Origin of the sequence: Guyparkeria sp. (assembly GCF_041687595.1) — a bacterium.
In the GTDB taxonomy this organism is placed as follows: domain Bacteria; phylum Pseudomonadota; class Gammaproteobacteria; order Halothiobacillales; family Halothiobacillaceae; genus Guyparkeria.
Map to the genome: position 1 here is coordinate 42,702 of NZ_JAWLBP010000002.1, position 43,691 is coordinate 86,392.

The following is a 43,691-nucleotide window of genomic DNA, read 5'->3' on the forward strand; positions in this document are numbered from 1 at the left end:
CGAGATCCTCACGAGCGACGTCCGGTCTCTCGTGGATCGCGACGAAGATGGCGTAGCCGACGAGGCGGATGGCACCGGCGAAGCGAATGGCACGGGCGATGCGAACGGGCTGCCGAACGAGCCGCTCAAGGCGCTGCCCTGATCGGCACGATGACGCACAAGCAAATTGACAGGGAACACGAAAGACCATGACCCAGAAAGTCGTAAGCGGCGAGGAACTCAAGCAGACCGCCTTGGGCCGTGAACTGAGCAACGAACAGTGCAAGCTGCTGGCCACGGTCTGCGAGCGTCGCACGGTTGCCAACGGCGAGACGCTGTTCAGCGAGGGCGAGGTCAGTGACACGCTGTTCGTTATCGTCTCCGGGCGATTCGCGGTCAGCCGCGACACCGGGCGAGGCTTCTCCGACACGCTGCACCTGCTGGAGTCCGGCCACCTGGCCGGCGAGTCTGGCTTCCTCGACGGCTCGCCGCACAGCGCCACGCTGCGCGCAGTGGGCGACGCCGAGGTCGTCACCCTCGACCGGGCTCACCTCGAGGCCATGCTGGTCGACCATCCGATCCTGGTCTACAAGGTCATGCGCGCCATCGTGCACAGCATCCGCGAGATCATCCGCCGGATGAACCGCCAGCACAGCGAGTTGCTGAGCTACATCAACCCCAACATCGGGCGGTTCTGAGGAACCCACGAATCGCGGGATGCAGAAAGGGCCGTGATCGAGAGATCACGGCCCTTTTTCTTGTCCAGACCACGACGCACCCCCTAAAGGGGCGACCTCCCCTACCTGTCTTTTCGCATGGACAGGCGCAGGCGGCCCTGGCGGTCGATCTCGAGGAGCTTGACATCGACCTCGTCGCCCTCGTTGACCACGTCGGTGACCTTCTCCACGCGCCCCTCGGCCATCTCGGAGATGTGCAGCAGGCCGTCCTTGCCCGGCGCGATGTTGACGAAGGCCCCGAAGTCGACCACGCGCACTACCTTGCCGTGGTAGACCTTGCCCACCTCTAGCTCGGCGGTCAGTTCCTCGATGCGGCGACGCGCCTCCTCGGCGGCCTCGCCGTTGGGTGCGGCGATCGTGACCACCCCGTCCTCGCCGATGTCGATCTGGGTGTCGGTCTCCTTGGTCAGCGCCTGGATGGTCGACCCACCCTTGCCGATCAGGTCCCCCTTGCGTTCCGGGTTGATCCGCATGGTGACGAACCGGGGCGCATGCGAGGAGAGGTCGGTCCGCGCCTCGGCCAGTGCCTCGTTCATGCACTCGAGGATGTGCGTGCGCCCCGCCCGGGCCTCCCGCAGGGCCTCCTCCATGATCTCGCGGTTGATCCCCTCGATCTTGATGTCCATCTGCAGGGCATTCACGCCATCGGCGCTGCCCGCGACCTTGAAATCCATGTCGCCGAGGTGGTCCTCGTCACCGAGGATGTCGGTCAGGACGACGAACTGGTCGCCTTCCTTGATCAGGCCCATCGCGATCCCGGCCACCGGGGCCTTCATGGGAACGCCCGCGTCCATCATCGCCAGCGAGGCACCGCAGACCGACGCCATCGACGACGAGCCGTTGGACTCGGTGATCTCGGAGACCACGCGGATGGTGTAGGGGAACTCCTCGGCCGCCGGCACAGCAGCCATCACGCCACGACGCGCCAGGTTGCCGTGGCCGATCTCGCGGCGCTTCGGCGCGCCGAAACGGCCGGTCTCGCCCACGCAGAACGGCGGGAAGTTGTAGTGGAACAGGAAGGGTTCCTTGCGCTCGCCGCCGACCGCGTCGATCAGCTGTGCGTCCCGCGCGGTGCCCAGGGTGGTGACCACCATGGCCTGTGTCTCGCCGCGGGTGAACAGCGCCGAGCCGTGGGCGCGCGGCAGGAACCCGGTGCGGATGCTGATCGGGCGGACGGTACGCGTGTCGCGCCCGTCGATGCGCGGCTTGCCGGCTAGGATGCTGCCGCGCACCACGTCGGACTCGATGCCCTTGGTCAGCCCGTCGACCTGTTTTTCGGTCACCGGGGGCTCGGCCGTCTCGTCGACGAAACGCTCACGGATCTCGCCCCGCAACTGCCCCAGGCGGGCGCCCCGCTCGGCCTTGTCCGCGATCTGGTAGGCGGCCTCGATCTCGGCGCGGAACGCGGAGGCGATCCGTTCGGCCAGATCGCTGTCATCGGCCGGCGGAGTCCACTCGATCGGCGCGTTTCCGGCTTCGGCGGTCAGCGCGTTGATCGCGCGGATGGCTGCCTGCATCTGCTCGTGCCCGAACATGACCGCGTCGAGCATCGTCTGCTCGGGCAACTGGTCGGCTTCGGACTCGACCATCAGCACAGCCTTCTCCGTGCCGGCCACCACCAGGTCGAGGCGCGAGTCGGCGACCTGTGCCGGACTCGGGTTCAGGACGAACTCGCCGTCGATATGACCGATCCGTGCCGCCCCGATCGGGCCGGCGAACGGCGCTCCGGACAGCGACAGCGCCGCGGAGGCACCGATCAGCGCCGGAATCTCGGAGTCGACTTCCGGGTCGAGCGACAGCACCTGGGCGATAACCTGGGTTTCGTGGGTGAATCCCTTCGCGAACAGCGGACGCACCGGCCGGTCGATCAGGCGTGCGACCAGCGTCTCGCCCTCGGTCGAACGCCCCTCGCGGCGGAAGAAGCTGCCCGGCACCCGACCGGCGGCGTAGAACTTCTCCTGGTATTCCACCGTCAGCGGCAGGAAATCCTTGCCGGGATCGGCCGTCGGCGCCACCACGGCGGTGACCAGCACCACGGTCTCCCCCATGGTGACCATGACCGCACCGCTGGCCTGCCGGGCGATTTCACCGGTCTCCAGGGTGACGGTGTGTTGACCGTACTCGAAGGATTGCTTGCTGACTGCCACGCTTGGCTCCTGACGTACTGTTGGATGTGTTCAATGGGCGACGGGACGATCGACTGACCGACTCGCAAACAAAAAACCCGCCGCGATGCGACGGGTTTCAAGTGTAACCGGGAAGCGCTTACTTGCGCAGGCCGAGTTTCGCGATCAGTTCCTGATAGCGGGTCAGGCTCTTCGACTTGAGGTAGTCGAGCATCTTGCGACGCTGGTTGACCAGCTTGAGCAGGCCACGGCGGGAATGATGATCCTGCTTGTGCGTGGCAAAGTGCTCGGTCAGGTGCTGGATCCGCTGAGTCAGCAGGGCAACCTGGACTTCCGGGGAACCGGTGTCGTTTGCATCTTTGCCGAACTCGGCAACGATATCGGCGGTAGTCTTTTCATTCAGGGACATGGGAACTCTCCTATCTGCCTGGGTGAAGCTTTTGAAGTCCATCGTGGGTCAGTGGCCCGGATAATCACCGGGGCCACCGTCCCGCAATGCCATGGGCGCTAGTGCGCCCCTTACAACGCCGCGAACAGTCGTCGCGGCGCGGTTCGCCCGTCATCCAGCACTTCCCCCATACCCAGGAAGAGGTCGTCGGGTGAGTACAGTCGAAACCACCCGGTTTGTGGCGCTTTGGGCACAAACACCGGATGACCATGGCGAATCGGGTCGACGCTAGAGGCATCCAGCACAACGGCCGGATAGGCGCCCAGCGCCGAATCAATCGGGAGGATAACACGATCCAGGGCCGCGAGCCCGCCTTCCTCGGCCAGGACCTCGAGATCATCGAGCGTCCAGGCGCGATCCGCGGATCGATCCCCGGTCGCCTCGATCGACCAGGGTCCGAGCCCGATGCGACGAAGCTTCGTCACTACCGCACCGCAGCCGATCGCCGCGCCGATGTCCTCGACCAGCGTTCTGATGTAGGCGCCCTTGCTCGAGTGCACGCGAAGGGTGAACTCGTCCTTGGACAGGGACTCGAGCGTGATCTCGTGGAAATCGATCGTGCGGGCCTTGCGCTCGACTGTCTTGCCCTCTCGGGCCAGCTCGTAGAGTCGCCTGCCGTCCTGCTTCAGGGCCGAGTACATCGGCGGAACCTGCTCAACGCGGCCGCGAAAGCCCTCGAGGACCTTCTCGAGACTCGACTCGTCGACCGGCGGGACCTCGCGGGTGTCGATCACCTCGCCTTCGAGATCGCCGCTGTCGGTCGTCACCCCAAGACGCCCGGTGACCCGGTACGTCTTGTCGGCGTCGAGCAGCAACCCCGAGATTCGGGTCGCCTGGCCGAAGCAGACGGGCAACAGCCCGCTGGCCGCCGGATCGAGGCTCCCGGTGTGACCGGCCTTTGCGGCCTGGAACAAGCGCTTGACGCGCTGCAGGGCGTGATTGGAGCTCAGGCCGAGCGGCTTGTCGAACAGGACGATGCCGTTGATGGGCCGACCGCGGCGTTTGCGTGCCATGCAGAAAACCGGCCGCCGATCAGCGGTTGCCGGACTCGTCGTCCGACTCGTCGGACTCGCCGTCGACGTCCTTCTCGCGTACCGCCCGGATCAGCGCGTCCATCTGCATGCCCTGCTCGATCGAGTTGTCGAAGATGAACGTCAACTGCGGCACGATGCGAAGGCGCATGCGGTGACCCAGTTCGCTGCGGAGGTGACCGGCGGCCTCTTCGAACCACTGTTCGGCCACCGGCTGCTCACGAGCATCGAGCACGCTGTAGAAAATGCGGGCATGGGCGAGATCCCGCGAGACCTCGCAGTCCGTGATCGTGAGCAAGGTCAGCGGCGCGTTGGGCCCGCTGTCCACGCCCGAATCACGGATGAGTTCCGCGATCTCGCGTTTGATCTGTCCGGCCACCCGCTGGTGGCGCTGGAAACCCTGTGCCATGAAAACCGATACCGCCTTACAGGGTCCGCTGAACCTCGACGCGCTCGAAGACCTCGATCTGGTCTCCGACCTTGACGTCGTTGTAGTTCTTCACGCCGATGCCGCACTCCATGCCCGAGCGTACTTCCTGGACATCGTCCTTGAAGCGGCGCAACGATTCGAGTTCGCCCTCGTAGATGACCACGTTGTCGCGCAGCACCCGGATCGGGTTGTTCCGCTTGACCACGCCCTCGGTGACCATGCAACCGGCGATCGCGCCCAGCTTCGGTGAGCGGAACACGTCACGCACCTCGGCGAGACCGACGAACTTCTCTTGGGTCTCGGTGCCCAGCAGGCCGGTCATGGCCGCCTTGACGTCGTCGAGCATCTCGTAGATGACCGAGTAGTAGCGGATCTCGACGTCCTGCTCGCCGGCGGTCTTGCGCGCCGCGGCGTCGGCTCGGACGTTGAAGCCGATCACGATGGCGCTGGATGTGGCCGCAAGGTTGATGTCCGACTCGTTGATCCCGCCCACGCCGCTCATCAGGACGTTGACCTTGACGTCGTCGGTCGAAAGCTTTTGCAGGCTGTCGCGGATGGCCTCGGCGGAGCCCTGCACGTCGGCCTTGACCAGCACGTTGAGCGACTCGACCTCGCCTTCCTTCATCTGCTCGAACAGGTTCTCGAGCTTGGCCGCCTGCTGGGCCGCGAGTCGCGAATCGCGCTGCTTGGCCTCGCGGAACTCGGCAATCTCGCGCGCCTTGCGCTCGTCCTCGATCACCACCAGCTCGTCACCGGCTTCCGGCGTGCCGGAAAGACCCAGCACGACCACCGGGATGGACGGGCCGGCCGACTTGACCTGCTTGCCGTTCTCGTCGAGCAGGGCACGCACCCGGCCGTACTCCTTGCCCACGACCACGGTATCGCCCTTCTTGAGGGTGCCGCTCTGAACCAGGATGGTCGCGACCGGACCGCGGCCCTTCTCGAGAGAGGACTCGACGACGGTACCGATGGCGTGACCCTCGACCGGTGCCTTGAGCTCCTGGAGCTCGGCCTGGAGGAGAATTGCCTCGAGCAGCTGGTCGATGCCTTCACCGGTGTGTGCGGAGACGTGCACGAACTGCGTGTCACCGCCCCACTCCTCGGAAATCACTTCTTCCTGCGAAAGCTCGGCGCGCACCCGCTCGGGGTCGGCACCGTCCTTATCGATCTTGTTGACGGCAACCACCATTGGCACGTTGCCGGCACGGGCATGGTGGATCGCCTCTTTGGTCTGCGGCATGACGCCGTCGTCCGCCGCCACGACCAGCACGACCACGTCGGTGGCGCTCGCCCCACGGGCACGCATGGCGGTGAACGCCTCATGGCCCGGAGTATCGAGGAAGGTGACGGTGCCGCGCGGCGTGTCGACGTGGTAGGCGCCGACGTGCTGGGTGATGCCACCGGCCTCGCCCGCGGTGACCTTGGCGCGACGGATGTGGTCGAGCAGCGAGGTCTTGCCGTGATCGACGTGACCCATGACGGTGACGACCGGCGGACGCGGCTTGGCCTCGCCCTGCTCGACCTGCTGCAGCGCCTCGTCCTCGATCGCCGTCTCGGACTCGGCGTGCGGATTATGGCCCATCTCTTCGACCACGAGGATCGCGGTGTCCTGATCGAGCACCTGGTTGATGGTGGCCATCACGCCCATGTTGAACAGTGTCTTGACCACGTCGACGCCCTTGACGGCCATGCGCTGGGCCAGGTCTTCGACGGAAATCGATTCAGGCACGTTGACGTCGCGGACCACCGGGGCGGTCGGCTTCTCGAACGTGTGGCGGGTAGCCACGGCCGTCTTGGAAGCGGCTCCCCTCTTGCCCTTCTTGCGACGACGACCGGCGCCGGCACCCAGGTGCAGTTCCTCGCGAGCCTTCTCGCGGGCATGACGACCCTTGCCGCCGTGCTTTCCGCTGCGCTTGGCCTTGCCTTCGTCAGGGGATACCGGAATACCCGGCGCTTCCTCGGGCATGGCGACGATGCGCAGGCGGGATTTCGGCTTGCCCTTCTGATCTTCCTCTTCCGTGGCCTCGGCGGATTCCTCGCCCGCCTGGGGTTCGGCTGGCGCCTCTTCCGCCTCGGAGGGCTTCTCCTCGGCAGCGGGCTCCTCCTCAGCAGGGGCCTCGGACTTCTCGGCCTCTTCGGACGCCGCTGCCTCAGCCTGCTCGGCAGGGGCTTCGGCCTGCTCCTCGACCTCGACAGCCGGCTGCGGCTCCTCGGCGGCAGGACGGGCCTCGACTTCCGGCTCCTCGGTGTGCGGGGCCTCTTCGGCTACCGGCTTTTCCGCTTCGGGTTCGTTTTCCAACTCTTCCCGAGGCACGTAGGTCTTGCGACGACGGTACTCGACCGCGACGGTCTTGCCGCCACGTCCGCCACCGCCGACCTTGATTTCCTGCTGCGACCGGCGCTTCAGTGTGATGCGAGAGGATGGCTTCTTGGCCTCCCCCTCGCTCGACGAGCGCGACTTGCGCAGATGGGCCAGCAGCTTCATCTTGTCGTCGTCACTGACACTGGCATCCACGGAGGCGACCGTCACGCCTGCTTCAGCCAGTTGCTCAAGCAGCCGTTCGGGGGTGGCGCCAACCACTTTTGCCAATTCTTTAACCGTGACCTCGGACATTAACGACTCCTGTGGTCCTGAAAACTATTCAAACATCGAAACTTCGCCCCGGCACTCACCGGTGGCGGCTGGTCGGACTGTTGCCGACCGGTCAGGCGAACCAGGGAGCACGGGCGGCCATGATCAGCCGGCCGGCGAGCTCCTCGTCCACGCCTTCGTATTCCGTCAATTCATCAATGGACAGTTCGGCAACGTCTTCCGAGTCCTTGATGTTGTTCTCGCGGAGGTTGGCGGCCAGTTCGGCCGTCATTCCGTCAAGTTCCTCGAGGGAGAGCGCCTCGCCGGACGACTCGGTCTCTTCCTCGGACTCGCTACCGCCGGAGATCGCCATGGTCAGCAGGGCGTCACGGGCGCGGTTGCGCAGTTCCTCGACGATCCCCTCGTCAAAGCCCTCGACATCGAGCAGCTCCTCGGTAGGCACGTAGGCGATCTCCTCGATGGTGGTGAAGCCGGCCTCGACCAGCACCTCACCGACCTCCTGGTCGACGTCGAGCGCCTCCATGAACTGCTCGGTCAGGCGGCGGGTCTCGGCCTCGCCCTTCTCCAGCGCCTGCTCCTCGCTCATGACGTTGATCTGCCAGTGCGTGAGCTGGCTGGCCAGACGCACGTTCTGGCCACCGCGACCGATCGCCTTGGAGAGGTTCTCCTCGCTGACCGCGACGTCCATGCTGCCGGCGTCCTCGTCCACGACGATCGAGATGACCTCGGCCGGCGACATGGCGTTGATCACGAACTGGGCCGGGTTCTCGTCCCAGACGATGATATCAATCCTTTCACCGGAGAGCTCATTGGTCACCGACTGGACCCGCGAGCCGCGCATGCCGACACAGGTGCCGACCGGGTCGATGCGCGGGTCGTTGGAGAGCACCGCGATCTTGGCGCGCAGGCCCGGGTCACGGGCGGCGTTGACGATCTCGATCAGTCCCTGGGAGATCTCCGGCACCTCGAGCTTGAACAGCTCGATCAGGAATTCGGGCGCGGTGCGCGAGACGAAGATCTGCGGACCACGCGGCTCGTGACGCACGTCGGTGATGTAGCCACGCAGGCGGTCGCCCGGGCGGACGGCCTCGCGGCCGATCATCTCGTCACGCGGGATCATCGCCTCCGCATTGCCGCCGAGGTCGAGGATGACGTTGCCGCGATCGATGCGCTTGACCAGCCCCATGATCAGGGTGCCCTTGCGATCAATGTAGGCATCCACCACCTGGGCGCGTTCGGCTTCGCGCACCTTCTGCACGATGACCTGCTTGGCGGCCTGGGCGGCGATCCGGCCGAACTCGACCGACTCGATCTCTTCCTCGATGAAGTCGCCGATCTGGACGTCCGGGTCGTCCATCTGCGCGGCCTCGAGAATGATCTCGCGCTCGGGATGCTCGGAGGTTTCGCCCTCGACGACTTCCCAGCGACGGAAGGTGCGGTAGCTGCCGGTCTCCTGGTCGATCTCCACGCGGGTATCGACGTCGCCCCCGTGGCGCTTGCGCGCCGCCTGGGCCAGTGCGGCCTCGATCGCCTCGAAGATCACCTGACGATCGACGCCCTTTTCGTTGGAAACCGAATCGACGACAAAAAGGATTTCTTTGTTCATGTTGCTAGCCAGATCGCTCTATTTCCGCGCCGCGCGCCGCTTCTTTCGCTTGTTGCGCCCGCGCTTGCTGTTGTCTGCAAACTCGTACACGAGGTTGGCCCTGTCGACCTCCTCGAAACGGAAGACCAGCTCACCCACCTCGTCGACGAGCACGGTGATGTCCTCACCGTCCACGCCCTGGATGACACCTTCGAATTTCTTCTGCCGCGCCACCGGCTTGTAGAGACGCAGGCGGACACGATGCCCGACGAAGCGGGCAAAGTCCGACGTGCGGAACATCGGACGCTCCACGCCCGGCGAGGAAACCTCGAGCCGGTAGGCGCCCGGGAACGGATCTTCCACGTCCAGCACGCCACTCAGGGCGTTGCTGATCTCGGCGCAGTGATCGAGGGTCATGCCGTCCGGATGGTCGACGTACACGCGCAGCAGGCCGTTGGGGCCGCCGCGGAATTCGCCACCGACCCACTCGAACCCGAGGCTTTCGACCTCCGGCTTGAGCATCTCTTCGATCGTCGACGGGATTCTCTGCACTCGCGCTCTATCCTCCGAAATAACCCGGTCCGTTCCACGTTCGCGAACATCGCGCTGCCCGGAGTCAAAAACTCCTCCGGGAAAATAAAAAAGCCCCATATGGGGCCCGGCATCACTTCAAACAGCCAATGTTCGCGGGAACCGGAATATAAGGACAAAGCCCACAAAAGTCAATCGCTCCGGCCGGTTATACCGACCGGAGGCGCAGCCCGGGACGATCAGTCGCCGCGCAGGTCGTCGAAGAAACGCCTTACCGAGTCGAGGAAGGAATGCTGGCGCGGGCGGTGCTTCTTCGCCACGCTGCCGTCGTCCCCGCCGCCCAGCGACCGCTCGAAGGCCTCCAGCAGTTCACGCTGCTCGCGATTGAGCTTGACCGGAGTCTCGACGTGCACGGTGACCAGCAGGTCGCCCTGCGCACCGCCACGGACGGGCTTGACCCCCTTTCCACGCAGGCGGAACACCTTGCCCGTCTGCGTCTCCTCGGGGATCTTGAGATTGACCTTGCCACCGAGGGTCGGGACCTCGATCTCCCCGCCCAGAGCCGCGGCGGTGAAGCTGATCGGCATGTCGCAGAGCAGGTCCGCGCCCTCGCGACGGAAGAGCGGATGCGGCTTGATGTCGATCAGGATATACAGATCCCCGGGCGGGCCACCCTTCTCGCCCGGGGCGCCTTCGCCCGAGTGGCGAATGCGGTCACCGGTGTCCACGCCGGCGGGAATCTTGATCGAGAGTGTCTTCTGCGTCTCGATGCGACCCGTGCCACCGCAGTCGGTACAGGGGTCTTCGACGACTTCGCCCTCGCCACCACAATCCGGACACGGCTGCTGGATGGAGAAGAAGCCCTGCTGGATGCGCACCGCCCCCTGGCCGCCACAAGTCGAACAGGTCTTCTTGCCGGTCCCGGGCTTCGCGCCGCTGCCGTCGCAGGTGGAGCAGGGCTCGGTGGTCGGGATGCGGATGTCGACGGTCGTGCCCCGTACCGCTTCCTCGAGTGACAACTTGAGGTTGTACTGCAGGTCGGCACCGCGAGTCGCCCCGCCGCGCCCGCGGCCGCCCCCGAAGATGTCGCCGAAAACGTCGCCGAAGATGTCGGCAAAGCCCGCACCGCCGCCGAAACCGCCACCGCCGAAGCCGCCGGCACCCTGACCGTCGACGCCGGCATGGCCGAACTGGTCGTAGGCCGAACGCTTCTGCGGGTCGGAAAGGACCTCGTAGGCCTCCTTGGCCTCCTTGAACAGTCCCTCGGCCTTCTCGTCACCCGGATTGCGGTCCGGGTGATGCTTCATCGCCAGTCGGCGATAGGCCTTCTTCAGTTCATCGGCCGAGGCATTCTTGCTGACCCCCAGCACCTCGTAGTAGTCACGTTTTGCCATGGTCGATCTCTAACGGCTGAATCGATTGCTGCCCGGCGCACAGGCCGCGCCGGGCCGGAATACTGCTGGACGGGCCCCGTTGCCGGACGGCCCGTCCATGGAAATCGGTTGTGCCGCGCGGCGCGCGGCACAAAAAATCACCCGCCCCGGGAGGCGGATGATCCACTGGTCAGTCAGACAACTTATTTCTTGTCGTCGTCCTTGACCTCTTCGAACTCGGCGTCGACGACGTCGTCGTCCTTCTTCGCCTGTTCGCCACCGGCAGCCTGCTCGCCGCCGGCCTGGCCGCCCTGGGCCTTCTGCATGACCGCGGCGGAAGCCTGGGACAGGGCCTCGACCTTGGCGTCGATCGCCGCCTTGTCGTCGCCCTTCATCGTCTCGCGCAGTTCGGCGATGGCGTCCTCGACCGGCTTCTTGTCCTCGTCGGTCAGCGCATCGCCGGCCTCGGACATGGTCTTCTCGATGGTGTGGATGATGCCGTCGCCCTGGTTGCGCGCCTCGACCAGTTCCTTCTGCTTCTTGTCCTCGTCGGCGTGCGCAGCGGCATCCTGCACCATACGCTCGACTTCTTCCTCGGACAGACCGGAGCTCGCCTTGATCTCGATCTTCTGCTCGCGACCAGTGCCCTTGTCCTTGGCCGAGACATTCAGGATGCCATTGGCGTCGATGTCGAGGGTCACCTCGATCTGCGGCTGACCTCGCGGTGCCGGCGGGATCTCGGTGAGATCGAAGCGGCCCAGCGACTTGTTGCCCGAAGCCATCTCGCGCTCGCCCTGCAGGACGTGGACGGTCACGGCGGTCTGGTTGTCCTCGGCGGTCGAGAACGTCTGGCTCGCCTTGGTCGGGATGGTGGTGTTCTTCTCGATCAGCTTGGTCATGACGCCGCCCATCGTCTCGATGCCGAGCGACAGCGGGGTGACGTCAAGCAGCAGCACGTCGGAGACGCCGCCGGAGAGCACACCGCCCTGGATCGCGGCACCTACGGCCACGGCCTCGTCCGGGTTGACGTCCTTGCGCGGGTCCTTGCCGAAGAACTCGGCGACCGTGTCGCGCACTTTCGGCATGCGGGTCTGACCGCCAACCAGGATCACGTCGTCGATGTCGGAGGCCGACACGCCGGCATCCTTGAGCGCCATCTTGCACGGATCGATGGTGCGCTTGACCAGCTCCTCGACCAAGGATTCGAGCTTGGCCCGGGTGATCTTGATGTTCATGTGCTTCGGACCGCTCTGATCCGCCGTGATGTACGGCAGGTTCACGTCGGTCTGCTCGGTCGAGGACAGCTCGATCTTGGCCTTCTCGGCGGCTTCCTTGAGACGCTGCATGGCCAGCGCGTCGTTGGAGAGATCGACGCCCTGCTCCTTCTTGAACTCGTCGACCAGGTGATCGATCAGGCGGTTGTCGAAGTCCTCGCCACCCAGGAAGGTGTCACCGTTGGTGGACATGACTTCGAACTGCTTCTCGCCGTCGATGTCCGCGACCTCGATAATGGAGATATCGAAGGTACCGCCACCCAGGTCGTAGACCGCGATCTTGCGATCACCGCCTTCTTTCTTGTCCATGCCGTAGGCCAGCGCCGCGGCGGTCGGCTCGTTGATGATCCGCTTGACCTCGAGGCCCGCAATCTGACCGGCGTCCTTGGTCGCCTGGCGCTGGTTGTCGTTGAAGTAGGCCGGCACGGTGATGACCGCCTCGGTGACTTCCTCGCCCAGATACGCCTCGACGTCCTTCTTGATCTTCATCAGGATGCGAGCGGAAACCTCCGGCGGCGCCATCTTCTTGCCGTTGGCCTCGACCCAGGCATCACCGTTTTCCGCCTTGACGATCTTGTAAGGCATCAGCTTGATGTCCTTCTGCACCGCATCTTCGTCGAAGCTGCGGCCGATCAGTCGCTTGACGGCGTACAGGGTGTTTTCCGGGTTGGTGACGGCCTGGCGCTTGGCCGGCTGGCCGACCAGTATTTCGCCGTCGTTGGTGTAGGCGACCACCGACGGGGTGGTGCGTGCACCCTCGGCGTTCTCGATGACCTTGCCGGACTTGCCGTCCATGATGGCGACACAGGAGTTGGTCGTCCCGAGGTCGATACCGATTACCTTGCCCATGATTCGTGTCTCCAGATTTCGTTTGAATGCGTGAAATTCGTTGCCGCTGGCCGGTTGGTGCATCCGGCACGGCGATCAGCCCTTGACCGTGGACTTGCGGCCACCCCGGCATTTTTCAAGCCGGGGCACGGAAAATTCAGTCTTGTTTCGGTTTGGACACCACCACCAGCGCCGGGCGCACGACCCGCTCCTTGAGCAGGTAGCCCTTCTGCATCACGTCGACGACGTGATCGGGCTCACCCTCGTGCGGCTGGGTCGCCATCGCCTGGTGGTGGTCGGGATTGAAGCGCTCGCCGATGGGGTGCACCGCCTTGACCCCGAACTTCTCCAACGTCTGGATCAGCATGTTGAGGGTCATCTCGTCACCCTCGCGGATCTTCTCCAGCGTGGCCCCTTCCTTCTCGGACGCCTCGATGCCCAGCTCCAGGGAGTCGACCACCGGCAGCAGTCCCTCGACGAAGCGTTCCAGGGCGAACTTGCGCGCCGACTCGACATCTCGCTCGGCCCGACGACGCACGTTCTGCATCTCGGCGGCCATGCGCAGGAGCTCTTCCTCCTTCTCGGCCAGTTGCGCCCGGAGCTGTTCGACCTCGCCGCCCTGCTCGGACTGACCCTCGCCCTCGACCGGCTGTTCGGGGGATTCCTGCGTGTTCTCGTCTTGATCGACCGGCTTGTCCGTCATCGAAACTCTCCTGATATGGAAGTGAACTGGTTGGCTTGTCTGGTTCGATTTTCCGACTGTTGGGGCTGGCCCCGGGATTTCAAGGGGCTGGCGCCCGCGCCAGTCGCCGGGGAGCGGTCGGAACGGACGACGGCGGGATGTCCGGCTGTCCGGCGCGACCGGTTACTGGCGCGCCAGCGCAGTGGACAGTAGCCGGGAGGTGACGTCGACGATGGAGATCACTCGGTCGTAGGGCATGCGCTTGGGGCCGATCACCCCGAGGACCCCGACGACCTCGTCGTCCACGCCGTAGGAGGCACCCACCACGCCGCACTCGTCGAAGGTGGGCGACCCGGACTCCCGGCCGATGAATATCTTCACGCCCTGGGCGCGCTCGCACTCATCAAGCAGCGAGACCAGCTCGCGCTTCTCGGTGAAGGCGTTGAACAGGCGGCGCATGCGCTCGACATCGCTCAACTCGTCGATGCCCATCAGGTTGACCTGGCCGGCCACGGCCACATCCGCCTGGTCCTCCACGGCACCGACCGCGGTCTCGGCGAGACTGACCGCCTCGGCCAGGTTGCCCTCGATTTCCTCGCGAGTGTGCTTGAGCTCGTTGACCAGAGTCTGGCGCAGGGCCTGGATCGACTGACCGTTGAGCCGGTCATTGAGAAAGTTGGCAAAGCGGGTCAGCTCGTCCTGGGTATAGGGCTTGTCCGGATGGATGATGCGGTTCTGTACGCCGCCATCGTTGGTGACGAGAACCATGAGCACCCGCCCGGGCGAGAGCGAGACGAAATCGATCTGCCGGAACAGCGCCCGCGCCCGGGAGGGAATGGTGACCACGCCGGCGTATCGAGTCAGGCTAGACAGGAGGTTGGAGGCGGTGTCAGCCAGGTGTTGCGGATCGTCCTGGGCCGCCTCCCGGAGAATGCTTTCGAGGCGGCGAGCGTCCACCGGCGCCCTCGCGGGGGCGACCAGCAGCGAGTCGACGAAGAGGCGGTAGGCAAGCTCGGTCGGCACCCGCCCGGAGGAGGTATGCGGGGCGCGCACCAGGCCGAGGTCCTCGAGGTCCGCCATCACGTTGCGCACGGTCGCCGGGCTGAGGTTGAGGTCGGACATCCGCGCGAGCACGCGCGAACCCACCGGCGCTCCCTCGTCGGTATAGCGGTCGATCAGCACCCGCAACAGGGCCTGGGCCCGCTCGGGAAGTTCACTCCAGGTCTCAGCCATTTTCCGAACCCGATTGTTTGAGGGAAACACGAAAAACCTTCGGCCGGATCGTCATCCGCGCATGGGTCAGCTGGCGCATGCACCGTGTCTGACAGCGAATCGGTTCCGGGATTTCCCTGAGGAAGGCGACGGCCCGGCAGCAGACAAAGCGCCGCCGAACACGATCCTTGTGTCGGCGCCCAGCCGCCTTCGGGACATTAAACTAGCACTCGCCGGCCGAGAGTGCCAAATGCCCCGAACCGGTCGCGGCGCCCGGCACGTTCCCGCCCCACGGGTTTTGCTAGACTGCACCGTCAAGCGCGATCAGCGCATCGCGCTTTCCGACACCCGACCGATCCGAGGAAGAATCACATGGCCATGAACGCTTGGGTCATCCTGCTATTGGCCGGCCTGCTGGAAATCCTCTGGGCCAGCGGCCTGCGATTCACCGATGGCTTTACCCGCCCGATCCCGTCGATCGCGGTGCTGGCGCTCGCCTGGCTGAGCTTCTATCTTCTTGCATTGGCCATGCGCGAAATTCCGATGGGCACTGCCTATGCCATCTGGACGGGCATTGGCGCGACCGGCGTGGCCCTGCTGGGCATGACCTTCCTCAAGGAGCCGGTCAGCATTTCCCGCCTGCTCTTCCTGGCAATGATCGTCACTGGCATCATCGGCCTTAAGTGGTCATCCACCAGCAACTGACCCGGCGGCAACGTGGGCCCGACCAGAAGCCTTCGACACGCCGCGACACCATGATCGAGCCGGAAACATGAACAGACAGCCAACCCGATCCACCGAGGACAGCGACCGCCCGAACGGGACGAAGCCGGCCTTCTCCCGACTCGGGATCATCATCAAGCCCGAGGGTGGTCCCGCGCTGGCCGAGGTCTACCGCAACCTGGTGGCCATCGCCGAGTCGAAGGGCGTGGACTGGGCGCTGGAGGACACGGCCGAGAACCCGGATTCCGACATCGACGCCAAACGCTTCTCGCGCGACCGGCTCGATCGCGACCTGATCGTGGTGATCGGCGGCGACGGCACCATGCTCAACGCCGCCCGCTCGCTGTGCCAGCACGAGGATGTGGCGATCCTGGGCGTGAACCTCGGCCGGCTCGGCTTTCTCGCCGACGTCAGCCCCAACGACCTCGACCGTCATCTCTCGGCCATCCTCGACGGGCGATACAGCGAGGAACGGCGCTTTTTGCTGCAGGGCAGCCTGATGCGCAACGACACCCGCATCATGGAATCCGTGGCCCTCAACGACGTCACCTTCAAGATGCGCGACCCCGCCCGGATGGTCGAGTTCGAGATGAGCATCGACGGAACCCTGGTTAACCAGCAGCGCTCCGACGGAGTGGTGGTCTGCACGCCGACCGGCTCGACCGCCTACGCCCTGTCCGCCGGCGGACCGCTGATCGCCCCGGACCTGCACGCCGTGGGCATCGTCTCGATCTGTCCGCACACGCTCAGCTACCGCCCCATCGTGGTCGATGCCCGGCACCTGATCGAGATCCGTCCGGTCGAAGGTTCTCGCGGCGGCGGCGTGGTCAGCTTCGACGGTCAGCTGAACCAGCCGCTGAAGTGCGGCGATGTGCTCGCCATCTCCAAGTTCGAGCACGACATCCGGCTGATCCACCCGGCCGGCCACGACCATTATTCGCTGCTCAGGGACAAGCTCTGCTGGAGCGAGCAGGCGTTCTGAAGTCTGTTGCTTCGAAATCAGCGGCAAGGGAACATGTCATCATGCTGATCAACCTCTCGATTCGCCGAATTGCCCTGATCGACGAACTGGAACTCGATTTTGCCTCCGGCATGACCGCCCTGACGGGCGAGACTGGTGCGGGCAAATCGATCCTCATCGACGCCATCGGCCTGCTACTCGGTGAGCGGGCCAACATGAACCTGCTGCGTGCCGGCTGCGACCAGGGCGAGGTCAGCGGCGAATTCCTGCTGGCCGCCGACAGCCCGGCCGCGCGCTGGCTGGTCGAGCAGGAGCTGAACGAGGAGGAGTCCGGCCCGGAAAGGATGCCGCTGATCCTCCGCCGCGTGCTCTCGCGTGACGGTCGATCGCGAGCCTGGGTCAACGGCCGCCCCGTGCCGGGGCAGAGCCTCAAGGCCATCGGCCGGCACCTGATCGACATCCATGGCCAGCACCAGAACCAGCGGCTGATGCAGCCGAAGACCCAACTCGCCCTTCTCGACCATTTCTCCGATCTCGGCCCGCGCGTGGCCGAACTGGGCCGGCTGAGCCGCGAGATCCAGGCCGACCGGCAACGGCTGGAGGAACACCGTGCCGAGCAGGCCAGCCGGACCGACCGGCTCGCCTTTCTGGAATTCCAGCTCGAGGAGATCGAGCGGCTCGATCCGCAACCCGACGAGTTCAACCATTTGCACAACGAGCTCAAGCGCCTGTCGCGCCTGGACGAATGGCAGCAGGTGCTCGCCGGGCAGATGGCCGCGCTCTTCGACGAGGACGGCAACGCCCATGATCGCATCGGTGCCGCCGAGCAGGCGCTGTCGCGCATCGCCGATCTCGACGAGTCGCTGGACCCGGTCATCGAGACCCTGCAGTCGGCCCAGATCCAGATCGCCGAGGCGGTCGACACCCTCCGCGATCGCCTCGAGTCGGCCGATAGTGACCCGGAGCGACTGGCGACGGTGGAATCGCGCCTGGACGCCCTGCACGAGCTGGCACGCAAGCACCGAGTCGCCCCGGAGATGTTCGAAGAACATGTCGCCGCGCTGCGCAAGGAATACGAGCGCCTCGAGCGGGCCGGCACCTCGCTGGGCGAAGTCGAGTCCCGACTGGCCGACAATCGGCAGCGCTACGACCGGCTGGCCCAGGAGATCAGCGAGCACCGTCGGGCCGGGGCAGCCGAACTGGCAGCCCGACTTCGGGCCTCGATCCGTGAGCTGGGCATGCCCAACGGCGAGTTCGAGGTGCGCCTGGAGACATCTGAGGCACTGGCCGAACGCCGCGGTGAACGTGGTATCGACGAGGTGGTATTCCTGATCAGCGCCAACCGCGGCCAGCCGGTCGCGCCGCTCGACCAGATCGCCTCGGGTGGCGAACTGGCCCGGGTGAGCCTGGCACTCAAGACCCTGACGGCCGGCGATGACCCGGTCGACACCTTCATTTTCGACGAGGTGGACACGGGCATCGGCGGCGCGACCGCGGCCATCGTCGGTGCGCACCTGCGCGCACTGGGCGACTCGCGCCAGGTGTTGTGCGTGACCCACCTGCCGCAGGTCGCCGCCCACGGTCACCACCAGGCGCGCATCGAGAAGGAAGAGCTCAGCGATGCCACCCGCACATGGGTGCGGGCGCTCGACGAGGATCAGCGGGTCGAGGAACTGGCCCGAATGCTGGGCGGTCGGAAGATCACCGACCAGACCCGTGCCCACGCCCGGGAACTCCTGGCCAGCGTCTGACGACAGGAGGCCGCCATTCGGAACGCAGACCGCCCGCCCCGCGGGATCACGGGGCGGGCGGCCAGACGGGCGCCATCGGCGGGTGACTATTTCTTGCCGGTGGCCTTGCGGCTGATGCCGTAGATCACCAGCGAGTAGTCGGTGAGATCGAAATCGAACTCGTCGGCGATCATGGCGATGCGCTCCTGGATGATCGGATCGTGGAACTCCTCGACCTGCCCGGTCTTCACGCAGACCAGGTGATCGTGGTCGCCCTTGGAGATCAGCTCGAAAACGGCCTTGCCACCCTCGAACTGGTGACGCTTGAGGATGTCTGCGGTCTCGAACTGGGTCAGCACGCGGTAGACCGTCGCCAGGCCGATCTCCTCGCCCCGGGCCAGCAGTTCCTTGTAGACGTCCTCGGCACTCATGTGCCAGTCCGGGTTGGACTCGATGATCTCGAGAATCTTCACCCGCGGGAGAGTGACCTTGAGGCCGGCCTTCTTGAGCTCGCTTGAATCCAAAACTTCTACCCTCGTTGAGTTACTGGCACGGATTGTAACCGAAGATGCGGCCGGCACCGGAACCCGGACGGCCGCGCTGGCATCACGGCCCAGAGGGCGTATCATTGGCCGAACGCGTAGCTCACCCAAGCCCAAGTACAACCCCTTCGCAATCAAAGGACAGGTTTCCCAGGATCATGCAGCGCAAACTTCTCACGCTCCCGGTCATCGCCGCCCTGCTTGCCGGCTGTTCGTCCGTCTATGTGCCGAGTTTCATCAAGGTGTACCAGCCGGACATCCAGCAGGGGAACATCTTCGAGGAAGAGCAGATCAGCCGGTTGAGCCAGGGCATGCCTCAGTCCCAGGTGCGGTCCGTTCTCGGAACACCGAGCCTGGAGGACATCTTCCACTCAGGCCAGCGTGACACGTATATCTACTACGACAAGCGCGGCAAGGATGAGGCCTTCCGGCATACGCTGATCATCGAGTACGACCGGTTCGGGCGGGTGGCGTCGATCGATCGCGACGGCATGGACCTGTCCGAGGCACCGTCGATGAACAGCGCGGAACTGCCCGACGAGGCCGATCCGGTCACACCGGCACCGGCCGGGACCGAAGAACGCCCGGTCGACGACGGCTATTCGCCGGTTCCCGATGCGGACACCGGGCTGGGCACACCGCAGCCGACGCTGTAAGCGGCCTTCAGCCTTCCTGCGCCGCCTGGTCCCCGGGAGCGGCCTTCGACCGTCCGTCGCCCTTTTCGCCGGCCTTCCCATCCTTCTTCGCCCGCTGCCGACGGGCGGCCTTCGGGTCGGCGATCAACGGTCGATAGATTTCCACCCGGTCCCATTCACGCATCTGCTGGGAGAGCGGCGCGACCTTGCCGAAGATGCCGACCTTCTGATTGGACAGGTCGATCTCCGGGAACCGGTCGAGCACGCCGCTCTTGCGGATGGCCTCCTCCACGGTCGCGCCCTCCGGCACGTCCACCTCGAGGATGATCTGGACATCGGGGCGCGCGTAAGCCACCTCGACCTTCATTCCGTGCCCTCGTCGCGGGGATAGACCTCGAAGGCACGCTTGCGGAAGGCGCCCACCAGGCTCTTGACGATTTCACGGAACACCGGCCCCACCGCCCGCTCCAGCAGGCGGTTGGCGAATTCGAACCGCATGTCCAGCGTCACCCTGGACCCGCCGTCGGGCAGATCCTGAAACGCCCAGAAGCCGTCGAGATGACGGAAGGGGCCGTCGACGAGGGTGACCACGATGCGCGACCCGGGCTCGTTGTGGTTCCGGGTAACGAAGGTCTTGCGGATTGCGCCCTTGCGCAGCGTGATGCTGGCCTCGACCTCATCGCCGGAGGCTCGCAGCACCTGGCTCTTCTCGCACCAGGGAAGGAATTCGGGGTAGGCGTCGATGTCGTTGACCAAGGCATACATCTGCAATGCCGAAAACGGCACCTCGACCTGTCGCTCGATGGTGGTACTCATGCCGGGGGAGATCCGCCCTTTGAAGTGCTCAAGAGGTGCATTCTAGCAAAGCCGTCGACCTCTCACGGGACGTGACCGAATCAGCCGAACAGGCCCAGCCCGTTGAGGAAGACCAGGGCCACGCCCGCGGGCGCCACCACGGCTGCCAGCGCCCACCAGAGGCGGTAGGCACCGCCACTCAGACCGAGCTCCTCGCTGGAGTCCGCACGCCGCATCCGCCAAGCCGCGAACAGCGCGATCAGCATGCCGCCGGCCGGCAGGAGGATGTTCGCCGTGAGAAATTCCATGATGCCGAAGAAGTTCTTGCCGAAGAGCGTGACATCGTCGATCAGGTTGAAAGACAGCGCCGAGAACACCCCCAGCGTCCAGGTGGCGATCCCCGCACCGATCGCCGAGTACAGGCGACGGACACCGAAGCGTTCGTAGAGGTAGGACACGGCCGGTTCGACCAGCGAGATCGCCGAGGTCCAGGCGGCGATCGAGACCAGGATGAACAGGACGATGGCAAGCCAGTACCCCCATTCCATCGCGCCCAGCGCCAGCGGCAGGGTCTGGAAGATCAGGCCCGCGCCCTGCTCCGGGCTCATGCCGTTGGAGAAGACGATCGGAAAGATCACCATGCCGGCCAGAAGCGCGATCGCCGTGTCCAGCACAATGATCCAGATACCGGCCTTCACGATCGAGGCGTTCGCCGGCATGTAGGAGCCGTAGACCATGATGGCGCCCATGCCGAGGCTGAGGGTGAAGAAGGCGTGCCCCAAGGCCACGAGGAAGGTCTCGCCCGTCACCCGGGAGAAGTCCGGGGCGAACATGAACTCCATCGCCGGGGCGAACCCGCTGGTACCGATGTTGTAGCCGAATAGCAGCACCAGGATGGCGATCAGCAGCGGCATCATGATGCGCGTGGCCAGTTCCAGCCCCCCGCGGACCCCGCGGGCAACCACGGTGATGGTCAGCAGCATGGCCACCGTGTGCCAGAACAACAGCGTGCCGGGGTTGGAGACCAGGCTGGTGAAGATGCCCTCGACCGTATCGGCATCCGCACCGACGAAGGCCCCGTCGGCGGCCTTCTCGATGTAGGCCAGCGCCCAGCCCATGACCACCGAGTAGTAACTCAGGATGAGAAAACCGGTGAGCACCCCCATCCAGCCGATCAGTTGCCAGGCTGGGCTGACCCCGGCCTCGCGGGAGAGTTTTGCCATGCCGGAAATCGGGTTGGAGCGCGACCGGCGGCCGAGCATGACCTCGCTGATCAGGATGGGCGTGGCGACAATCAGCAGGCAGCCCAGATAGATCAGGACGAAGGCCCCGCCCCCGTTGTCGCCCATGATGTATGGGAATTTCCAGATATTGCCCAGCCCGACGGCCGAACCGGCCGAGGCGAGGATGAAAGCCAGTCGGGTGGACCACTGGGGATGACTCTCGAGATGCTGTGCTGACACCAGGTTTCCTCTTGGCCTTGAGCGCGGCGGGCTCCTGCTCCATGGATGTTCGGAAAGCTACCACTATCGCGGCTTCCCGGCCAAGTGAGCCAAGAACCGGCGGGCCAGAGGCTCTCCGCACGCCCCCGAACCCCGCCGTTGCCAACCCGTCCGGATCGACCTGCCCGGGCCGGCCGGCATTGTTCGGCGGTTCCTACTCCCTGCCCTGCTAGAATGCGCACATGAGCAAGAGCAAGAAGAACAACGCGAGTCCCGGCCAGTCCACCATTGCCCTGAACAAGAAGGCGAAGTTCGACTTTTTCCTGGGCGACCGCTTCGAGGCCGGGCTGGTGCTGGAGGGTTGGGAGGTCAAGTCCCTGCGGGCCGGCAAGGCGCAGATCGCCGATGCGCACGTAATCATCAAGGACGGGGAGGCCTGGCTGCTCGGGGCGGTGATCACGCCCTTGATTCAGGCCTCCACGCACGTGCGCCCCGACCCCACGCGCACCCGCAAGCTGCTGCTCCACGACCACGAGATCGCACGGCTGACCGGGCAGGTCGAACGCAAGGGCTATACCCTCGTCCCCACGGCCCTCTACTTCAAGCGTGGCAAGGTGAAGCTGGAGATCGCCCTGGCCGAGGGCAAGAAGTCACACGACAAGCGCGCGACCATCAAGGAACGCGACTGGCAGCGCGACAAGCAGCGCATCCTGCGACACAAGGCCTGAATCGGGCAGAAGCCCGGACTCGCCTCTGGCGGGGCGGAGCCTGCCGTCACTCAGGACGTCAGCCATTCGACGACCTGCTTCTGTCCCGGCAGGCCGCCACTGTGAACGACCTTCCCGTCGACCACCACGCCCGGCGTCGACATCACGCCCATGGCGAGGATGTCGGCCATATCCTCGACCTTCTCGATGTCCACCTCGACGCCTTCCCGGCGCGCGACCTCCTCGATGAGTTGATAGGTGCGCTGACAGTTCGCGCAGCCGCTTCCGAGTACCTGGATCTGCTTCATGGACATGTTCCTCAGCAGCAGGAGGATTGGGAACGGCAGTCGTCGTCCACCGCACAGCACTCCGAAGCACCGCCCTGCCGCGCCATGCGCTCCATGCAGGTCTGCGGCGATTCGCCGCCGAGTACGGCCTCGACCATCTCGCTGCCGCGCGCGATGGTCTCGGTACTGATGCGGCCGGCCTCCTCGACCACCTCAGCGATCTGCCCCTCCGGCACGCCCCGTCCGCGCAGGGCCGCGAGCAGCTCGTGGGTCTTCGACGGGCAGCGCGATGCGACGGCCGCCGCCAGCATGCTCATCTCCAGCACGACCGGACTGAGTTTCGGTTCAGATTCCATCGTTTCCTCCGACAGTTTGTTCACAACACCAGGTTGAAGCCCCAGCCGACCAGGGTGAAGGCCACGGCCAACACCCCGGCGAACCAGGCGAGCGCCGGCCATCGAATGACCTTGCGCAGGATCAGCATCTCGGGGATGGAGAGCGCGGCGACGCTCATCATGAATGCCAGCGTCGTGCCGATAGCCGCGCCCTTGCCCAGCATGGCCTCGGCCACCGGGATCACGCCGGTGGCATTGGCATACAGCGGAATACCCAGCAGCACCGCCCCCGGAACGGCCAGCCAGTTGTTCTCGCCGCCGAGGTACTCGGTGACCCATTCGCCGGGCACGAAGCCGTGAAAGCCGGCGCCGACGGCGATCCCGATCAGCACCCACTTCCAGACACGCCGGACGATCTCGCGCACCTCGGCCACGGCAAAGCGGTGCCGGCCCGCCCAGGTATTGTCCGGCTCGCCCCCCTGGGCCTCGCCCATCTGGATTTTCCAGACGTAGTCCTCCACCCAACGTTCGGTGCGCAGGCGCTCCATGAACACACCACCCACCCAGGCGACCGTGATGCCCGCGGCGACATAGAGCAGCGCGATCTCCCAGCCGAGAATGCCAGCCAGCAACACAACCGCGATCTCGTTGATCATGGGGCTGGCAATCAGGAAGGAGAACGTCACCCCCATCGGGATGCCGGCCTCGACGAAGCCGATGAACAGCGGCACCGACGAGCAGGAACAGAACGGCGTGACCGCGCCCAGCAAGATCGCCAGCAGGCGCGCCAGCCAGCGAGGCTTGCCGCGCACGTAGGCGCGCACTTTTTCGGGGCTGACGAACGCCCGCAACAGGCCCATCGCGTAGATCACCACCACCAACAGGACGAAGATCTTTGCCGTGTCGAGGACGAAGAAATGTAGTGCCGAAGACCAGCGGTCGCCCTCGTCCAACCCCAGCAGCCCGTAGACCAGCAGGTCGGCCAACCACTCAAACACGGTCGACCCCGCCGGGCAATCCGTTCATCAAGGCGTCAATATTCATATGCACGAATGTATATTCGTTTTAACGAATATACAAGCCGTGAGGATCGCCCCACACCAACGCTCTCCTGCCGAGTCCTGTTCGTCTGTACCCCAACAGCGACCAGAGCCAAGTGGAGAGTGACGGGCTCGATCCCCGACGGAGCGACCCGGTGGTCGTCTGCGTGATGGCAGAGGAAGCACGACTCGAACCCCTGCTCGGGATCCGGGACGGCATCAGGACTCGGGTGGGAGCATGGATTACCAGAACGCGCCGTAAAGCCCCGTCGTTCAGGGCGGGGATATAAGGCGCCTATTCGGGGGTTCGCTGCTGTTCGATGTACTGGCGCACGATGGAGATCGGTGCGCCGCCGCAGGAAGCGGCGAAATAGGACGGCGACCAGAGCGTGCCCTTGAAATATCGTGCCCGGAGATCAGGCCGGGCCTTGCGTAGCAGGCGACTGGAAACCCCCTTGAGGCTGTTCACCAGCGCGGAAACAGCCACCTTGGGCTGGTATTCCACCAGAAGGTGGACATGATCGTCTTCGCCGTCCACCTCGACCAGTTCCGCCCCGAAGTCCGAACAGACCTTGGTGAAGATGTCTCGCAGTTGGTCGATCGCGTCTCGATCCAGCACCTGGCGTCGGTATTTGGTCACGAAGACCAAGTGAACGTGCATATTGAATGCGCAGTGCCGGCCAGTCCTGATTTCTTGATTGTCGCCCATAGACCAACTATAGTTCCAGACATGCAACGCCTTCAAGCCTTCAAGTTCGAGGCACGCCCGAACGGCGAGCAACAGCGGCAAATGCGGCGCTTCGCCGGCTCGTGCCGGTTCGTGTTCAATCGGGCGCTGGCGTTGCAACAGCAGCGGTACGAGGCCGGGGAGAAGAAGCTGGGTTACGCGGCGTTGTGCAAGGAGCTGACGGCCTGGAAGAAAGCCCCGGAGACGGAATGGCTCGCCCAGGCCCCTTCCCAATCGCTCCAGCAAGCAATCAAGGATCTGGAGCGCGCCTACACCAACTTCTTCAAAGGGCGTGCCGCTTTCCCCACCTTCAAGAAACGCGGACGACACGATGCCTTCCGCGTCCTGCAAGGCGTGAATCTCGACCAGGGCAACGCCCGCATCTTCCTCCCCAAGCTCGGCTGGCTGCGCTACCGCAAGAGCCGGGAAGTGGTCGGCACCGTGAAGAACGTCACGGTGTCGGCATCCGACGGCAAGTGGTTCGTTTCGATCCAGACCGAACGCGAGGTCGAGATGCCGCGCCACCCGGCCAACGGTATCGTCGGGGTGGACGTGGGCGTGGCGAGTTTCGCCACGCTGTCCACCGGCGAGATCATCGCCCCGATCAACGCGCTGGCGAAGCGCCAGCGGCAACTGGCTTTCGCCCAACGGGCGATGAGCCGCAAACAGAAGTTCTCCCGCAACTGGACGAAGGCCAAGGCCCGCGTCCAGAAGATTCACACCCGGATCGGCAATACCCGACGCGACTACCTGCACAAGCTCACCACCACCCTCAGCAAAAACCACGCGGCGGTGGTGATCGAGGACTTGCAGGTGCGGAACATGGCCAGGTCGTCGTCGGGGACGGTCGATCAACCGGGGCGAAACGTCCGCGCCAAGTCGGGACTCAATCGCTCCATACTCGATCAGGGATGGGGCGAGTTCCGCCGCCAGCTTGAATACAAGCAGGCGTGGCGCGGCGGGATTGTCGAGGTGGTCGACCCACGGAACACAAGCCGAAGCTGTTCGGCCTGTGGGCATGTGGCGAAGGAAAACCGCCGAAGCCAATCCCGGTTCGAGTGTGTTGCCTGCGGTCACACGGCGCATGCCGACGTGAACGCCGCTCGCAACATTCTGGCGGCAGGGCATGCCGTCATGGCCTGTGGAGGGGATGTAAGCCCGTATCGGCACCTCGGTGCCGGTACGGCAGCCCCGTTGAAGCAGGAACCCACCGAGGCGACCGGCGCCGGCTCGATGCCGGCACCGGCGCGGTAGGAATCCTCGTCCTTCAGGGCGAGGAGGATGTCAACGAACGGGACGAACGTTCCAGGTGAACGTGTTTTTGTCCGTCAACCCGGGAGGTCGCCCAGCACTTCCTTGACGAAGGGAATGGTCAGGCGGCGCTTGGCGATCATCGACTCACGGTCCAGCCGTTCCATCACCTCGAGCAACGTACCCACATCACGCGGCAGATGGGCGAGCATCCACTGGGCCGTGACATGCGGCAGCTCGAGCCCGCGTTCCTGAGCCCATCCGCGCAGGAGCTCGATCTTCTCGGCGTCGGTCGGCAGGTGAACCGGCAGCACGGCCCCCCATCTCAGCCTGGAGGCGAGATCCGGCAGCCGCACCGGGAGCTCCGCCGGGGGCAAGCGAGCGGTCAACAACAGGGGAACACCGGCCTCCCGCGCCCGGTTGATCAGGTCGAACAGCGCGAACTCGCCTTCCTCCTGGCCGATGACGGCATCCACGTCGTCGACCACGGCCAGGGCGAATGCCTCGATCTGCTCGCTCGCCTCCGCCAGTTGCCCGCCGAGCTGGCGCAGGGGCCAGTAGGCCGCGGGCCGCCCGTAGGAACCGGCGTGATAGCAGGCCGCCTGGGCCAGATGCGACTTGCCGCCCCCTTCCGGGCCGTGGATGAAGACCTGCACCTCCCCGCGACCGCGGGCCTGCTCGCTGAGAATGGCCTTGAGCAACAGGTTGTCGTTGCCGATGAACCCCTCGAAGCTCGTCGGGGTGACCAGGTCGAGCGCCAGCGGGATCTGCTGCATGGTCCGTTCAGCCCTCCCCGTCCGTCTCGCCTAAACGCTCGACAGGCATGGCCTGCTGTCCTTGACCGGCGTAGAAGCCACTGCGCTGGTAGGCCTCCAGGCCGTGCCTGCCCAGCACGATCAGTATCGCCGAGACGGGCAGCGCCAGCAGGATGCCGAAAAAGCCGAACAGCTGGCCGCCGGCCATGACGGCAAAGATGACCGCCACCGGATGCATGCCGATCTCGTTGCCGACGAAGCGCGGTTGCCAAGCCACGGTTTCCAGCACCTGGCCGATGCCGAAGACCACCAGCACCAGCAATAGCGGCAGCAGGCTGTCGGCCTGGATGTACATCGCCAGGAGAGCGAGCAGGATGCCGACGATAGTGCCGAGGTACGGCACGAAGCTGACGAGCCCGGCGAACATCCCGATCGCCACGCCGGTGTTCAGCCCGATGAGGGTCAGTCCGATCGAATAGGTGATGCCGTTGGCCAGCATCACGGCCAGCTGCCCGCGAAGGAAATTGCCCAGCATGCGGTCCGATTCACCGGCCAGGTTCACCACGGTATCGCTCCAGTGGCGCGGCAGCAGGGCCTCGATGCGAGTCATGACCTTGGGCCAGTCACGCAGCAGGTAGAACGCGATAACCGGCGCGAGCAGCAGGTTCATCACGATAACGAAGGCGGCCGAGCCGGTGCCCGAGACGTTGCCGAGCCCCTGAGCGAGCACCTTGCCGATGGTTTCCCCGTGCTTGACGGCCATGTCACGCAGCATGCCGACGTCCAGTTCCGCACCGATCTGGGCGTTCACCCAGGGTATGACGCGGGTCTGGACGATCTCGAGCGCCTGGGGAAAGAGACGCACCAGGCGCATGGTCTGATCCACCAGCACCGGCACCAGCGCAATGAAGCTCACCACCAGCACCAAGGCGCCCAACAGGAAGATCAGGGAGGTGCCCAGCGTTCGAGACACGCCGTGGCGGTCGAGCCGGGTCACCACCGGATCGAACAGGTAGGCGACGATGAACCCCACCACGAACGGCGTGAGGATCGGCAGCAGTAACCACACCAGCACCAGCAGGGCCGCGAGCCCGGCCCAGATCATCCAGCGCATCGTTTCACCTCCCTGTCAGCGACCATCGCGGGCAGTCTAGCACCGACCCGACAGACGGGATCAGATCCGCTCGATGCGCAGGCCCAGTTCCTCGAGATCCTTCTCCCGCGAGGGGCCGGCCAGCACACCAACCGACGCCCCTTCCGGCCGGAGATAGGTCTCGGCGACGCGCTTGAGATCGTCCTGGCTCACGTCCAGCACCCGGGCACGCATCTCGCGCAGGTCCGCGGGGCTGCGGTGATGCAGCGCGTCGACGAACGCCTTGCGCGCCTCGCCGGCCGGCGAGCCCGGCTTGTCGATCGCCGCGATCACGCCGAAGATCGCCTCGTCGACGGTGCGGTCCTCGTGGGCGGTGTCCACCACCCAGTCGACCGCCCGGTCGAAGTCCGCCAGCGTCTCGCCCAGCCGCGGATCACGGTAGGAGAAGAAGCGGAAGCTGCCCGACTCGGCGTCATAACCGGCGCCGCCACCATAGGCGCCGCCCTTCTCGCGGATCGCGGTGTGCAGAAAGCCGTTGCGCATGAAGCCGCCCAGCACGGCCAAGGCGGCGGCATCCGGATGCTTGGGCGCCACGGCCGGGTGCGCCTTGGCGCAGTAGTTGACCGCAAGATTACCCACCCAGGCCTCGCGAATCTGCTCCACGTGGCGACCCAGGGCAAAGGCCTCGTCGGCCTGTCCCTGGCGCATGTGCGGACGCAGGGCCTGGGCCAGTTCGGAAAAATGACGCTGCTCGGTAACCACGTTGTAGTGCCGAAACCCACCCTTGATCTTCTCGTGCAGGCGCGCCAGACGCTCGGCCAGCTCCCGGCGGGCGGTCGCCGCCCCCAGCCCCTCGTCCATGGCCTTGATCCGGCGCACCGCGGCCACTCCACCGGTCTGGTGACGCAACGCGGCACGCGCCGACATGCCGGCCGAGGCCAGCGTCATGGCGTGAACGTGACCACGGCCGGCCACGCCCTGCTCGACTCCGAAGCGCATCTGGCTGACGAGATCCCGGATGCGGTCGGTCTCGTCGAAGCGCGCGGCCTCGAGGTGCTGGTGGAAGAGATCCACCATCGCGTCGGCATTGCGCACCAGCGCCTTGCCCGACATCAGCCAGTATCCGCTCGTGGTGTGAATGTCCTCGATACCGGCACGGATCGAGGCGGACGCGGAGAACCCGCCGGTCTTCGCCGCCACGGCCTCGGCCATGGCGAGATAGTCGCGGTCGCCGGCACCCAACTCGGTCAGCAGGCCGGTGTAGACCGGCAGCAGCTCCAGTTCCTCGCGGTCGAGCGGCGGCAGGTCGAGCGCCAGCTGCAGGTAGCACAGGCCGTTGGTGCTGCGGTCGTACCAGCGCTGGCTCGAGGGCTGATGCACGAACTGCACCGGCTGCGGGATGTCGATGTCCTCCGGGATGTCCTCGCGGGTGACCGTCGGCAGGATGGAAATATCGCCTTCCTCGGCTTGCCGGTCGGCCAGTGCCTTCGCCCGGTCGACGATGGCTTGCTTCTCCTCCTCGGAGAGCGTCGCCTTCATCGCCTCCAGACGCGCCTGTTCCTCGGCCTGCTGCCGCGCGGAGAGCTCGGTGTCGGGCTTGAGCGTCAACCGGACGCGGTGTGGGTTGTCCAGCAGCAGGCGACGGACCAGGTTGGGGATGAACTGCGGGTTGGCGGCCCGAGCCCGCAGGCGTTCCAGGGCCGGCTCGAGATCGAGCAGGTTGATCGGATCACTGTCGTGGATGGCCGCCGGCAGCGCCTGAACGATCAGGTGCAGGCCGTATGGGAAGCCGTCGCCGGTGATCTCGCGCTGCTCGAGCTCGAGCTGGTGCAGCACCGACTCGACCATGTCGGGGTCGACGCCCTTCTCCGCCACCTCGGTCAGCGTGTCGAGAATCAACTTCTCCACGTCTTCGGCGCGCTCGGACTCGCTGCCTTCCAGCCCCGCGACGAACACCATCTGCCGCTGCGAGTCCTCCAGACCCAGCACGGCCGACGGGGCCGCGCCGAGATCAGTCGTCTCCAGCGCGCGCAGAAGCGGCGAGGCACTGTTCTCCAGCAGCACGCCCTCCAGCAGCTGTGCCTCGAGGCGCTTGTCCAGATCGGCGCTTTCCCCGAGCATCCAGCCGACGTTGATGTGAGTCTTGCCGGCAGTGTCCTCGTCGTCCAGCGGGTAGACGTCCTCGACCCGCTTCGGGCCGGCGAACACTGGCTGGAGCGGCACGGCCGAGTCGGGTTCGATCTCCTCGAAGCGCGACAGCGCCTTCTCCTCAAACTCGCGCTGCAGGCGTTCGACCGGCTGGTTGCCGAAGGTCATGAACACGGCGTTCGACGGATGGTAGAAGCGTTTGTAGAACGCCACCATCTGCTCGTAGGTGAGATCGGGGATCTTCTCCGGGTCGCCGCCGGAATTGTGGTGGTAGGTCGTGTCGGGGAACAGCTCACGCGAGAGCGTCTGCCAGAGCACGGAGGTCGGGTCGCTCATTGCGCCCTTCATCTCGTTGAACACCACACCCTTGAACGTGAGCGGGGTGGACGGATCGTCCCACTGCTCGAACTCGACCCGGTGGCCCTCCTGGCGGAAGTCCAGCTCGTCGATGCGCGAGAAGAACGTGGCATCCAGGTAGACGTCGAGCAGGTTGTAGAAGTCCTTCTCGTTGCAGGAGGCGAAGGGGTACGCCGTCCAGTCGCTCGAGGTGAACGCGTTCATGAACGTGTTCAGCGAACGGCGGATCATCATGAAGAACGGGTCGCGCACCGGATAGCGCTCCGAGCCGCACAGCACGGTGTGCTCGAGGATATGAGCCACCCCGGTGGAATCCTCGGGGACGGTGCGCAGGCCGACCAGGAACACGTTCTGGTCGTCGTCGACCGCCAGGTGGTAGTGGCGCGCCCCGGTCCTGTCGTGACGGTATTCCTCGACGGTCAGGTTGAGTGCCTCGATCGGTACGGCGCGTACCAGACTGAATGCAGGATGATGACCGTTGGCTGAAGGCATGATCGCTTGGGACTCCCGAAGAAAGATGCTGGATTTGATGCAAAGCTCACGAGTGTAACGCACCGAGCGGGCTCCCGGCCCGCCCGAACAGCATGACTCTGGGGACGAACCCGGACCTAGGCAAGTCGCCGGTCGCGGGCTTGGTCGAAAGGCGGTAGAATCCGCCTCGCCACAAGCACGACCAGCCAGGCGCAGGTCGCGCCCGGCTTCCCCGCGGGTGTGGTGAAACTGGTAGACACAGCAGACTTAAAATCTGCAGGCTTAACGGCCGTGCCGGTTCGAGTCCGGCCACCCGCACCAGACAGTACACGTTGCACCTGTATCGAGTCGCCGCCTGCCGGCGACGAGACGTCAGTCGACCCAGCGCCCTTCCCACAGAAGACGAGCCTGCTTCATCGGCTGGACGATCAGGATGGGCAGCAGCGAGAATCCCAGCACGACCAGCCAGCCTGCCGCCCCCGGGGCAACCGTCCCCAGCACATCCCCTAACAGCGGGAGATAGACGGCGGCGATCAGCAGCACCACGCCAACCGCGATCGAGAGCCAGACAAAGGGGTTGCGGGTGATCGGGTTGCGCAGTAACCCGGAACTCGCCGATCGCATGTTGAACACATGCCAGAGTCGCGCAAAGCCGAAGGTCAGGAACGAGATGGTCACCGCGGCCTCCGTCGACAAGTCGAGGACCAGCAGGGCGACCGCCATGGCCGCCAGTGCAGTGGCCGCGATGATGAACCCATAGCCGAAGACGGCCGACCAGCCCGCCGGCGTGACCAGCGATTCCGAGCGATCACGCGGTGGACGCCGCATCACGGCCTCCTCGCTTCGACTCAGGCCCAGAGCCAGCGAGGGCAGCACGTCGTTGACGAAGTTGATGTACAGGATCTGCAACGGCAACAGGGGCAGCGGGGCCCCGGCGGCGGCGGCCGCGGAAACGGCCATGATCTCTCCGAGGTTGCCGGACAACAGGTAGACGATGAAGCGGCGGATGTTGTCGAAGATGGCACGACCCAGCCGAATGGCGGCGACGATCGTGGTGAAGGCATCATCGCGCAGCACCATGTCCGCCGCCTCGCGCGCCACGTCGGTCCCGCGCCGACCCATGGCGATTCCCACGTCCGCCTTCTTCAACGCCGGGGCGTCGTTGACGCCGTCACCGGTCATGGCCACCACCGCCCCATCCTTCTGGTGCAGGCCGACGATATCCAGTTTCTGCTCCGGGCTGACCCGGGCGAAGACCGAGGTGGCCAGCGCCCGTTTCCGCTCGGCGTCGGTCAATGCCTCGGGCGACTTCAGTGTCGAGCCGTGCACCGGCGGGGCATCCCCCTCCCCGGCAATTCCCAGTTCGCGAGCGATGTGCCCGGCGGTGGCCGGCTGGTCACCGGTGACCATCAGTACCCGGATGCCGGCATCGCGGCAGGCCGCGACCGCCTCGCGAACCCCCTCCCGGGGCGGATCGTACAGCCCGATCAGGCCGATCAGCACCAACCTGGCATAGGGGTCTTCCCCGTCACCCGACGCCCGTTTTTCCGCCAGCGCGAGCACCCGGAACCCGGACTCGGCCATGGCATGGTTCCGACTCCGCCAGCGATCCCGGCCGGCCTCGTCCAGGGCGATGTCGCTCTCCGCCGCAGCCTCGGCGTGGCAACGATCGATGACCGCCTCCGGCGCGCCCTTGACGGCATAACGAAAGCCCTCTCCGTCGACGTGGATCGTCGCCATCATCAGTGTCTCGGGGGAGAACGGCTCCTCGCGCCGCTCGGGCCATCGTTCGAGCAGACTGGCCCGCACGACACCTGCGCTCTCGCCGGCACGCAGCAACGCGATCTCCATGGGATCACCGGAGGGCGAGTCGCCGAGTTCGGCGTTATTGCACAGCACCATGACCTCCACCGCGCGGCGAAGCCGATCGTGCGAATCCGGATCGACCGGCGACTCGTCGGACAGGAACCGGCCCGCTGACACCTCATGGCGGACATCCTCCCCCGCCAGGGCGACCAGACCCACGGTCATCCGGTTCTCCGTCAGCGTGCCGGTCTTGTCGGAAAGGATCGTGGTCGCCGCCCCGAGCGACTCGACCGCCGCCAGACGCTTGACCAGCGCATTGCGCGCGGCCATGCGGTGCATGCCCCGAGCAAGGGCCACGGTGGCCACCACGGGCAGCCCCTCGGGCACGGCGGCGACGGCCAGGGCAATCGCCGTCTCGAGCATGGTTACCAGCGAATGCCCGGCCAGCAACCCGGCCCCGGTGACCAGAACCGCAACAATCAGGGTCAGCCCGACCAGTCGACGACCCAGGGATTCCAGCCGGCGCTCGAGAGGTGTCATTTCGCTCTCCGCGGTCTGGACCATCGAGGCAATCCGGCCGATTTCGGTCTCCATGCCGATCGCGACCACCAGACCGATCCCGGCTCCCTGGGTTACCGCCGTCCCCTTGAAGGCCATTCCACTCTGGTCGGCGAGGCCGGCCCCCGACTCGACCGCATCCACGCTCTTGGTCACGGGAACGGATTCGCCGGTCAATGCAGACTCATCGCAGGCCAGCCCCTCGGATTTGATGATCCGCAGGTCCGCGGGCACCTGATCCCCCGCTTCGAGAATCACCAGATCCCCCGGAACGAGGTGATCGGCGGGCACCGTCCGTTCCGCCCCGTCGCGTCGAACACGGCTCTTCATCGTCCCGAGGCGCTTGAGAGCCGCCATCGACCGAACCGCCTGATATTCCATGACGAAACCGACAGCGCCGTTCACGACGAGGGCCACGGCAATGGCGATCGCCTCGACCGTTCGATCGAAGGCCAGCGCCGCCAGGGCTGCGCCCATCAGCAGCAGGATCACCAGGCTCTTGAACTGATCCAGAAGGATGCCCAGCGGACCCCGCACCCTGGCCTCGAGCAATCGGTTCATGCCGTGACGCGCACGTCGCTTGCGGACCTCCTGCCGGGACAGGCCACGATCCGGGTCGGTGTCGAAGCGTTCTAGGACCGCCTGAGAAGGTTCCGCTGCGGGATTGAAGTCGTTGTCGGTCCTGGCGCTCAAGGCATCGTCTCCATTCCACGCGGTCGGGACCGAGCGGCACTACGCACAAGCCCGGCCCACCCTTCATGTAGCCCCTGGAGGAACGAATTTCACGATCCGCCCCACAGGATTCGTATCGACCTCCGCGGGGCATGCGACCAGGCTGGAACGAACACCGTCGCTGCTCCCCACACGGTCTAGACTCCCGAGTATCGAGGAGTCTGGACCGGAGGAAGCCATGTTCCGCAATCGTGAAGAGGCGGCTGAACAGATCGCCGCGCGGCTCGACCACCACCGGGGGTCGAACCCGCTGGTACTGGCGATCCCGCGCGGAGGCGTCCCCATGGGGCAGGTAATCGCCGATCGCCTGGAAGGCGAGCTCGACATCGTGCTCGTGCACAAGATCGGCGCTCCGGGCAACCCGGAGTTCGCCATCGGGTCGGTGGACGAAACCGGGCATGTCGAACTCAATCCCGGCGTTGAGCGGTACGGCATCTCGCCGGACTACATCGACAGCGAGGCCGAACGCCAGCTCGAGAACATCCGCAAACGACGCCAGCGCTACCGCCGTCCGCCGACACGCGCCGAAGGTCGGGTCGCGATCCTGGTCGACGACGGCATCGCCACCGGAGCGACGCTGTTCGCCGCGATCCGCTCGCTGCGGGCGCAGAACCCCAGTCGGCTGGTGGTCGGCGTGGGCGTCGCCCCGCCCGATACCGTCGAGCGTATCCGTCGCGAGGTCGACGAACTGGTCTGCCTGGAAGCGCCGGCAGAGTTCATGGCCGTCGGACAGTTCTTTCAGGACTTCCGTCAGGTGGAAGACGAGGAAGTAATCGCCGCCTTGGGAGGTGAGTCATCATGAACGAGCAAGGTCGTATCGAGACATTCGAGGTGGGCATCGAGACGCCCGACGGCACCCTGCCGGGCGATCTCAACATCCCCGAGGGCGCCCGTGCCATCGTGCTCTTCGCCCACGGCAGCGGTAGCAGCCGACTGAGCACGCGCAACCGCTACGTGGCCGAGGTGCTCAACGCCGGCGGACTGGCCACCCTGCTGTTCGACCTGCTCACCCCCCGGGAGCACGAGATCGACCAATTCACCACCGAATACCGCTTCGACATCGGCCTGCTGACCCGCCGCCTGCGAGACGCGGTGGACTGGGCACACGAACAGCCGCGGCTCCAGGACATGTCCATCGGGCTGTTCGGCGCCAGCACCGGGGCCGCCGCGGCGCTGAACGTGGCCGCGGAGCGCTCCGAAGCCGTCTCCGCCGTGGTTTCCCGGGGCGGGCGCCCCGACCTGGCCGATCCCCGGGCGCTGGCCCGGGTGACCGCGGATACCCTGCTGATCGTCGGCGGACTGGACGGTCCCGTGATCGGCATGAACCGGGAGGCGGCCGAGCAGATGCCCGAACTCCCGCGCATCGAGATCATCCCTGGTGCCACCCACCTGTTCGAGGAGCCGGGGAAGCTCGACGAGGTTGCGGAAATGGCGCGCGACTGGTTCCGGGAGCATCTGTAGGCAGCTTCGGGACCGGCGGCTGACGGCGTTAGCGTTGCGGACAGGCCTCGTCAGCCATCCTCAGCCATCCAGGGCCGCCTTCAGCAGGTCACGCACCCGGATCACGCCCAACAGGCGCCCATCGTCGTCGATCACGGCGATGTCCTCGACCCGGCGTTCCATGTGCTGGTGGAACACGTCACTGATCCGTTCGTCGTGCCGCACGCAGAGCACGCGCTCATCCATGTACTCGTCCACGGTGCCCGGCGTGATGCGCTCGATGAGCTGCCGACGGCTGTGGGTGGGCCGCAAGTGCGCCAGCAGGATGCCCGCCAGCCGGCGGAACCCCAGATGACCACGGACCCGACCATCGTCGTCAAGCACGTAGACATCCCTTGATTCGGGCTCGTCGAGCAATGCCTGTGCCGCCATGGACAAAGGGTCGTCAGCGGCAACGGTCACCGCGCGCCTCGGATGTGCCTCGAGCCAGTTACCTGCCTTCATCCACGCCTCCTCCCAGAGTCCGGTCCGTCTCCCCGGCGCGACGCAGCCCGTAGCGGGCGGCCACGGCGCCGATGGATTCGGTCAGCAACGTGCTGGCCGTGACGATGTTGACGATCAGTTCGGCCGACTGGGCGAATCGTTCCTGCCCGGCCAGCAGCAGGGCCATGCCGATGGCCACGCCGCCCTGAGGCAGCATACCCAGCCCGACATTGCGGGTGATCTCGGGCGGCGCCTTGGCCAGCCGAGCCCCGGCCATCGATCCCAGTACCTGGCCGGCGGCCCGCAGCAAGAAGTACAGCAGAATGAGCCAGAGGTACTCCACCACCACGCCGAGATCGAAGTGCAGCCCGGCGAAGGTGAAGAACAGGACGAACACCAGCTCCTCGAGCTGCTCGACGGGTTCGAACAGTCGTTCGGAATGGGCGCCGCCGAAAAACCGGGCGGCAAAGCCGAAGGCCATCGCCGCGAGCAACTCGGAGAAGTGCCAGGCCTCGGCCAGGCCGACCAGGAGGATGATGCCGCCGATCAGCGACACCAGTCGCAGTTCGTGTTCGTGCAGGCGCCGGGCCAGCCGCTCGATCAGCCAGCCGGCAAGCCCACCGAACACCAGTGCCGCACCGATCTCCCACACCGCTCCGGGCAGCGCCTCGGCCAGGCCGGCGGTACCCACCAGCGCCAGCACCAGCGAGAAGATCACCAGCCCCAGGGCGTCGTCGAGGGCCACCATGCCGAGCAGTGCCGTGGTCAGGGGGCCGGCGGCCCGGTACTGGTGAATGATGGCCACGATCGCCGCCGGGGCGGTGGTGGTGGCGATGGCTGCCAGCACCAGGGCGAACGTCAGGCCCGGCAGGTCGAGGACGGTGGTACCCAGCAGCGCGAAGACCACGAACACGGCCAGAAACGCACCGACCACCTTGCCGACGGTAGCCGCCGCGATGGTCCAGCCCAGCCGTCGCAATTGGCCGATCGTGGCCGAGCCACCCACCAGGTAGGCGATGATGCCCAGCGCCACCGAGACCATCGGACGTGTCCAGTCGGTGGCATCAACTCCCAACATTCCGCCCAGCAGGTCCGGCGCGAACAGCATGCCCAGCAGGATGTAGCCCACCACCCGGGGCACGCCGAAGTAACGGCTTCCCAGCGTGCCGAACACCACGCCCGCCACCAACAACATGCCGATCAGCAGTATCTCCACATCACCTCCTTGGCCGCCGGAATCCCTACCGATTGCGGACTATGCTATCTGCACCATGTCCGGGCACTCTCCGGTTCATGGATTGGTCCATACGAGCGAGGAGACCATTCACCATGACTCAATCATTCCTCAAGCGCATCGCCCTGCTATTCGCCATGATCGGATCCCTTGGCCTGCTGGCCGGCTGCAACACCATGGAGGGGTTGGGGCAGGACACCCAGGAACTGGGCGGGGCGATCGAAGACGAAGCCGAAGAGCACAACGACTGATCCGGTCAACCGATCCACCTCGGACGACCCAGCCCGGGCCACCCCGTTTCACGGGCGTGGCCCTTTATCATGGACGATGCTCCGAACCTCTCTCGTGACCGAGATGGGCGCCCACGGCGGCATCAAAAGCCGCTGGCACTTCCTCCCAGGGAAAATGCACGCAGCCCTCGAGCACCGTCGTCCGCTCGAGTTCCAGCTCCGAGCGCAGTCGCTCGAGGTTCGTCGGCATCAGCAGGTCCTGCCGGCAGCCAATGAAACCGATCGGGATCGACCAGTCGCGAATCGTGTCCCATGCCACGGGATTCTGCCCGTAGGCTCGCCAGCCCTCCACGTTCAATGTCGGGCTGAAGTCCGACTCGTCGAACTGCGCGGCATAACGTCTGCCTTCCTCGTAGTCGAGAAAATAGCTCGGCAGGGTCCGATCGATCTGGTGGCGGGCATGCTCAGCTTCGTCCCAGCCGGCCTCGCCGGGCTGCCGCCAACGGCTCTCGTCGTCCCAACGCTCGCCCCTCTCTCGTGATCGGCGGGCATCGATCTGCTCGGGTACCGTGCGCAATGACTGGCGTTCCGGGTCCACCGGATTCAGGAGCAACAGACGATCCACCTGCTCCGGATGCGCCCGAGTGTAAACGAGCGCCATCAGAGCGCCCCAGGAATGACCGACGAGAGTCACCGATCGATCTCCCGCCAGCTCGCGGCGTAACCCCTCGACCTGCTGGGCCCAGGGCTCCAGCGGCGCGCCCTCGATCCGCAACACATTCTCCCCCACGCCGAGCATGTCCATGATCGCTGAGCGATACCCCAACTCGGCCAGCCGGCGCTGGATCGGCTCGAGGTTCCAGCTCGTGAACCCCGGGCCGCCGCCGAGCACGATGGCCACCGGCGCCCCGTCCTCGCCGCGCACGTGGTAGCTCACCTCCTGGTCGTCCAGCGTGAACGACCGCGCCGGCGTGGTGAACTCGGCCCGGCCAGCCAGGGGCAGCAGGCAGCAGAGGGTCAGGCTGATCCATGGCAGATGTCGCATCGTGTCGTGCCTCCGCATGATTCCATGCAAGGAAAGGCCTGCACGAATGCGATACCTCTGAAGCACGCCTTGATCACGGAGATTCGCCACGCCAGGGTGGCATCGCATTCCTGCAGACTCTCCCAAGAGTAGCGGCTGGCCCCGCCGACTGCCGGTCACGGCACGTCTGCAGCGCCTTGCCTACACTCCCCGTGTCGAAAAGCCATGCTGATGCAAGGATCAGGCGAGGGGCACAGATGACATCACGCCACATCGAAGGCATCTCCATCGAGTGTGTCACGGGCGACATCGTCGACCAGCCGGACATGGACGCGATCGTCAACGCGGCCAACGCGCAACTCGCGCCCGGCGGAGGCGTCGCCGGAGCCATTCACCGCGCGGCCGGTCCGGAGCTGGCCCGCGAATGCGCCCCACTCGCCCCCATCCGCCCGGGCGACGCGGTGATCACCCGCGGACACGACCTGCCGAATGCGCACGTCATCCACTGCCTGGGGCCGGTCTACGGCGTGGACGAACCGGCCGACGAGCTGCTCGCCGCCTGCTACCGGAATGCACTGGCTCGGGCCGAAGAGACGGGTCTGGAGAGCGTGGCCTTTCCCTCCATCTCCACCGGCGCCTTCGGCTACCCGGTGGAGGCGGCCGCGGGCATCGCGGTCGGCACGGTGGTCGATGCCGCGGCTACCCTCGATACGGTGCGGCGCGTGCGCTTCGTGCTGCACAGCGAATCCGACCTTGGCATCTACGTTCGTGCCCTGGAGCAGTGGGCATTCACCTGACTCGGGCCATGCATGATTGCGGTTGCCGGAGATATACAACTTCCCGGACGCCCGTCGAACAGGCTTCGAGACCGCCCTGGTCGAGGCGGGCACCCGACCGGTCACCCCGACGGGCAATCGTGACGCACTGGAGCCGATGCGCCAGGCTCGCTTGACGATGACCTGACTCATCGCCGTGTGTCTTCTACCCTCCTTGCTCCGGGCCTTGTAATCCAACCATTGTCGAGGAGGCACCCCATGGCGGAGACACTCACCGGGAAACGCGTCGCGCTGCTCGTGGCCGACGGCTTCGAGCAGGTCGAGCTGACCGAACCCAAGCGTGCGCTGGAACAAGCCGGCGCAACCGCCCAGATCGTCTCGCCGGCCGATGGCCGGGTGAGGGGTTGGCAGCACACCGACTGGGGTGATGCCTTCGACGTCGACGTGCCGCTGGATTCGGCCATCGGGTCGGATTTCGATGCCCTGGTGCTGCCCGGCGGGGTGATGAACCCCGATGCGTTGCGGCAGAACGAGAAGGCCGTCAACTTCGTCCGAGGCTTCTTCGATCAGAACAAGCCGGTGGCCGCCATTTGCCATGGCGGCTGGACGCTGGCCGAGGCCGACGTCCTGCAGGGCCGGCGGGTGACCTCCTACCCCAGCATCCAGACCGACCTGAAGAATGCGGGAGCGGTCTGGGTCGACGAGGAAGTGGTCGACGACAATGGCCTGATCACCAGCCGCAATCCCAATGACCTGCCGGCCTTCACCGCCAAATTGATCGAAAAAATCGCCGCAGGCTGACGCCCTCGAGCCATTCGACCACCCTTGCCTGACCAAACGAAAGCCCGACATGGCGTCGGGCTTTCTCGTGCGGTCAATCCGTCTTACGACGTCGACGCCGCCAGCCCCTGCTTTACCGCCCGATAGGGCTTTTCCAGCGCTTCACGATCCTCGTGTTCGGCAAAGCTCAGCCATGCCCCCCGCCGGATCATCTCCGCATGTCGCAAGATCGCGGCCCGATCGTCCGGACGATGAACAAAGGCCGTGATCAGTACGAGCGTTTCCATCAGCCGAATGCTCACCGCCACGCTCGATCGCCCGTGTTGCCGAATCTGGTCGAACCCGGCGTCGAGCATCGCCGGGAAACTGGGGGATGGAGCAATCACCCGCAACTTCCCCTCGCTGTCATGGCGATACGGAGACGGCATTTCTCGCGTGGCCAGACGACACAACGCCGAGCCGAGTCGATCGACACAGGCAATGGCGGTAAACGGATCGTTGATCCCCGGCGACAGCGCCCGCACGGCGATCTCCACCAGCTCGTAGAGGGCAAACTCGATGTCCTGGCCGGAGGTGCGCTGATTGCCCAGGGCAAAGGCCGCATTGACTTCCCGGGCCAACTCGTCGCTCCGCTGGCCGGTGGGCCAGACCCGAAGCAAGGGGCCGCCGGCAACCACGTAATGGCCGGGATGACACTCGAGGCGAACGACCACATCCTCGCGCACGGCGAGGGCCATCAGGGCACCCGCGTCGATGAATTGCAAATAGCCGTCGCCCGAAGAGCACACCGACTCGGCCTCGCGATCGAAGCGTCGCAGGAAGGCAGCGTCCGGGGGCTCCGCGGACTCCCCCGCCGGTCCCTGGCCGATCGTTTCGGGGAACAGGCGCTCCAGCACATCGATCAGTTCATGACCGACCCGCGCGACGACCTGATTCGCCTGGATGGAAATGGCCACGTGATGGATGAAGTAGATCAACACCCCCATGCTGATCACCGCCAGCAGCACCCCCAGGGTGACCGACATCTGCGGCACGAACGCATCTTCATCACCGCGCCGAATGGTGAGCACCACCAGCACGCAATAGAGAAACGTGGCCACGAATGTCCCGAGCACGACCTGGGTCGGTGGATCGCGCATGAAACTGCGCAGCAGACGCGGACCCAGCTGCGACGAGGCCAGGGAGAGAACCACCAAGGTCATGGAGAACACCACGCCGGCAATCGTGGTCATTGAACCGGCGATGATGCTCAGCACCGCACTGGCCCCGTCGGGGCCACCGGTAAACACCCAGTCCCAGGCAAGCCAGCCCTTGCTCATCGCGAGATGATCCGCCTGAATGGCCGCCACCGACAGCACCACGGCCCCAAAGACCATGAGCGCCGGGATGAACCAGAAACTGGTGCGCAATGCCTCCCAGTACTTGAACAGCTGCACTTTCACGATGACGGCACCTCGTCCTTTGCCAGCTCATTCCGCTGACGCCCCGACCGGAAAGCCGGAACGGTCTACGCGTGCCCAGGCGTCAATCGCCCTTGATCGCGCTACGTCCACCTTGTTATAGCATCTGCGAGTCGACGAGCTGCCATGCTCGTCGGAGCCAGGGCCTTGCTAAGGTGTGCCCAGCGACTTTTCAGGAGCAACCGCATGACCAACCCCAGCAACGATCCGCGCCGTCGTCATTCCGCCCCCGTGGTCGATGGCATCAACAAGTCCGCCAGCCGGGCGATGCTGCGCGCGGTGGGTTTCACCGACGCGGACTTTCAGAAGCCGCAGGTGGGCATCGCCTCGACCTGGAGCGAGGTCACCCCCTGCAACATGCACATCAACGAGTTGGCCGAACGGGCGAGCGCCGGGGCGGACGCCGCCGGGGGCAAGGGCGTGATCTTCAACACCATCACCATCTCCGACGGCATTGCCAACGGCACCGAGGGCATGAAGTACTCGCTGGTATCGCGCGAGGTGATCGCCGATTCGATCGAGACGGTCGCCGGCTGCGAGGGCTTCGACGGGCTAGTCGCCATCGGCGGCTGCGACAAGAACATGCCCGGTTGCCTGATCGGCATGGCTCGCCTGAATCGCCCGTCGGTGTTCGTCTACGGCGGCACCATCCTCCCGGGCAAGTGCCATACGGACATCGTCTCGGTGTTCGAGGCGGTCGGCGCCTATTCGCGCAGCGAGATCGACCTGCCGCGCCTCGAGGACATCGAGAAGACCGCGATCCCCGGGCCGGGATCGTGCGGTGGCATGTACACGGCCAACACCATGGCCTCGGCCATCGAGGCCATGGGCATGAGCCTGCCGGGCAGTTCCGCGCAGAACGCGGTTTCCGAGGAGAAGCGCGCCGACTGCCATGCCGCCGGCCAGGCGGTGCTCGATCTTCTGGAACGGGACATCAGGCCACGCGACATCATGACCCGGCAGGCGTTCGAGAACGCCATCACCGTGGTCATCGCGCTGGGCGGCTCGACCAACGCCGTGCTGCACCTGCTGGCGATGGCGAACGTCGTCGACGTGCCATTGAGCCTGGACGACTTCACCGAAATCGGGCGGCGTGTCCCGGTGCTCGCCGACCTGCGCCCCTCCGGGCACTACATGATGAGCGAGCTGGTCGAGATCGGCGGCATTCAGCCGATGATGAAGATGCTGCTCGACGCGGGGCTCCTGCACGGCGACTGCCTGACCGTCACCGGGAAGACGCTGGCCGAGAACCTCGAAGGCGTCTCGCCCTACCCGGATGACCAGCAGATCATCGCGCCGCTCGACGCCCCGCGGAAGGCCGACAGCCATCTCCGCATCCTCAAGGGCAACCTCGCCCCCGATGGGGCGGTGGCCAAGATTACCGGCAAGGAGGGCACGCGGTTTTCCGGCACCGCGCAGGTGTTCGGCTCCGAGGAGGAGGCCCAGGCGCGCATCCTCGACGGCACCGTCACCGCCGGCACCGTGGTGGTCATCCGCTACGAGGGACCTCGCGGCGGCCCGGGCATGCGCGAGATGCTCTCGCCCACCTCGGCGATCATGGGTCGCGGACTCGGCAAGGAGGTCGCGTTGATCACCGACGGGCGCTTCTCCGGCGGCAGTCACGGCTTCGTCGTCGGCCACATCACCCCCGAGGCCTTCGACGGCGGGCCGATCGCGTTGGTCGAGAACGGCGACACCATCACCATCGACGCGGTAGCCGACACCATCGAGGTGCACGTCGATGACGACGAACTCGACCGCCGCCGCGCGAAATGGCAGCGCCCGGCGCCCAACTACCCGCGCGGGGTGCTGGCAAAATACGCACGCACGGTCAGCTCCGCGTCACTGGGCGCGGTCACCGACCTGCCCGACTGAACCCAATCGACGAGGAACATTCCGATGAGCCTTACCGTTTACCTGTCAGGGGAAATCCACACCGACTGGCGCGAGCAGATCGAGCAAGGCGCAAGGGAGGCTGGACTGGACATCACCTTCACCCGCCCGGTCACCGATCACGCCGCCAGCGACGCCGCCGGCGACCTGCTCGGCAAGGAAGACCGACAGTTCTGGCGTGACCACAAGTCCGCCAAGGTCAACGCGATTCGCATCAAGACTCTGATCGAACAGGCCGACGTCGTGGTGGTGCGCTTCGGCGACAAGTACAAGCAATGGAACGCCGCCTTCGACGCCGGTTACACCGCGGCGCTGGGCACGCCCTACATCACCCTGCACGACGAGGACATCGTCCACCCGCTCAAGGAAGTCGACGCCGCCGCCATGGCCTGGGCGACAACGCCCGAGCAGGTGGTGGGGATTCTCAAGCACGTCGTGCGCGACTGA

General features: G+C 65.6%; 41 protein-coding genes and 1 tRNA gene. 15 read left to right on the top strand and 27 right to left on the bottom strand.

The window, feature by feature from the left end:
- Positions 1–188 precede the first annotated feature (188 nt).
- Complete coding sequence (locus tag ACESL5_RS00750) at positions 189–677, top strand: Crp/Fnr family transcriptional regulator (RefSeq protein ID WP_372590866.1); 489 nt, start codon at positions 189–191, stop codon at positions 675–677.
- Positions 678–778: 101 nt separating this feature from the next.
- Here the strand turns inward: ACESL5_RS00750 and pnp are convergent, their stop codons facing one another.
- The 11 genes from pnp to hrcA all read right to left on the bottom strand — a co-directional run bounded on the left by pnp (position 779) and on the right by hrcA (position 14,850).
- Positions 779–2,863: a polyribonucleotide nucleotidyltransferase gene (gene pnp, locus ACESL5_RS00755; RefSeq protein ID WP_372590867.1), complete on the bottom strand. Its 2,085-nt coding sequence runs from the start codon at positions 2,861–2,863 to the stop codon at positions 779–781.
- Between the two features lie 118 nt (positions 2,864–2,981).
- The gene (gene rpsO / locus ACESL5_RS00760; protein ID WP_372590868.1) at positions 2,982–3,251 is read right to left on the bottom strand and encodes a 30S ribosomal protein S15; all 270 of its coding nucleotides are present in this window, start codon (positions 3,249–3,251) and stop codon (positions 2,982–2,984) included.
- Positions 3,252–3,361: 110 nt separating this feature from the next.
- The gene (gene truB, locus ACESL5_RS00765; protein ID WP_372590869.1) at positions 3,362–4,303 is read right to left on the bottom strand and encodes a tRNA pseudouridine(55) synthase TruB; all 942 of its coding nucleotides are present in this window, start codon (positions 4,301–4,303) and stop codon (positions 3,362–3,364) included.
- A 19-nt stretch (positions 4,304–4,322) separates the two neighbouring features.
- A complete protein-coding gene (gene rbfA / locus ACESL5_RS00770; protein WP_372590870.1) occupies positions 4,323–4,730 on the bottom strand; it encodes a 30S ribosome-binding factor RbfA in 408 nt (135 codons plus the stop codon).
- Between the two features lie 16 nt (positions 4,731–4,746).
- Positions 4,747–7,365 carry a translation initiation factor IF-2 gene (infB, locus tag ACESL5_RS00775; protein ID WP_372590871.1) on the bottom strand — a complete coding sequence of 873 codons (2,619 nt, stop codon included), beginning with the start codon at positions 7,363–7,365 and terminating at the stop codon, positions 4,747–4,749.
- A 91-nt stretch (positions 7,366–7,456) separates the two neighbouring features.
- Positions 7,457–8,950 carry a transcription termination factor NusA gene (gene nusA, locus ACESL5_RS00780; protein ID WP_372590872.1) on the bottom strand — a complete coding sequence of 498 codons (1,494 nt, stop codon included), beginning with the start codon at positions 8,948–8,950 and terminating at the stop codon, positions 7,457–7,459.
- A gap of 18 nt (positions 8,951–8,968) precedes the next feature.
- Complete coding sequence (gene rimP / locus ACESL5_RS00785) at positions 8,969–9,481, bottom strand: ribosome maturation factor RimP (RefSeq protein WP_372590873.1); 513 nt, start codon at positions 9,479–9,481, stop codon at positions 8,969–8,971.
- A 218-nt stretch (positions 9,482–9,699) separates the two neighbouring features.
- On the bottom strand, positions 9,700–10,854 hold the full coding sequence (dnaJ, locus tag ACESL5_RS00790) for a molecular chaperone DnaJ (RefSeq protein ID WP_372590874.1): 1,155 nt from the start codon (positions 10,852–10,854) through the stop codon (positions 9,700–9,702).
- Between the two features lie 182 nt (positions 10,855–11,036).
- Positions 11,037–12,956, bottom strand: coding sequence for a molecular chaperone DnaK (dnaK, locus tag ACESL5_RS00795; RefSeq protein WP_372590875.1), 1,920 nt, complete (start codon positions 12,954–12,956; stop codon positions 11,037–11,039).
- A 136-nt stretch (positions 12,957–13,092) separates the two neighbouring features.
- Complete coding sequence (gene grpE / locus ACESL5_RS00800) at positions 13,093–13,638, bottom strand: nucleotide exchange factor GrpE (protein WP_372590876.1); 546 nt, start codon at positions 13,636–13,638, stop codon at positions 13,093–13,095.
- A 162-nt stretch (positions 13,639–13,800) separates the two neighbouring features.
- The gene (gene hrcA, locus ACESL5_RS00805; RefSeq protein ID WP_372590877.1) at positions 13,801–14,850 is read right to left on the bottom strand and encodes a heat-inducible transcriptional repressor HrcA; all 1,050 of its coding nucleotides are present in this window, start codon (positions 14,848–14,850) and stop codon (positions 13,801–13,803) included.
- 351 nt (positions 14,851–15,201) lie between these two features.
- Between hrcA and ACESL5_RS00810 the strand changes: the two genes are divergently transcribed.
- The 3 genes from ACESL5_RS00810 to recN all read left to right on the top strand — a co-directional run bounded on the left by ACESL5_RS00810 (position 15,202) and on the right by recN (position 18,264).
- A complete protein-coding gene (locus ACESL5_RS00810) occupies positions 15,202–15,534 on the top strand; it encodes a DMT family transporter (RefSeq protein ID WP_372590878.1) in 333 nt (110 codons plus the stop codon).
- Positions 15,535–15,601: 67 nt separating this feature from the next.
- The gene (locus tag ACESL5_RS00815) at positions 15,602–16,534 is read left to right on the top strand and encodes an NAD(+)/NADH kinase (protein ID WP_372590879.1); all 933 of its coding nucleotides are present in this window, start codon (positions 15,602–15,604) and stop codon (positions 16,532–16,534) included.
- A 41-nt stretch (positions 16,535–16,575) separates the two neighbouring features.
- Entirely contained in the window at positions 16,576–18,264 is a 1,689-nt protein-coding gene (gene recN, locus ACESL5_RS00820) for a DNA repair protein RecN (RefSeq protein WP_372590880.1), read from the top strand.
- Between the two features lie 86 nt (positions 18,265–18,350).
- Here recN and fur read toward each other — a convergent pair whose 3' ends face one another.
- Positions 18,351–18,767: a ferric iron uptake transcriptional regulator gene (fur, locus tag ACESL5_RS00825; RefSeq protein ID WP_372590881.1), complete on the bottom strand. Its 417-nt coding sequence runs from the start codon at positions 18,765–18,767 to the stop codon at positions 18,351–18,353.
- 176 nt (positions 18,768–18,943) lie between these two features.
- Between fur and ACESL5_RS00830 the strand changes: the two genes are divergently transcribed.
- Positions 18,944–19,441 (top strand): outer membrane protein assembly factor BamE, encoded by a 498-nt coding sequence (locus tag ACESL5_RS00830; protein WP_372590882.1) that lies wholly within the window; start codon positions 18,944–18,946, stop codon positions 19,439–19,441.
- A 7-nt stretch (positions 19,442–19,448) separates the two neighbouring features.
- Here ACESL5_RS00830 and ACESL5_RS00835 read toward each other — a convergent pair whose 3' ends face one another.
- The 3 genes from ACESL5_RS00835 to ACESL5_RS00845 all read right to left on the bottom strand — a co-directional run bounded on the left by ACESL5_RS00835 (position 19,449) and on the right by ACESL5_RS00845 (position 21,678).
- Positions 19,449–19,787 carry an RnfH family protein gene (locus ACESL5_RS00835; RefSeq protein ID WP_372590883.1) on the bottom strand — a complete coding sequence of 113 codons (339 nt, stop codon included), beginning with the start codon at positions 19,785–19,787 and terminating at the stop codon, positions 19,449–19,451.
- Entirely contained in the window at positions 19,784–20,236 is a 453-nt protein-coding gene (locus ACESL5_RS00840) for a type II toxin-antitoxin system RatA family toxin (RefSeq protein ID WP_372590884.1), read from the bottom strand. Before ACESL5_RS00840 ends, ACESL5_RS00835 begins: the two co-directional genes overlap by 4 nt.
- Positions 20,237–20,316: 80 nt before the next feature.
- Positions 20,317–21,678 (bottom strand): sodium-dependent transporter, encoded by a 1,362-nt coding sequence (locus ACESL5_RS00845; RefSeq protein WP_372590885.1) that lies wholly within the window; start codon positions 21,676–21,678, stop codon positions 20,317–20,319.
- Positions 21,679–21,899: 221 nt separating this feature from the next.
- Here ACESL5_RS00845 and smpB point away from each other — a divergent pair, with 221 nt between their 5' ends.
- Complete coding sequence (smpB, locus tag ACESL5_RS00850; RefSeq protein ID WP_372590886.1) at positions 21,900–22,385, top strand: SsrA-binding protein SmpB; 486 nt, start codon at positions 21,900–21,902, stop codon at positions 22,383–22,385.
- Positions 22,386–22,435: 50 nt separating this feature from the next.
- On the opposite strand, the gene ACESL5_RS00855 is transcribed toward smpB, so the two are convergent.
- The 4 genes from ACESL5_RS00855 to tnpA form a co-directional block, all read right to left on the bottom strand.
- Complete coding sequence (locus ACESL5_RS00855) at positions 22,436–22,672, bottom strand: thioredoxin family protein (protein ID WP_372590887.1); 237 nt, start codon at positions 22,670–22,672, stop codon at positions 22,436–22,438.
- Positions 22,673–22,683: 11 nt separating this feature from the next.
- Complete coding sequence (locus ACESL5_RS00860) at positions 22,684–23,007, bottom strand: carboxymuconolactone decarboxylase family protein (protein ID WP_372590888.1); 324 nt, start codon at positions 23,005–23,007, stop codon at positions 22,684–22,686.
- Between the two features lie 20 nt (positions 23,008–23,027).
- Entirely contained in the window at positions 23,028–23,984 is a 957-nt protein-coding gene (locus tag ACESL5_RS00865; protein ID WP_372590889.1) for a permease, read from the bottom strand.
- A 337-nt stretch (positions 23,985–24,321) separates the two neighbouring features.
- Positions 24,322–24,735, bottom strand: coding sequence for an IS200/IS605 family transposase (gene tnpA, locus ACESL5_RS00870; protein ID WP_372590890.1), 414 nt, complete (start codon positions 24,733–24,735; stop codon positions 24,322–24,324).
- Between the two features lie 21 nt (positions 24,736–24,756).
- Between tnpA and ACESL5_RS00875 the strand changes: the two genes are divergently transcribed.
- Positions 24,757–26,007 (top strand): RNA-guided endonuclease InsQ/TnpB family protein, encoded by a 1,251-nt coding sequence (locus ACESL5_RS00875; RefSeq protein WP_372590891.1) that lies wholly within the window; start codon positions 24,757–24,759, stop codon positions 26,005–26,007.
- Positions 26,008–26,081: 74 nt separating this feature from the next.
- On the opposite strand, the gene hda is transcribed toward ACESL5_RS00875, so the two are convergent.
- From hda to ACESL5_RS00890, 3 genes are read right to left on the bottom strand one after another with little or no spacing between them, the layout of a single operon-like run.
- Complete coding sequence (hda, locus tag ACESL5_RS00880; protein WP_372590892.1) at positions 26,082–26,780, bottom strand: DnaA regulatory inactivator Hda; 699 nt, start codon at positions 26,778–26,780, stop codon at positions 26,082–26,084.
- Positions 26,781–26,787: 7 nt separating this feature from the next.
- Positions 26,788–27,873, bottom strand: coding sequence for an AI-2E family transporter (locus tag ACESL5_RS00885; protein ID WP_372590893.1), 1,086 nt, complete (start codon positions 27,871–27,873; stop codon positions 26,788–26,790).
- 60 nt (positions 27,874–27,933) lie between these two features.
- On the bottom strand, positions 27,934–30,849 hold the full coding sequence (locus ACESL5_RS00890; protein WP_372590894.1) for an insulinase family protein: 2,916 nt from the start codon (positions 30,847–30,849) through the stop codon (positions 27,934–27,936).
- Between the two features lie 213 nt (positions 30,850–31,062).
- On the opposite strand from ACESL5_RS00890, the gene ACESL5_RS00895 reads away from it, so the two are divergent.
- A tRNA-Leu gene (locus ACESL5_RS00895) sits at positions 31,063–31,149 on the top strand.
- Positions 31,150–31,200: 51 nt separating this feature from the next.
- On the opposite strand, the gene ACESL5_RS00900 is transcribed toward ACESL5_RS00895, so the two are convergent.
- The gene (locus ACESL5_RS00900; protein ID WP_372590895.1) at positions 31,201–33,885 is read right to left on the bottom strand and encodes a cation-translocating P-type ATPase; all 2,685 of its coding nucleotides are present in this window, start codon (positions 33,883–33,885) and stop codon (positions 31,201–31,203) included.
- Positions 33,886–34,102: 217 nt separating this feature from the next.
- Here ACESL5_RS00900 and ACESL5_RS00905 point away from each other — a divergent pair, with 217 nt between their 5' ends.
- Together ACESL5_RS00905 and ACESL5_RS00910 are read left to right on the top strand one after the other, a co-directional pair.
- Positions 34,103–34,726 (top strand): phosphoribosyltransferase, encoded by a 624-nt coding sequence (locus ACESL5_RS00905; protein ID WP_372590896.1) that lies wholly within the window; start codon positions 34,103–34,105, stop codon positions 34,724–34,726.
- The gene (locus ACESL5_RS00910; RefSeq protein ID WP_372590897.1) at positions 34,723–35,385 is read left to right on the top strand and encodes a dienelactone hydrolase family protein; all 663 of its coding nucleotides are present in this window, start codon (positions 34,723–34,725) and stop codon (positions 35,383–35,385) included. Before ACESL5_RS00905 ends, ACESL5_RS00910 begins: the two co-directional genes overlap by 4 nt.
- Positions 35,386–35,445: 60 nt before the next feature.
- On the opposite strand, the gene ACESL5_RS00915 is transcribed toward ACESL5_RS00910, so the two are convergent.
- Together ACESL5_RS00915 and ACESL5_RS00920 are read right to left on the bottom strand one after the other, a co-directional pair.
- Entirely contained in the window at positions 35,446–35,868 is a 423-nt protein-coding gene (locus ACESL5_RS00915; RefSeq protein WP_372590898.1) for an HPP family protein, read from the bottom strand.
- Positions 35,855–37,063, bottom strand: a complete 1,209-nt coding sequence (locus ACESL5_RS00920) for a cation:proton antiporter (RefSeq protein WP_372590899.1) — start codon at positions 37,061–37,063, stop codon at positions 35,855–35,857. Before ACESL5_RS00920 ends, ACESL5_RS00915 begins: the two co-directional genes overlap by 14 nt.
- 113 nt (positions 37,064–37,176) lie before the next feature.
- On the opposite strand from ACESL5_RS00920, the gene ACESL5_RS00925 reads away from it, so the two are divergent.
- Positions 37,177–37,332, top strand: a complete 156-nt coding sequence (locus ACESL5_RS00925) for an entericidin A/B family lipoprotein (protein ID WP_372590900.1) — start codon at positions 37,177–37,179, stop codon at positions 37,330–37,332.
- 67 nt (positions 37,333–37,399) lie between these two features.
- On the opposite strand, the gene ACESL5_RS00930 is transcribed toward ACESL5_RS00925, so the two are convergent.
- Positions 37,400–38,356, bottom strand: a complete 957-nt coding sequence (locus tag ACESL5_RS00930) for an alpha/beta fold hydrolase (RefSeq protein ID WP_372590901.1) — start codon at positions 38,354–38,356, stop codon at positions 37,400–37,402.
- 236 nt (positions 38,357–38,592) lie between these two features.
- Here ACESL5_RS00930 and ACESL5_RS00935 point away from each other — a divergent pair, with 236 nt between their 5' ends.
- Together ACESL5_RS00935 and ACESL5_RS00940 are read left to right on the top strand one after the other, a co-directional pair.
- Positions 38,593–39,132, top strand: a complete 540-nt coding sequence (locus ACESL5_RS00935) for a macro domain-containing protein (RefSeq protein ID WP_372590902.1) — start codon at positions 38,593–38,595, stop codon at positions 39,130–39,132.
- A 237-nt stretch (positions 39,133–39,369) separates the two neighbouring features.
- Positions 39,370–39,912 (top strand): type 1 glutamine amidotransferase domain-containing protein, encoded by a 543-nt coding sequence (locus ACESL5_RS00940; protein ID WP_372590903.1) that lies wholly within the window; start codon positions 39,370–39,372, stop codon positions 39,910–39,912.
- Positions 39,913–39,995: 83 nt separating this feature from the next.
- On the opposite strand, the gene ACESL5_RS00945 is transcribed toward ACESL5_RS00940, so the two are convergent.
- A complete protein-coding gene (locus ACESL5_RS00945) occupies positions 39,996–41,333 on the bottom strand; it encodes a DUF2254 domain-containing protein (RefSeq protein WP_372590904.1) in 1,338 nt (445 codons plus the stop codon).
- A gap of 204 nt (positions 41,334–41,537) precedes the next feature.
- On the opposite strand from ACESL5_RS00945, the gene ilvD reads away from it, so the two are divergent.
- Together ilvD and ACESL5_RS00955 are read left to right on the top strand one after the other, a co-directional pair.
- Positions 41,538–43,226 (top strand): dihydroxy-acid dehydratase, encoded by a 1,689-nt coding sequence (ilvD, locus tag ACESL5_RS00950; protein WP_372590905.1) that lies wholly within the window; start codon positions 41,538–41,540, stop codon positions 43,224–43,226.
- Positions 43,227–43,250: 24 nt separating this feature from the next.
- The gene (locus tag ACESL5_RS00955; protein ID WP_372590906.1) at positions 43,251–43,691 is read left to right on the top strand and encodes a YtoQ family protein; all 441 of its coding nucleotides are present in this window, start codon (positions 43,251–43,253) and stop codon (positions 43,689–43,691) included.

Excerpts from the sequence above, each read along its gene's own strand:
- ACESL5_RS00750 (WP_372590866.1), top strand. The coding sequence starts at position 189 with ATGACCCAGAAAGTCGTAAGCGGCGAGGAACTCAAGCAGACCGCCTTG.
- rpsO (WP_372590868.1), bottom strand. The coding sequence starts at position 3,251 with ATGTCCCTGAATGAAAAGACTACCGCCGATATCGTTGCCGAGTTCGGC.
- truB (WP_372590869.1), bottom strand. The coding sequence starts at position 4,303 with ATGGCACGCAAACGCCGCGGTCGGCCCATCAACGGCATCGTCCTGTTC.
- rbfA (WP_372590870.1), bottom strand. The coding sequence starts at position 4,730 with ATGGCACAGGGTTTCCAGCGCCACCAGCGGGTGGCCGGACAGATCAAA.
- infB (WP_372590871.1), bottom strand. The coding sequence starts at position 7,365 with ATGTCCGAGGTCACGGTTAAAGAATTGGCAAAAGTGGTTGGCGCCACC.
- nusA (WP_372590872.1), bottom strand. The coding sequence starts at position 8,950 with ATGAACAAAGAAATCCTTTTTGTCGTCGATTCGGTTTCCAACGAAAAG.
- dnaJ (WP_372590874.1), bottom strand. The coding sequence starts at position 10,854 with ATGGCAAAACGTGACTACTACGAGGTGCTGGGGGTCAGCAAGAATGCC.
- dnaK (WP_372590875.1), bottom strand. The coding sequence starts at position 12,956 with ATGGGCAAGGTAATCGGTATCGACCTCGGGACGACCAACTCCTGTGTC.
- grpE (WP_372590876.1), bottom strand. The coding sequence starts at position 13,638 with ATGACGGACAAGCCGGTCGATCAAGACGAGAACACGCAGGAATCCCCC.
- hrcA (WP_372590877.1), bottom strand. The coding sequence starts at position 14,850 with ATGGCTGAGACCTGGAGTGAACTTCCCGAGCGGGCCCAGGCCCTGTTG.
- ACESL5_RS00810 (WP_372590878.1), top strand. The coding sequence starts at position 15,202 with ATGGCCATGAACGCTTGGGTCATCCTGCTATTGGCCGGCCTGCTGGAA.
- ACESL5_RS00815 (WP_372590879.1), top strand. The coding sequence starts at position 15,602 with ATGAACAGACAGCCAACCCGATCCACCGAGGACAGCGACCGCCCGAAC.
- recN (WP_372590880.1), top strand. The coding sequence starts at position 16,576 with ATGCTGATCAACCTCTCGATTCGCCGAATTGCCCTGATCGACGAACTG.
- ACESL5_RS00830 (WP_372590882.1), top strand. The coding sequence starts at position 18,944 with ATGCAGCGCAAACTTCTCACGCTCCCGGTCATCGCCGCCCTGCTTGCC.
- ACESL5_RS00835 (WP_372590883.1), bottom strand. The coding sequence starts at position 19,787 with ATGAAGGTCGAGGTGGCTTACGCGCGCCCCGATGTCCAGATCATCCTC.
- ACESL5_RS00840 (WP_372590884.1), bottom strand. The coding sequence starts at position 20,236 with ATGAGTACCACCATCGAGCGACAGGTCGAGGTGCCGTTTTCGGCATTG.
- smpB (WP_372590886.1), top strand. The coding sequence starts at position 21,900 with ATGAGCAAGAGCAAGAAGAACAACGCGAGTCCCGGCCAGTCCACCATT.
- ACESL5_RS00855 (WP_372590887.1), bottom strand. The coding sequence starts at position 22,672 with ATGAAGCAGATCCAGGTACTCGGAAGCGGCTGCGCGAACTGTCAGCGC.
- ACESL5_RS00860 (WP_372590888.1), bottom strand. The coding sequence starts at position 23,007 with ATGGAATCTGAACCGAAACTCAGTCCGGTCGTGCTGGAGATGAGCATG.
- tnpA (WP_372590890.1), bottom strand. The coding sequence starts at position 24,735 with ATGGGCGACAATCAAGAAATCAGGACTGGCCGGCACTGCGCATTCAAT.
- ACESL5_RS00875 (WP_372590891.1), top strand. The coding sequence starts at position 24,757 with ATGCAACGCCTTCAAGCCTTCAAGTTCGAGGCACGCCCGAACGGCGAG.
- hda (WP_372590892.1), bottom strand. The coding sequence starts at position 26,780 with ATGCAGCAGATCCCGCTGGCGCTCGACCTGGTCACCCCGACGAGCTTC.
- ACESL5_RS00885 (WP_372590893.1), bottom strand. The coding sequence starts at position 27,873 with ATGCGCTGGATGATCTGGGCCGGGCTCGCGGCCCTGCTGGTGCTGGTG.
- ACESL5_RS00890 (WP_372590894.1), bottom strand. The coding sequence starts at position 30,849 with ATGCCTTCAGCCAACGGTCATCATCCTGCATTCAGTCTGGTACGCGCC.
- ACESL5_RS00905 (WP_372590896.1), top strand. The coding sequence starts at position 34,103 with ATGTTCCGCAATCGTGAAGAGGCGGCTGAACAGATCGCCGCGCGGCTC.
- ACESL5_RS00910 (WP_372590897.1), top strand. The coding sequence starts at position 34,723 with ATGAACGAGCAAGGTCGTATCGAGACATTCGAGGTGGGCATCGAGACG.
- ACESL5_RS00915 (WP_372590898.1), bottom strand. The coding sequence starts at position 35,868 with ATGAAGGCAGGTAACTGGCTCGAGGCACATCCGAGGCGCGCGGTGACC.
- ACESL5_RS00925 (WP_372590900.1), top strand. The coding sequence starts at position 37,177 with ATGACTCAATCATTCCTCAAGCGCATCGCCCTGCTATTCGCCATGATC.
- ACESL5_RS00930 (WP_372590901.1), bottom strand. The coding sequence starts at position 38,356 with ATGCGACATCTGCCATGGATCAGCCTGACCCTCTGCTGCCTGCTGCCC.
- ACESL5_RS00935 (WP_372590902.1), top strand. The coding sequence starts at position 38,593 with ATGACATCACGCCACATCGAAGGCATCTCCATCGAGTGTGTCACGGGC.
- ACESL5_RS00940 (WP_372590903.1), top strand. The coding sequence starts at position 39,370 with ATGGCGGAGACACTCACCGGGAAACGCGTCGCGCTGCTCGTGGCCGAC.
- ilvD (WP_372590905.1), top strand. The coding sequence starts at position 41,538 with ATGACCAACCCCAGCAACGATCCGCGCCGTCGTCATTCCGCCCCCGTG.
- ACESL5_RS00955 (WP_372590906.1), top strand. The coding sequence starts at position 43,251 with ATGAGCCTTACCGTTTACCTGTCAGGGGAAATCCACACCGACTGGCGC.